The following is a 57,671-nucleotide window of genomic DNA, read 5'->3' as shown; positions in this document are numbered from 1 at the left end:
CTACACCAAACCATGACATTAGTTGTACACCGGCTTTGGACATGCGATCCCATGCTGCATCACGAGTTATCGGGTTGAAAGTGCCAGATGCATCGGTGACGACAAATACGTTGAAGCCTTCTTCAATTGCTGAAAGTGCTGGGAAGGCAACGCATACTTCAGTTACTACCCCCGCAATGATTAACTGTTTCTTCCCCGTGGCTTTAACAGCTTTAACAAAATCTTCATTATCCCAAGCATTGATATTCCCTGGCCTGGCAATATAGGGGGTATCAGGAAATTGTTCTTTAAGCTCAGGAACCAATGGTCCATTAGGACCATTCTCGAAACTAGTTGTCAGAATTGTGGGTAGGCCAAAATATTTCGCTAGATCACCAAGTGCTAGAACGTTATTTTTGAACTTGTCTGGATCAATATCGCGAACTAGGGATAGGAGTCCAGTTTGATGATCTACCAGCAGAACAGCGGCGTCGTCTTTGTTTAAACGAACATATGGTTTATTCATTTTATCACCTTCTTTTGAAATTACAGTGGCTTAGTACTTAGTGCTTAGTGCTTAGTGCTTAGTGCTTAGTGCTTAGTGCTTAGTGCTTAGTGCTTAGTGCTTAGTGCTTAGATGCATTAGTGCATCTATGTTGCTTCGGTAATATTCAGTTTAGATAAATCAGCACGTAGTGGAAGTAATGATGATGGAACTCTTTGTTCCATAGCTGGAACAATCATGCAATAATCACGACTCATGTTCTCGATTGTTCATGAAACTAGATTTTTGATTGTATTGCTGGCTTGAATCGCCACGAATTTAACAGTGACCTTGACCCGAAATCCTGCTCCATCAGAAACAGAATTCCGGCATGATATTCACTTCTCTGAGTGGAGGTTGTGCCGATGAAAAAATCACGATTCACCGAAGAGACAGATTGTCTTTGCCCTGAGGCAGGCTAAGCTGGATACGCCCGTGCCAGAAATCTGCCGCAAGCTTGGCATTTCCGACGCCACGTTCCACACCTGGCGCAAAAAGTACGGCGGGATTTCTCCTTAGGAGCTGAAACATATGCGGCAGCTTGAGAAAGAGAATCTCAGGCTGAAAAAGCTGGTTGCCGATCTGAGCTTCGACAAGGCCATGCAGCACGATGTGCTGGCCGCTGGCGCGTGTGCGCGAATGGGTCAGGGACTTCGCTACGAGGCCAGTGAGAGGCAGGTCTGTTTTGCGCTTCGGGTCAGCTGCAGCTCTTTCCGCTACCGTTTTGTGGCAGCAGATGACAGTGGGCTACGTCTTCGTATCAGGGAGATCACCGAAACCCGGGTCCACTAAGGCTACCGCAGGGTTCACGTCATGCTCAGGCGGGAGGGCTGGCGGGATAATCATAAACGCATTTACCGACTCTACAGCGAGCAGGGGCTGTCCCTGCGTCTCAAACGCCCACGCCGGAATAAATCGGCACAACACCGACAGCTCCAGCCTCAGGGGCAGTATCCGAATCATGTCTGGGGCATGGACTTTGTCTCTGAGGCCTTATTTGACGGGCGTCTGTTACGTCTGCTGACAGTCATTGATCACTACACACGCGAATGTCTGAGGATCTGCGTGGGCCAGAATCTGCGATAAACGGAGGTCGCAGAGATGCTGAACACCATTGCGCTCAGACGTCCCTTACCACAATTGCTGAAAACCGATAACGGCCCTGAATTTACAGGGAAAATGGGTTTATGAACGAGGGAGCTGTATCGATTTCTCTCGACCGGGAACACCGATGGACACTGCCACAGTGGGGTCGTTCAATGGCAGGCTGCGACAGGAATGTCTGAACGAGAACTGGTTCATGTCTCTGGAGAACGCACGGTGCAAAATCGACGCCTGGCGCATACACTATAACCAGAGGCGGCCCCATTCTGCACTAGGCTGGATGACGCCATCCGAATTCGCTGAGAAGTCTGCCGGTTGGCAGAATATGCAGCCAACATGAAGCTGGTTATTCCTGATTACGACTGGATCATATTCGGGGTCAGGGTCAACTAAACGACATTACTAACTAAAGGTTGTATCTAATCCTGGGGTCTGGTCACCTTTATCGTTTATATTTTGCCAACATCCAATTCCTCTCAAAAATGATATGCGTTTTTCTTGATTTAAAAAATTCAGAGCAATTACTATCAACTCATCTGAGTAGAACAGAGTAGCGTTCGCATTTTTGAGTAACCCTTATTAATGTTTACCAATATTAGTTTGCGAGAATATTGAGGGTATAATGAAGTTAAGAATGTGGTTATTTCGTTATGGATGGTGTTTGCTCTGTTAAATCCTATTCTAAAATGCCTCTGAATCTGGCTGATTGAAACAATTGTATCATGGATGCCTTTTGTCAGTATAAATTGTAATGCCGTAGAGATTAATGGATCAAAATCCTCATCTTCATTGCCAAATGAAATAAATAATTTTTCAATGAAGTTTTCACTATTAATAGGTTCCATTGCTATATCTCCTGATATATCTTGCCATGTGCTAACTTTTTATTCCTAATATTTTATCTTTGATTTCTTTTACATCATTCTCAAGAGTTTTGACTGCTCTCTTGAGGTCATACAAATACCAAGCAATGGCACCTAATGCAGTGAAGATAATAGTTATTACCATGACTCACCTTAAAATTAATAATGTTTATATCTAAAATAATTGATAGCAGAAGTTATAGAAATATAGCTGTTATATTCCAGTGTTACTGCTATCAGTAATAATAAAGACAATCAGAAGTTAAATTTGTCTCTTAAATGAAGAAAATAAGTACTGCTAATAAAGAAAACAAAGTATCGGCTCCTACGACCACCAGAGATAATATTTTCCATAATTTACTTGAAGATGTTCTTATTATGCTGATAAACATCAGCCCGCTCCAAATCAATGTAGCAACATCTAACCGCAATAATGTACCTTCTGATTCAGTGAAATACGCCATTACCGTTATTATTACAGTAGGGGTTAACCAACATAACCAGAATGTTATCGCTAAGCTTAACTTTCCTTGTAGTATGGTCTGGAAGCCAATTTTAGCTTGTTCTTCGCTGTCTTTTTGATGTTCTTTTAATTTATTAAAGATCGACATTTTAATTCCTCTGGAAATTGATGCATGATCGTTTTTCATTAGTTCAACATGGTTATATTCGGATGTTCTTTATAATTTTCCCTGATGACAGCGGTCGCCGATTTTCTACATAGAAGTAAGCAACGTTGAAAGCGGATTTTTTATGGTTTCCTTGTCCCAATGAAGGCCAGTCTCTGAAAGCTTCAATCTGCTGTTCTGTAAATGGTGTGGTTGAGAAGTCGAAGAGTACTAGCAAGGCTTTACCGTCGTACTTCATCAGCTTTTTCATTTCAGTCGCGTTCACGTATGCGGAGAGTGTTGCTTTAGGGGCATCGGGACGTCTGACGGCGAATTCCACTGCGACATCATCAATGACAAAATCAATGTAACCGTTGCCCGTGAGTGTGCCAGGGAGCTTTGCCTGAACTTCTGGTGTAAGGCTGTCGCCAAACCAGCCTAAAAGGTAGCACCTTACCAGTGGTAAAAGTTCCCTTTCGTTACACTCATTCAGGCGTAGCGTTTTAACAAATTCACGTCTATAAAGTGAAGAAAACAGGTAATCGAAGCTTGAAACAACATCCCTGATAGAAGTACTCATTCAAGTATCCTTTTGGTTTTTTTCCCATGATAACGACTTGGCCAGATCTCTTCAGGTGTTACACCCAAAGCCTGTGCTATCAGGCTTTCTGCCCTTGGATAGTGACGTTCAAAGGCATTGTTTAATGTTCTTGCAGCAAGTCCCTGATCGCGTGAAAGCTGTGATAATGTGAGCCCACGTTTATGCAAAGCTGCCACAATATCTGCTCTATGCCAGTCCTGCTGACTTCCCTTAGTTCGCTTTTTTTGCGATGCTAGTGAGTTATTCACGGTATTAACTCCACTGATTCATTACAGTGATATTAAAAGCGAACAAAAGGAACTTTTCAAGTATCTTTTTATTGTTTTTGTGCTCTTTTGTTTTAATGCTTTGATATCTGGTGATATTTTTATGACGCGTCAAGATAAAAAATTACATATATCAGACAATAATGCTTCCAATGAAAGTGGCGAATGGTTATCAGTAGCTGGTTTTGTGGGAATGAAAGGGATGCCCGGTACTGCCAAAGGTGCTCGTCTGCGACTGGAAAAGCTGGCTGCTATACATCCGGGGATTAAGCGAAAGAGAACTCAGGGAAAAGGGTTTGAATATCATATCAGCGCCGCAAGTATGTCGCTAAAAAGTGAGCGCTCGGCTGTGCAGGTTTCCTCTGATGAACAACTGAATCTTTGGATACAGCTGTTTAAATCGATGACGCCTGCATCACGTGAAAAGATTTTACAACAGGCGCTGGTGTTAGTGGCAGAGGATTTATCTACTAAGGCCTGAAGAATGTCATAATGAGTATAACCATCTGATTTTTAAGTGATTTATTTTTGACTTTTATTATATAGATGGTATAATTATCAATGTTGGCAAAATACATTTTTTAAAATGCTTTGCCACATGTTATTTACTCACAAATAAACAAATATTTTATTATCCTTTTATTGGGAGGTTTATTGTTGTCTAAAATCTGAAAAATAAATTATTAAAACGAAGGTTTGTATTGTTTTTAATAAGTGATTAATTGTCGTTTCGTGTTAATTAATGGAAATACATTATGAAAAATAAAATGGCTTTTAAACAGTCAGGGTTAAGTTTACCCATAAGCCAGGCTTTTATTACTATTTTGAAAAGTGTTATTTCTTTACCATCTAAAATTGAAGTAAATCACCATGCAGTAATACTTAATTTTCAAGACCCTCAATACACAGCAGAGAGCGGGGGATTTCACCCGGTGGAGATCCGTCTAATACGATGTAATGATGGCTGGCAATTTGATTATCTCACCGATTTCAGTTTTATGGGTGCAGTATGGCCTGAACTGGAAAAAGAAATGGATATCAGTTGGAGTCAGGAGTATGTCTGGCATTATCTGATGGGCGATTTAGATCCTGAAGAAGGAGGCGCGTTATTTGAACTGTGGCAACGTAACTTTATTCAATATTGGAAAATGAAAATTTATACCGTCTCTGTCCAATGGGAATGTTGAGACAGGACGATAGTTAAAACAATAAATTTAAGTAATACGCGTAAAACCTTATTCATGACGTCATGAGCAACAGATATGTGGCTCAACAATGGAAAAAATTCAAGCATCGCTTTTAGCCCCTGCAAAACAGGGTGAACTGGACAGTCTCTGTGGACTTTACAGTGTCATCAATACGCTTTATTGGTTCTATGGTCAAAAAGTCAGACGAAAGCCGCTGTTCAGAGCGCTCGTTCATCATCTCAGCCAACACAGTAGCATTGCCGATTACCTTACCAACGGCATGGAATCTCCCCAAATAGATTGTCTGCTGCACTTCCTTCAAACTAGCCGCTACAAACGTTATCCCATCACCGTTTACTGTCCGTTTCTTACCCAACCTAATGTATCAACGAAAGCCATTTTAGCGCAGTGCCAGGAATGGCTTGAACATAACCACGGTGTCATATTACTGGGCGATCAGTATCACTGGTCTGTTGTCACGCATATTGATGATGATTGGTTGTGTTTTTTTGACAGTGGTTCACGTAAGCATATTCACCGGCATCGTTGGTCACTACGTCATCAACAGGGGAAATATCAATTGTTCAAAGACGCTATCTACTTTATTGGACAGGGGAAACAGCCATGACCTCAACTGAACATCTATTGATAGAGCAGGCAAGAAAGCTACTTCGAGCATCAGTACGTAAGGGGAAGCAGCTAACGTCACCTGATGATGTACGTGACTTTCTGCTTTTCACGTTGGCCTTACGGGAAAATGAGGTGTTTGGTGTTGTTTTACTGGATAACCAAAATCGCGTACAGGTCTGGCGTGAGTTATTTCAGGGTTCCGTAAATGAAACCCCAATCTATCCAAGAGAAGTAGTGAAACTAGCGTTACAGCATAATGCGGCTGCAATCATCCTTGTTCATAACCATCCCAGCGGTAGTACAGAGTTCAGTTCTTCAGATCGCCACATTACCAAAAAGTTAAAACAAGCTTTAGAGCTTATTGATGTCAGGGTATTGGATCACTTTATTGTTGCAGGAGACTGCACTGTATCGATGGCAGAGCGCGGCCAGCTGTAATGCTGGCTTTTGTTAATATGCATTAATGGACGAATATGATGACCAAAAATCATGGCGATAAGAGCGAGTTGACGTCATTTCGCTCAGAGAAAGCGACATCAAAGACGGCGCTGGCAATTTATCTGGGAGGCTTGGCACCCAGTGGCCGACGCAGTATGTATTCTCTGCTAAACAACTGTGCAGAAATACTGAAAGCTGATAGTCGTGCTGATGACTTCGATTGGATGCAACTACGCTATGTGCATGTAGCCAAAACTCGAGCTACATTGCTGGACAAAGGATATGCAACATCTACGATAAACATGACACTGGCAGCCCTGAAAGGCATTGCGCAGACGGCATTTAACTTACAGTTACTGGATGCCGACAATCTAGCGCGTATTAGAACCGTTAAGCGTGTCAAAGGCGACAGTTATCGTAAAGGTCGGGCATTGAGCAAGGATGAAGTAAAACAGCTCATTCAGGCAGCTAAACAGCATCCACAGAAAATACGTCAGCAGCGTGATAAAGCGATTGTTCTAACGCTCTGTGGGGCTGGATTACGGGTTGGGGAGCTGGTTGCACTACGCATCGACGACTACTGTATTGCCACTCAAACACTCACCATTCGCAGGGGAAAAGGGCGAAAATATCGGGAAATTACCGTTGCTCCCGTAGTAGCTCGTGCCCTGATTAGCTGGATAAAAGCAAATCCTGGCAGTGGTGCTTTGTTTACTCATATACATCGTTATGGCCAAGCAGGGCAAAAGGCACTGACGGAAGCAGGGATCACCAGTATCTTGCAGCAACTGAGGGATGTGGCTGATTTGCAGCCATTCACGCCCCATGACTTACGTAGAACCTTTATAACCCGCTTGTTAGAGCAGGGTGCTGATATCAATCTTGTGCGCCAACTTGCAGGGCATAGTGATATCAGCACTACGGTACTGTACGACAGACGGGATAGCAGTGAGCTGGAGAAGCTATCCCGTGGTCTAACCTTTTGAAGGCCTACTAGAGCCAGGCTCACAAGTTCTGATGGTTTACCCTTCATTGAGTACTTTAATCGTCTCATTAAGCTCATTCAGATCCATTAAGTTGGCTAGCGCCTCTCTATCCCATCGTATGTTTTTCCTTTGGTAATGAGTATTGTGTAGTGTACCCGGAGCGATAACTCCATCATTATTAAGCTGCGACACTAAGGATAAATCATTTTTCCCTGAAAAAGAGCGATATAGGGCCGATTGATACAGGTCATACATGTGCTGAGCCTTTTTCGTCTTTGCCGGTTCAATATCATCAAGACTGCCTTTATTGTTATAGATATACACTGCCTTATAAAGTTTAACAATGCAGTAACTAATCACACGGCTGAGGTCATCAGTGTTCTTTCTACCAGTAAAGTTCAGTTTTTCCCCAAGCAAGTCTTCATAGATTTCAGCGAGCCTCTCATACACGTCCCTTCCTAAATATATCTTTGTATTGATAAATCCATTTTTAGCATACTTTTCTTCTTTATTGCGTTTATATTGTGCATTTCTTTCCCTATCTAAAACTATTTTTTCAATATTATCTGATTTTTTATCTTTATTTTTGAGGTTTTTTTTAGTATTGAGACCTGATTTTTCTTTTCTCATAGCTGTTTTTATCTCCTTTCCTGTAAGTTTTGAAGGATCCATGGCATGTGAGATTCACATGAAGTGCAGAATCTTATGTTTAGAGTTATCTATCAACTATTTTGATGTGAAAGTTTGAATCTCACCCTAAAAACACGCCGCTTTGATATTAGTTAACATACTCTCGTCAACCAACAAGAGGATTAGTTATGTTAAATAGATTAATTAAAGTGGATGAAGTGATACAGCGCTGTGCAATATCACGGGCTACGTTATACAGGCTTATTGCTGAAGGAATGTTCCCTTCGCAAGTCTTACTATCAAAACGGGCAATTGGATTTTATGAGCATGAGATTAATGAATGGATAAATAGCCGTACACGTATTCAGTAAATTTAAAATACAAGCCATTTTTTATTTCTCTTGAATGAGAGCGGGAGTTCTTTGTCCTGAGGAAGGGAAGTGGCTTATTTTTTCTAATTATTAAGGAATCACATTATGAAAAATAAAAAGACAATTTTTGACAAGAAAGAAATATCTAAAGAAATAATTAAGCATATTCCTGATTTTGAAACGCAGGGTGATGTAGAAAATGAAAATAGGGAGCGAATTAAAATAATAAAATCTGTTTATAAAGAAAATAACAAGCAACGTTATATTTCTTTAGCTAAGCAGTTGGAAGAATGTATGGACGATGATCCATGTAAAAGTATGGCATGTGCTAAATGTCAGCGTAAACGCCGTCTTATTTTTTTAAAGAAATGGCTGCCATTTCTTCTTGAAAATGAAGGATACAAGATGGTTACGCTTATTATCTATAAAGATATGACACCTAGTAGAAAACTATTGAAAATGGATATTGATTCAATAAGGCAGAGTCTGGATAAAACTATTCGTCGTATTGGTTTTGAAAAACCTGTAATAGGCGGTTTTGATATGGATTACCATAATTATACTCATGATTCAAAAGGTAGCCACTGGATGCCACACTTTCATTTATTGGTTCCTAATGAACCAGAGAAACTGGAAAAACTGAGGAGTTATATGCTGCGCCCTCAAAATTTATATGTCCGAAAAGGACGCAAGAATCGTCCAATACGAATCGATGATATTGATAATGTTGCTAGTGCGTTGAGTTACTGCGTAACAGGTATGTGGTTAGAGATCCCATGGTTTATCAATAAAGATGGGGAATTAAAGAAATTCAAAAATAAACGCCGCATTAAAGATAAACTGGTGTTTGCCAAATCACTCATCAAGCTGAATCGCCTGAAGGCATCACAGCTGAACTTTGGCGTTAATGTCCAAAAACGATAGGGAGAAATCATCTGAAGATGCTACTGGCACCCTCAACAGAGGTGTAGATAGCCATGATAGAGCATATGTGGTGGGTAACACTGTTCAGTTCTTACAGCCCACTCTGTCTGCTGTATGCCAGTGGCATTGGTAAGTGTGATTTGGTGATTTGTGATTTGCTCTTTGGTGCTGAAGTTTTAGCGAAAGAGTGAGTAATAACAGGAAAAACATAATGAAAAGTAAATTTACGGTAAAACTTCTGGCTTTATCGATAATGAGTGCTGGGCAAAACAAAGCATACCGGCTTGTCAAAATATATAATACTAATAATGAAAAATATGAACGCTTATTGATTCCTGCATCAGAAATAGATGACAAACGTATTTTACGTAAAAGGTTACTTGATGCGGGATTATCACAAGAATTGGATAATGATGAATGGGATGAAATCTATATAAATTTACGCCGAAACCCTAAAAAAAGAGTGCTCCTGTGCGATAAGCCTGGATACGTAAATGTTGATGGAAAACTATACTATTTAACCGTCAATAATCATTTGATTGGGAAATGTAGCAGCTATGCTCCATTAGCTTATCCGGGTTCCTCCGCATTTCCAAATAATGAAAGTAGTCAGGGAACGTTAGAGGAATGGCAGAAACATGTAGCAGCTTATGTTCTTCATAGCCCTCAAATGGTTTTGGCTTTATGTAGTGCTTTTGCCGGATATTGTATTTATTACACTGAGATAGAAACAGGAGGATTTCACCTTTATGCTAACAGTTCTAAAGGTAAAAGCACCACCTTGCTTGTTGCTGCATCCGTTAGGGGAATGAAAAGGCTGATTAAGTCATGGAAAATGACGGAAACAGCATGTGAAGAGATAGCAGCAGCGCATAACGATAATGTTCTTTTATTGAATGAACTTAAATTATTACATAAAGATGAGAGCAAAGCCGCCCAGTTGGCTCAGCATATTATTTATCTGTTAAGTGAGGAATGTGGAAAGCAACGAGCTGCAGGGTACCAACAATATCCAGTCCGGTGGCGTTTAATAGCATTGAGTACTGGAGAGTGGAGCCTTGGGCAGCATGCAGAAAATGGCTCTATGGAACGTTTAGGCGGAGAACAGGTTCGTTTTGTGGATGTACCGGCAAACAATGAAAATGGATACGGGATTTTTGCTACTTTACCTGAGGGTTTAAGTGGCGGTGAATTCGCTGAAATGCTTCAGGCTAATTGTAGTCGTTATTATGGTACGGCTGGCCAGAAATTTATTAATAAATTATTGACTAAAGACAGTAAGGTAATAAGCAAGAAATTAACTCGATTAGTTAATAAGTTTCTTAAATACCATGATTTAGAGCAAAGTAACGATGGTGTCAAACGGCGGATCGCAACTCGTTTCGCTTTGACTTATGCAGCAGGTGTATTGGCTATTAAATTTGGCATATTGCCTTTTGATGAAGAAGAGATTATGGCGGCTATTTCATATTGCTATCTGAGTGCTGTTAATCCGATGAAGGCTAAATTCTCTGACATGTTTAAAAAGGAATTTCTTGATGAATTAATTAAAAATGACTTTGATGACATTAGATTTATTAAGGCGAAGAAGGATGTCGTCAATGACATTAATATATTAAAAATGGAAGTAAATAATACAGCTGTGTTTGCTGTTGATAAGGTTTTTTTCAAAGAAAATATAACAACTTCATTAAAAAATGCAATTGATGTGCTAATTAAAAATAATGTGCTTTATGCTGATGCTAAAGGTAAAACAACACGTCAGATACCCTATCGTGGTGAGCGGTTGGCGAGGCGCTATTGTCTCAAACGCGATGAGTTATTGCGGCTTATAAGCTAATAGGTTGTAACTGGTAGGCAGGGATGCCTACCATTACTGTTTTCATTATCTTAGAAGGTTTTGCATGAGAGGCATTGCAAGACCTTTTCACCGTTAACCAACTTACTATGACGCAAAGGCTGTTTCACGCTCAGAACTGCTCAGCGAATCTTGCATGGGCAGCTTTGTGCCAGAAGCGGACCTGTTTGAATAGCCTGGAACGATAGTACCCGTCAGTCTGGAGACTTCTCAGCCTGCTTTGTTGTCATTGTCATACCGCACGAATTACTCATTCATCACTCTTTAACTGATTAAAAGTTTGTTATATGGTTTTATCTAGTGCACTATATAATCATCTACAAGGTAACGGATTGGCATATGAGCATGCAGTCACGACAGGAAATAGGGACACAACTTTCGTTTGCCCTCTATGGTGCGGCGAGCCGCATGAACCGGTTACATAAGCCGTTGCTGGACCCGCTGGGGCTAACCTTTCCCCAGTATCTGGTCATGCTGGAGTTGTTTAACGGAACCCCACGCACCGTGGGTGATATCGGGAATAAGCTCGGCATGGATACCGGCACCATTACCCCCCTTCTCAAACGGCTTGAGGCTGCCGGACGCATAGTTCGCATGCGGGATCGCGCTGACGAAAGGCGAGTCCTCATTACTCTTACGGATGACGGGCTCGCTTTGCAAAGCGAGCTGTGGCACGTAACCGAAAAAATCAAATCAGCCTGTCAGTTATCGGATGCGAAGCTCGAGGAGTTACGAGATACCCTCAATAACTTTGCCCATCCCGCTGATAACTGATCATCCTCCACTCAGACAAAAGGTACTGGTATGAAAATAGGCATTATTGGCGCTGGAAACATTGGTGCGACTCTGGCACATAAGCTCTCTGTGCAGGGCCATGAGGTCAAACTGGCTAACTCAAGGGGACCGGAAACAATTGCAGAGATTGCGCGAAGAGCTGGGGCACTGGCGGTTGAGCGTCAGGAAGCCGTACGAGATGTGGATGTCATCATCCTCTCTACGCCCTTTGATAAGCATGCTGAACTGGCTGAACTCTTGCGTGATGTTCCGGAGAGCGTGATCGTCATTGATACGTCTAACTACTATCCCTTCCGCGACCGGGACATTGAAGAGATCCGTGAAGGCAAACCTGAAAGCGTGTATGCCAGTGAAATAGTCAAACGCCCTCTTGTCAAAGCCTGGAACGCTGTTCTGGCCGAGACGCTTAAAGATAAAGGGCTGGTTGCCGGTTCACCCTCACGTATCGCTATTCCGGTTGCCGGCGACAGTACGGTAGCAAAATCTGTTGCACTAGAACTGGTCAGTCAGACCGGTTTCGATGCAGTTGATGCCGGTACGCTTAGCGAATCATGGCGGCAACAGCCCGGCACGCCAGCCTACTGTACTGAGCTAAAAACCGGAGAGCTTGAAGCAGCCCTTAAGGCAGCGGATAAAACTCGCGCTCCACTAAACAGAGATGCGTTGATCAAGGAGTTTATGTCTGCAGGCGAACAACTCACTCATGATGCCATCGTTAAACGTAACCGTGCAGTAACGGCCTGAGCCAAAAAGGGGATGTTATGATTAATTATGAAAAGTACCGGATTGCTGTTCTGGGAACCGGCCATATCGGTAAAACGCTTGCTCGCAGTCTCGCCTCTGCCGGTCACTCCGTTAAGGTTGCAAATTCACGTGGGCCTGAAACGATAGCCCCCGACGTGCTTGAAACGGGCGCTGAAGCAGCCGATGCAGCCAGTGCAGTACAGGATGCACAGGTTGTCATCCTGTCCATACCTATGGCAAAGGTTGCGGATATCGCGCCTCTGATCCGGACATTACGCAGTCATGTTATCGTTGCTGACACGTCGAACTATTACCCACATCGCGACGGAATCATCGATGGGTTCTCAGATGGTCAGGTCGAAAGCGCGTGGGTAGCGCATCTCCTGAACCGTCCACTGGTGAAGGCCTGGAATGCAATAGGTTCAGATTCTCTCGCTACAAAAGGTAAAGCAGAGGGTACAGCAGGACGTATTTCAATTCCGGTGGCAGGGAATATCGTAGAGCACAAAAAATTGATTATGCGTCTTGTCAGTGATACGGGGTTTGACGCCTTCGGTGCAGGTACAGTTGAGGAGTCATGGCGTCAACAACCGGGTGCACCTTGCTACTGTACTGACCTCACATTTGATGAAATGAAGTCAGCGATCGCCGCAACGGAAAAAACACGGCTGCCTGCGCGTCGGGATATTGCTGTTCAGGCAATTCAGGAGCGAATGGGCGATAAGCAATCCAATCCGACTGCAGATTATATTGTTCGATTACACCGGGCTCTTTTTATGTAATCCGTAAGCCATATTTCATTTATCGATGTATGAGCGAAAATGCAAACATCTGCTCTTCGCTCATAAGAGACAACCATACTCAAATCTCCCACATTGCAGGAGATTTGAGTATGAACACGTCACCGTGGAATAAAGACCGTATCATAGGCCAAAAAAGACCACTTCAGATATCTCATATCTGGGGGATCCGAATCCGGCTTGAACTGGAAGGTAAAACGCGTGATTTAGCTCTGTTCAATATGGCCTTAGACAGTAAGCTACGAGGCTGCGATCTGGTGAACCTCAAAGTATCTGATGTTGCATATGGTAGCTCGGTTTCAAGCAGAGCAACGGTGCTGCAACAGAAAACCGGTAGCCCTGTGCAATTTGAGATAACCAAAGGGACAAGAGAAGCTGTTGCTGCATTGATAAAGCTTGGCAATTTGCACAGTAAAGACTTCTTGTTTCGGTCTCGGATCGGAACTAACCGGCACATATCAACCCGACAATACAGCCGAATTTTTCATGGGTGGGTAGAAAAGCTTGGTCTCGAAGCTTCGCTTTACAGCACACATTCCATGAGAAGAACAAAACCTTACCTGATATACAAGAAAACCAAGAATCTTCGGGTGATCCAACTTCTGTTGGGCCATAAGAAACTGGAAAGCACTGTCCGTTATCTAGGCATCGAAGTCGATGATGCGTTAGAGATCTCTGAATCGATTGAAGTCTAAGGTTGTCAGGGCTGCAACAGCAGCCCTGTGCCAAAAGCAGACCTTCCGTCTAACCCAATAACGTTAAATTTTGAGTGCCTGGTCAACTAAAAAATTATAAATAATCTTAAAGAAGTCATAACGGTTCAAAAGCTGGCTGGATGTCGGTTAAACCCGTGGCGATTCACTAAGGCCCGGGATTACCCGGACCTTGTAGTAAAGTTACACCCGATTATGCGACCTTATCTTTCAGTTCAGCCTGCTGATTAAGCTCCTCAGGTGTTTTGAGGAAAGGTGTAAGCACGCCGCTAAGGATATACAAACCGGCATAGATGCTGAGCACCCCACCTGCGCCAAGTGATGAATAAAACAACGCCGTAATAGCGGGAGCGATGAAGGCTCCCAGGCCTGCACCAAGGTTCAGTACTGACATTGCGGCTCCTTTACTGTCCGGGGCAAGCATCGGAAATAACGCTGACAAAGGAACATAGCCCGCCATGGTCACGCCGCAAAGGCAAAGTACAAATGCCATCACATAGAAATTATGACCCAGCACCTGAGGGACCGCCCACACCAGAATGAGAACAGCGGCATAACCAAATCCCCCGACCCACATAATGGTTTTCCGCCAGCCAAATTTGTCCCCAAAGAACCCAAAGAACAGATTGGCAAAAATGGCTACCAGGAATACTGCAGACCACATATGCAGCCACTCTGTTTTACTGTAGCCATAGCTGATCAGGTACAGGGGCAGGAAGGTAGCCAGCCCGTACTGCGCGATACCGTTTACTGATTTCACGACCAGGCCCATCGCGATGACCGGCCGCTGCAGAATAGTGATCCCTTTCAGTAATTCACCCGCGCTGAATGGGTGTATTTCTGAAGCAGGAACAACATCACGGTTGACCCAGATCCCGAGAACAGACCCGACCAGGACAAACAGTAAGCCGACCCAGAGTACGTGGATCTCACCCAGTACCGGTAACGCCATCGAAGAGAAGAAAGGCCCAATTACACTCAGCCCTAATGAGAACGTAAACCAGAACCAGCCAACTGCAGTCGCCCTGCGCGCAACCGGCGTGCTGTAGTTAATCCATATCAGGAATGAGTAAGCAAACAGAGGATATCCAATCCCACGTAAAGCGTAGAAAGGAAGCATCCACACCATTTCCATGTGTTTAAGGCCAACACTGATAAAACCGATACTGCCAATGATAAAGGTTACCAGACCGTAAAACATGACTTTACGCGGGCCAAGCGTCTGAACCAGAACGCCAGTAACCCAGGCTGCCAGCGTAACAGTGACACCATACGCGGTAATCAGGTAGGATGCCTGTGCAACAGACAGACCCTTCTCAACAAGCCAGATTGAGATCCACGCCTGCTCAACACCATCGCCGATCATAAAGATGGTCAGGCCAATATATCCCCATAATAAATTTCTGGGTAAACCTATCTTTTCAAACATATTTCCCCCAGTGTCAGACACTGACTGGTCGATGATACGAGGTAAGATTATGATTTTTTTTAATTATTCGGCGATCATTTTCAGTAACATACCCTGTACTTTCAAGGCATCCTGGCTTTGAATCATTTGTTCAATTTCAGGAATACTGAGACGGTCAATAAAGTCAGACAATGCTTTGTACATACGTATATTCTGAGCGCACTCAGCGACCGGATCTTCGCGGCTCGGGAAGGTATCGAAGTAAATCAGACCGCTAAAACCAACGCGCTTTGCGTAGTAGATATATTCCAGGGTCTGTAAAAGATGTACGGAGCCCAGCATCAGGCCATCATCGAAATGACCGTAGCCGTCATTAAGATGGAAACCGATGAGGCGGTTTTTACGAGCTGACTGGAACAGGGAGAAGGCCGGGTTTTCCTTCTTCATGATCATATGGCAGAAATCGAGAGTGATACCCAGATTGTCACTGCCAACATCATCAATCAACATCAAGGTTGAGGAAACATCCCCAATAAAGGAGAAAGTACGCGGCTCATAAGGTTTGTATTCAAAGCTGAACTGCATATCCCCATGTGCCTGGGTCACGATGCGTAAGGCATCAACGAGCAGCTCATACGCGCGGAAGTAATCTTGCTGGAACGGGTAATCATAGCCGTCATATCCAAACCATAAGGTGACGGTATTGCCCTCGAGAAATTTACACATCTCAGCGGCTTCCAGCGTCGTCTCAATGGCTTTACTGCGCAACGCAGGATTCGGGTTGGTAAACTCGCCATCAATAAAGTCTTTATTGTAGCGCAGCGCAATACCACCTACCTGAAGACCATTATCAGCAATACATTTTTTAATCAGTTCTTTATCCTGGCCAATAAAATGCTCAGGATAGTTTAGTTCGATATGTGTTAATCCTTCCACACTACCCATACGGGTAATGAGATCACACGTATCCATTTTGTTTTTCGCATCGAATAGTTCAGGTCTTGAACGGAAAGAATTAATTCGGGAGGAAAATTTCATTGCAGTCACCTTGTTTTGTATTCCAGGTGTTTTTATAAGATTGAATTTCATCTCAGTAAATAGAAGCGGGAAAATATTACTGCAAATAAATAAAATTATACCGCTCAGACATAAAAAATCCATTTCCAGTAAAATCATTTAAAATCAACACATTAAAATTTAATTTTACTGACTGTAAAATTTCATACCAATTAACCAGATGAATATTTTACTGAAAGTAAAATACATTAGTAAAGTATTTTATAGGATGTGACCCAGATAACATTTCATATCATTTTGTCGTGCTAATTTCGTTTTCACATTTACAGGAGGGGTTATGCACAGCAGGCTGAAGGGTAATGAAGTATTTTTACTTGCGAGAACGCTGGCTCCTGAACTAGGTAAAAAAGAGAGAGCTATCGCCCGCTTTATAGATGATAACCCTCAGTCCCTGGCACGTATGTCAATCACAGAAATTGCTAATTATTTGAAGGTTAGCGTATCGAGCATAACCAAAGTCTCCAAAAAACTGGGATTTACCGGGTTTCATGATTTGAAGTTAAGCGTCTCTAATAACATGAACGCCGTTGAAAACACTGTTGACATTCCGGTTATTCCCGATTCGGAAAAGTATGTTGAAAGTGTTCTTGAAAGTACTTTTCTTAATTCTGTTCTTGCCCTGCAAGAATCGTTAAATGTCATTGATTGTGCCGTCATCAAATCGGTTGCATATCTATTCATTAATAAGCCTGAAGAAGCCAGAATATTTATTGCTGGCTGTGGCGGTTCAAGTGCAATCTGTGATGATTTCAATCATAAGCTACTAAAAATTGGTATCTTCTCATCAGTATTTAGTGATAGTCATAAACAGCTGATGACTGCATCGCTGATGCGGCAAGGTGATATTCTTCTGGCCGTGTCCCACTCCGGACAAACGTCGGATATTATCCAGATGGTAAATATGGCAAATGAGAGCGGCGCAGAAACGATTTGTTTAACTAATTATCCGAACAGTCCGCTTAGCCTTATTGCCCGACATTCAATTATTTCGGCAGTAAAAAATAACCCGATCACGGGCGAGAATGCTACCACCCGAATAGTACATCTGAATATTCTTGACGCTATTTTTACCATTATTGCCAGTAAAACCAGTGACAAAAGTAAAAATAGCTTACTCAGCACCAGAAATGCGGTAGCGTCCAAGCGTACCGCCAGTTAAAGGTTGAAAAGATGAAAAGTGATGTAGTCGTTATTGGTAGTCTGAACTATGACATTCTAGTCCAGCAGGATCGGCTTCCGGAACTGGGCGAAACATTTACTGGCAATGAGTTAATGCTCATGCCAGGTGGGAAGGGGGCTAATCAGGCGGTGCAGTGTTCTAGACTTGGACTGAACGTCAGCATGGTTGGGTGTGTCGGAAATGACATTTATGGTAGCGAGCTGATCAACTCTTTACGTGAGAATAATGTATCGGTAGAGAATGTAAACAAGCGGGGTACCACCACAGGTATCGGTATCGTCCAGATCCTTGAATCAGGTGACTACTGCAGCACCATTATCAAAGGCGCTAATTACCTTATCAGTGAAGATGACATCACTGAGTCACTCTTCGAAGGACAGCCACTGGTTATTCTTCAGTCAGAAATTCCGGCCCCCGTTGTTGAGTATATTATCGGCGTTGCCAGCACCCACCATTGCCGCATTATCCTTAATAACGCCCCGGCACGGGATGTCTCCGCCCACGCCCTGAGTCTGGTGGACTACCTGGTTGTTAATGAGACAGAAGCCGCCTTCATGAGCGGTGCCGATGTATCTTCGATTGATGACGCTCATTCTTGTGCAACCGGACTGCATAAACGAGTGAAGGGACAGGTAATCATTACCCTCGGTGAAAAAGGGGCGGTATTGTCCCAGGAACATGGCACTCGACATTTCCCGGCTGTATTCTGTCCGGATGTTGTTGATACCACCGGTGCCGGCGATTCATTTATTGGAGGTATTGCCTACTGCATTGTTAATGGTTTTTCGCTGACGGACGCGATCCCCTTTGCTGCTGAAATTAGCTCTTGTTCAATACAGAAATATGGCGGGCAAAACTCTTTTCCCATGCTACCGGACGTTTCTCATGCCCTTAAAAACTCCAGCTTGTTAGATTAAGTAAAATCTATCCACCGTTATCAATAAAGGGCAATGAAATTGCTCGCCTGATAAAGATTTTTCGAATCAAGAAGCCATGACCACAGAGATATTTTATCCTTGTGGTCTTTTTCATATTAGCGCTCCCTCAGATTGCCTACTCAAAGCGGACACTTTATTTGTAGGAGAGCAGAGTTACCTCTGGCAAGCTTGCTGTATGTATTGCGGGCATCTGTTTAAACTGGACGATGTCCGCTCATCGCTCACAGCGGACCTTCACCTCAGTGACCTAGTCCGCTTCGTGCCAAAAGCGGAAGTTGGAGATTATCTGCATACCGAAAAATGGCTACCTAAACCGTGGCGATTCAAAGGACATGAATTATGAGAGATATTTCGACATGAGCCATGGAACGTGATTCCATGTAACAAAGCAACATGTGAACTGGCTTACATTTTCAACCGCGCTCGCCATTTATAGTGAGCGCCAGTGTTAGGGGGCGTATTCAATCATCATGGCATCCATTAAAGACGTAGCGAAAAGAGCTGGGGTCTCGACGGCGACCGTGTCGCGAGTGCTTAACAATCATCCCAGCGTCGTGCCGGAAACGCGGCAGGCGGTGCGTGATGCAATGGATTATCTTTGCTATGTTCCCAGCAAAAGTTCGTTTCAGCTTAGCGGGAAATGTTCAGGGCTGATTGGTGTGGTTTTGCCTAATCTGGTGAATCCTCACTTCTGTGAACTGCTGGCGACGGTGGAAGAAGAGGCCCGGTATATCGGCAAATCGGTGATCGTTAAAACGCATCAGAATCAGCCGCAGCAGGATAAACATATTATTCAGACCTTAGTGGGGATGGGCATTGACAGTTTGCTATGGGTGCCGACAGAAGCAGAAGCCGAACTTTCAGAATGGTTAAGCATTACCCGGATCCCGGTCGCCGTCGTCACCCAGGTATCCCGGTTCTTTAATTCCGTATCGATTAATCAGGACCGGGGCGCAGAAAGTATTGCGGAACATTTTATTCATACAGGCCATCTTTCATTTGGCTTTGTGGCCCAGGAAGGGGTGGATAGCCGTAAGGTTTCGTCGTACAGCAAAAAAATAGCGAGTCACGGTTTAAAGCTTGCTAAAGATAATTCGTTCTGGATAGCCAAAGGCGAGGGTGAAAAGATATCAGGCCATATTAGTATTCTTGATGATGTTATCGAGAAACTCAGCGAGCCGACGCGAACCTGTACATGCCTCTTAGTGTATAATGATATTGCGGCAAACTATATTATCGATGGACTAAAAGAAAAAGGCATCTCCGCTCCTGAAGATATTGCGATTGCCAGCTTTGATAATACCCTACTGGCGCAAACAAAAAAAATCACCAGCGTTGCACAGCCGGTAAATGAAATTGCTCACCTCGCGTTTCAGATGGTGAAACATCAACAGCAGCCGGACAGTATTGAAATGCACGAAATTGTCTCTCGGTTAATTATTCGTGAGAGCAGCGTAAAAATTAATATTACTTCCCTGTAAGGGATTTATGTTTAGAAATGGCGCGAAATTTGGCGCCATGGGCTCCTTTTAACAAAAAATAGGTGTATTTATGTCTGCTACCGCAATGGAAAAGCCAAGCGCTTATGAAAAGCTGGGGCTGAGGGAGAAGATCGGCTACGGCATGGGTGACGCCGGTTCAGGAATGATATGGAGCGTACTGGCGCTCTATCTGACGTGGTTCTATACCGATGTCTATGGCCTCAATGCCGGAGTGGTGGGCACATTATTCCTTGTGATTCGCATCTTCGACGCGTTTAGCGATCCGCTGATGGGGGCAATCTGCGACCGCACCGTGTCGCGCTGGGGAAAATTCCGTCCATGGCTATTATGGATGGCATTTCCGTTTGGTCTGGGGGCGGTACTGATGTTCACGACCCCAGAGCTCAGCATGAACGGCAAGATTATTTATGCCTGGGTTACCTATCTGGTTATGTCGCTGATTTATACCGCGATTAATATTCCCTATTGCTCGGTCGGCGGCGTCATTACCCTCAATCAGAAAGAGCGTATGGGCTGTTTGTCATGGCGCTTTTTCCTGAATGGCCTGGCAACATTAATTATCTCCTCCTCTATTCTGCCGTTAACGGACTGGCTGGGTAATGGCGACCGCGCCTCCGGTTTCCAGCTGACCATGGTCATTATGGGTGGTGCGGCAACGCTGATGTTCCTGTTCTGCTTTTCCAGCATTAAAGAGCGGGTGGTATCGGTTAAGCAAAACGAGTCGTTGAAAAAAGACCTGCGGGACATTATCAAAAACGATCAGTGGCTCTTAATGATCTCTATTACTTTCCTGAACGTTTTTCCGGCATTTATCCGCGGTGGCGTCACTATTTATTATGCGACTTATGTCATGAAGGCGTCTGTCGGATTTATTACCTTCTTTATGGCGCTGGGCGTGGCCTGTAATATGCTGGGCAGCGTGCTTGCCAAACCGCTTACCGATCGCTTTGATAAGCTGGCGCTATTCCGCATTATTAACATTATTCTCGGTATCCTGTCATTTGCGCTGTGGTTTATCGATCCGCAATCACTGACCCCGCTGATGGCGCTATTTATCGTCATTAACATTCTGCATTTAATTCAGTCTGGCCCCATCCTGTGGGCGATGATGTCCGACGTCGATGACTACGGTGACTGGAAATTTGGTAAACGCCTGACCGGCATCTCCTTTGCGGGAAACCTGTTTATGCTCAAAATGGGGCTGGCGGTCGCTGGCGCAATCGTCGCCTGGATTCTGGCATTTACCGGCTATGTCGCGAATGAGCCGCAGCAGAATTCTCAGACTATTCAAGGAATTATCATGATGTTCTCACTGTTGCCGATGGTGAGTTATTTCATCAGCGCGTATCTGGTGCGCTACTTCAAGCTGAATAACGCGTTCCTTGAGAAAATCAAAACGGATCTTGCAAAACGTGAGCTGGAAAAAGGTCGCGGTCAACCACAGGAGGTTCAGGATGTCCCTGTCATTTAATATAAAACAAGGTCAGCGCATTGATTTGTGGCTGAAAGCGTCCAAACCGGCGGCGCAACCCCTGTTTTCTATTCGCGTGAACGGTCAGGTTATATTTAAGATTCAGGAGGCGTCGGGCTATTTCCAGTATTTTACCTGGACCTCGTTTCAGGACGGCGTTGCCACCCTGGAGTGGCAGTCGGAATATAGCGAGATATCGCTTTGTTACACCTGGCATCCGGATTCACTGCGCGCGAGCGGCGTCACCTTTATCGCGACAGCCGGGCAGGATTTGCGCCTGATGAGCGGTCAGGATATTGCTGACGAGTATCTGCAGGAGCCGCTGCGTCCGGCATTGCATTTCTCGCCGCGTACCGGCTGGATGAACGACCCTAACGGGCTGCACTACAAGAACGGCGAATGGCATCTGTTTTATCAGTATCATCCGCACTCCAGCCAATGGGGCCCAATGCACTGGAATCATGCGGTGAGCCGCGATCTGTATCACTGGCGGCATTATCCGGTTTTCCTGCAGCCAGAGCAGAATCTTTCCGCGTTAGGCGCGACGGGCGGTGCGTTTTCCGGCAGCGCGTATATTGATAAACAAGGAAAAACCCGCTTCTGGTATACCGAACGACTCCCGGCTTACGATCTGTATCGCGGATACCGGGAAGTGCAGAAAATGGCCGTTGCGCACGACGACTACGATAAGCCGGAATGGGTAAAAACCGTCTTAACCGACCTGCCTGCGGGCGTGGACTGCGATTTCCGCGATCCAAAAGTCTGGTACGAAGAGGCCGATGCCACCTTTTATATGATCCTCGGCGCGTCGGTAAATGGCGATCCGGCGATGCTGCTATTTCACTCGGCGGATAGTGAACGCTGGACGTTCCATCATGTGCTGTATGTCGCTCCCGGCTATTTTCGCGAAAACGGCGGTCGCTGCGTCGAATGCCCGGATTTCTTCTGCCTGGATGGCGTATGGGTATTAATTATCGGCGTCGTTGGCTACACGGAGCCGACAACCGGGCGACATAATTTGCTTTTTGCCCAGACCGGTACTTTCCGGAACGGCTATTTCACGCCGTCCGAGCAGCCGCTGCAGACTTTAGATTTCGGTACGGATTTCTACGCCCTGCAAACCTGGGGTGAGGACGACCGAAGAATCGGCTTTGCCTGGTTATATAACTGGGCGACGCAGAAACCGGTGGACTCCGCTTACTCGGGGGAAATGTCGCTCCCGCGTCGCTTTCATCTCAATGCGCAGCAGCGGCTATGCATGATGCCGGAGCTGCCGCCGGAATCATTGGTCGTCAGCCGCCATGCGCTGGATGACGGTGATATCTGGGTTAATGAGAAAGGCTGTAAAGCCGGCATTGTAACCTTTATGCCTGCCGGTGGTTTCCGTTTGACGTTAACGGGCGATAGCGGCCAGCAAATCATCCTCGAACAGGACGGTAAAAATCTGACGCTATATGAAAAAGGCCGGGACGATGGGCGTTACCGCGCGCCGGTGGCCGGCGTCAGCGACGTCACGCTGTGTTTTGATGCCGGGATTGTTGAGGTCTTCGCAAATCAGGGCAGCGTATGCGGTACGCGACGCTATTACTCATGCAGTCAGCTCACCCGGATCCAGCTCTCCGGCGCGCCGGCACAGCTTACGCAATATCGCTCGACGTATTCGCAGGAATAAGCAAAGTCAAATTTAAGCGTTGATGTTCGATTTCTTATTATCATTAGAGGCGGTTTTTCATGGTACGTAAAAATTATTATGATGTTACGCAGTGGCACGTCGGCAACCCGTATGAGGATATTGGCGAAGTCATTAACAGTATTCTCGCCGATATTAAATCGCGACAAACTGAAACCGATATTAACGACGGGGGTAAACCGGGCGCCGCGATTTATATTCCGCCCGGTGATTATCATCTGAAGACGCAGGTCTTAATTGATATCAGTTATTTAAAAATTATGGGCTCCGGGCATGGTTTTGTCTCCTCGAGCATTCGCTTTAATACGCCGGCGGACGAGTGGGCGAATTTGCACGATATATGGCCGGGCGGGAGCCGTATCCTGGTCGATCTCTGCCCGCAGCCCGGCGATGAAGAACATGCTGGCGCTGCATTTTACGTGAAACGCAGCGGGGCGCCGCGTATCAGTTCGGTGGCGTTCGAAAACTTCTGTATTGATGGTTTGCACTTTGTTGATGATGGGCTGGGAAACAACGACCCGGAAAATACCTATACGAACGGCAAAACCGGCATTTATATCGCCAGCGCGCAGGACGCTTTCCGCATTACCGGGATGGGATTTATCTATCTGGAGCATGGCCTCACCACGTACAATAGCGATGCAATGGCGATCCATAATAACTTTATCGCCGAATGCGGTAACTGTATCGAGCTGCGTGGCGCCGGGCAGGCTTCAAAAATAACCGATAACCTGATTGGCGCGGGCTATAAAGGCTATTCTATTTACGCGCAAAACTTCGGGGGGTTATTGATTTCTACCAACAATATTTTTCCCCGTGGTGCGAGCAGCGTGCACTTATCGGGCGTGGTCCGCTCTAGCATCACCAGCAATCGATTCCATTCATTTTATCCGGGAATGCTCGTTCTCGAGAACAACTGCGCGGAGAATCTGATCTCGGCAAACCATTTCTTGCGCGATCGTGAACCCTGGCCGCCGATGCAGGCCTATGACAACGGCCTGGATGACGCCTATGGCTTGCTGCATATAAACGGCAGTAATAATTCGGTTATTGCCAATCATATTTCCGAAACGATTGATGTCCAGTATCTCAAGCCGCTGGGAATAAAACCGGTCATCATCCGCCTTGTTTCCGGCAAAGGGAATTATATTGTGAATAACCATATCGTGGCGACCACGGAGACGTCAGCGGCGCAGGCGCAGCCCTCTGAAGAGGATGCCTGCTTTGCGGCGCAGGTCAGCGCTTTGCTGACGACGGCCAGGTTAAAAGAACTCGATGCGGTCGCCGTACAGGTAGAAAAAGAATCCGCGCAAAACACGATACTTGATAGCGGCAGTGACGCACAGGTGGTCATAGACCGAGCGCGTAATGCCTTCAGGGCGACACCGGTTGCTGGAAATTAATATTCACTCTGTTTGTTAATCCGTATAGCGAATGACGTTATTTAAGGAGGCAGATTACACGTTATTTCATTCATTCTTCTGCTAAATAAAAATCAAAATATAAAAGGTGAATATTTTTATTCACCTTATCCCACCTTTTACCTCTGGGAAAATAAAAATGAATAAAACAACATTATCAATAGCGCTAGGCTTGTGTTTAATGACGGGATCGGCGGTCGGAAAAAATAATCAACTGACGCTGGAACAACGAATGGAACAGCTTGAAGCGCGGCTAGCCGCCGCGGAAAGCCGGGCGACGGTAGCGGAAGGCCAGGTGCGGGATTTGCAGGCGAAGCAGAATGCCGCGATTCAGGCGGCGCAAACTCGTGTGCCGGTAAACAGCGCGGCAGCAACCGCGGAGAGTAAAAAGAATCTTAGCGTCCCGGAGCTGAAATTATCCGGCTATGGCGATCTGAAAATCTACGGCGACGTGGAGTTCAACATGGACGCGGAAAGCAAACACGGTCTGCTGGCGATGACCAACGCCGATGTCGGCAGCGATCCCACCTACGATAAGTGGGATTTAAACGGCCGTATCCTGCTCGGCTTCGACGGTATCCGCAAAACGGATAACGGCTATTTTGCCGGTTTCTCTGTCCAGCCGCTGGCGGATATGACCGGCTCGATGAACCTCGACGACGCGGTTTTCTTCTTTGGTCAGGAGAACGACTGGAAGGTGAAAGTGGGGCGCTTTGAAGCGTACGATATGTTCCCGCTGAACCAGGACACCTTCGTCGAGCACTCCGGTAATACCGCCAACGACCTCTACAGCGACGGCCATGGCTATATCTATATGATGAAAGAGGGGCGCGGCCGCTCTGACGCAGGCGGCAACTTTCTGCTGAGCAAGCAGCTTGATAACTGGTATTTTGAGCTCAACACCCTGCTGGAAGACGGTACGTCGCTGTACGACAACGATGGCTACCATGGTCGAGATATGGAGCAGAAAAAGAACGTCGCCTATTTGCGTCCGGTGGTGTCATGGGCGAAAGACGAATTTTCCGTTGCCGCGGCCATGGAAGCGAACGTGGTGCAGAACGCCTACGGCTATAAAGATGCCCAGGGCAACTTTATCGATCAGTCGGGGCGCACCGGCTATGGCCTGACCATGACCTGGAACGGCCTGAAGCGCGACCCGGAGGACGGGGTGGTGGTGAATCTGAACACCGCTTATATGGACGCCAGCAACGAACAGGATTTGACCGCCGGGGTGAACGCGCTGTGGCGGCGCTTCGAGCTGGGATATATCTACGCGCATAACAAAATCAGCGATTATGCCGGGGTGATTTGCGATAACGATTGCTGGATTAAGGATGAAGGCACCTACAATATTCATACCTTCCACGCGTCGTATCAAATTCCGAACGTGATGAATATGCAGAACTTTAATATCTATCTCGGCGCCTATTACTCCATTCTGGATAGCGACAATAAGCTGAGCCAGAGCGATGACGACGATCGCTACGGCGCGCGCGTGCGTTTTAAGTACTTCTTCTAAGCACGCGTTAAACTGGCCTGGATGAGGTGCAGACGAATTCCTGGACCTTCAGGAGTTAATTTATGCATTCATACGAGGACCGACTCCGGGCCGTCGAACTCTATTACTGGTACGGAAACAAAGCTTCCGTTGTTGTCATGGAGTTAGGATATCTGTCCACAAAACAGTTGAGCCGTTGGGTTCGGATTTATGAAAAGAAGGGCGATTTACCCAAGGGATTAAAGCCAAGAGAACGCTATTCTCGTGCACAGAAAATTGCAGTTGTTGAGCATTAATTAGGTGCAATGAGTCCGGTGAAGTGCCGACAGCATCTTGGAATCACAACATAACAGTCCAGGAAAACATCCGCAGCCCCGAGACGGACATCTCCATTTAGCCACTACATCGCATGTCAAAGCTCACTAGGATTGTCTAATCACTGGCTCGTTAGAAATGTCCTGATGTTGAAAAGTCCGCTTAGTGCCAATGGCAGACGTTGTTAAGCTCATGCAGTATGGATTCACGAAGAACATACGTTATTTTTTGTCCTGATTGACTCGGAATGAAAGCTCCTGATGGCTCTCTTTTCACTCGCTGTAGCGATCTGCAAGATAACCGGTTTCTCCCTTAAGCAGCACTGTGATTTTAAACAGCGCCTCGGCTACATCGACGGAACTAAATGTTTCTCGACTATTCTCTAAGGCAACTTGCGGCATTTACAAAAAAGAGCCGGGTTTTACCCGGCTCTTTTTAGCTGATTTCAAAATCTTTTAATTCCCCACCTTCAGCAATCAGATTTGAGATCCGCTTCGGCATTCGCCCCTGACCTGACCATGTTTTTGACTCTCCAGTTTCGTTAGTATATCGATACTTCGCGGGGCGGGGGGAGCGCGTCCTTTTAGCCTTACCTGGAGAGCCAATAGCAGCTAAAAGTTCGGAGGGGTCGATACCCTCATCAAGCATCATCTGACGAAGTGTTTCCAGTTTATCGCGGCGCTGACTTTCATTTGCAAGACGTAATGTCTCTTCTTCTCGTCGTTCTATAAGAATAATTTTAAACTTTTCCAGAACATCTTCCAGTACATCTAATGACATTTCACGAGTCTGAGAACGTAAGGTACGGATATTGTTTAACTGTGTTAGAGCATCTGACATAAAGAGACCTTTTAAAGTTTTTTCGTTGTTCAGCAAATACCAATGTCGACGGTTGCTCATCGACCCGATTTTTCTTACTGAGCATTTTAATGCGATTGGGACATATTGTTATTAACGAGGTTTAGACTACTTATATAAATCTCTTGTCGCAAGAAAAAATTAAGAAGAATGTGTAAGAACTAAATTACAACTCCTACGAAATGTCCATGCGTTTTTGAAGGTACTTAAAACTATGATGCCAGGAGTCATCCGGAGAGCCTTTTTATATCCTCATAACTTATTGCTTCAGTCACACCTGATGAGATTTAAAATGAGGAGAGACAGCGCCGCCACTTAGCAAGGTTTTTCACAAATGGCAAGATGGCACGCAGGGGAGAGACACCTGCATTTTGTCAGAAGGTAGCGAATTACTCTCTCTTTATAGAGGTGTTTCTAAAAAAGTGTAATGTAAAAAAAAAGCCTGCTGTTAGCAGGCCATAAATTTTTTCAACTCATTTTTGTTCGATTCTGATAAATAGGGTAAGCATGCAATTAAACGTGGAGCAGAGAGCATGACAAAAATGCTATAAATATTTCCTGGCCGCATCAAGTATCTCCTGTGACGTTAACTCCCTGTCAGTAGCCACGTAAACAATACCATGATCGCCAGTTAAGGAAGGAAAACCTGCAGACATAATCCGAAGATGTGTTTCTTCACCGTTTGGATATTCCTGCCTGATAGAGGATATACCTTCCAGAACGGTCATGACTTTACAGGATTCAGCATTAAAGAAAACAAGGACTTTAATCATATTCTATTACCCTGTTCTCTCGTGGATATTAACTGGCAGATGCCATTAAGGTCAAAGCCATTACGCACTTCTTATTTAACATGTGGTTAGTTTGTGCTTTTAGACTTTTTATGCAGTAGTACTGCACTTCATCACATCGGTTAGCATACTCATAATTTTGAAAAATATGCTGATCAGATATTATGAATAAACGACTTTCATCTGATTTAAGTTATGGATCTGTCTACTCAGGAATAATCCTTTATAGTTATCGCAGACCCACAATGATTTATTTATCGCAAAGTGTTACGTTTGCAGCAGCAGGACCCTTGTCTCCGCGGTGAATGGCGAATTCAACTTTCTGACCTTCAAATAAAGTTTTAAAGTTGTCGCCATCAAGTGCAGACAAATGGACAAAGATATCTTTGCTGCCATCAAGAGGAGAGATGAAGCCAAAACCTTTGTCTTCGTTAAACCATTTAACCAGGCCCATAATTCTAGAGGTCATACTGACTCCGTTATACATGATTGTATTGATAGTAAACGTATAGGATTAAACATATGGACTCAAAAGAGGGGATATCAACGATAGCGCCTGGTAATGAGAACTGCCCGGAAAATTTCTAACTTTCATTAGTACATCGAACTGATGGGATTCATTAAGGCACAGGGAATCGATATAAGCAAATTATCTTTTAGCCGTCCAGAGGTCCTGCAGGGAAAATAAAAGTGGCTGAATGCCATTTTCAATGTATAGTCTTTACGTGTTTTCAATAAGGAATTGACTTGTCCCATAAAATGACAGGAATTGTCAAAAGCTTTGATATTCTTAGTGGTAAAGGCCTCATCATCCCATCTGATGGACGAAAAGACGTTCTGCTTCACATTTCAGCCGTTAACTCTCGCGAATCAGAATTACTCATCCCTGGAAGCCGCATAGAGTTTTGCCGGATAAACGGTCTCAGGGGGCCTGTGGCTGCGAACATTTATCTTTCCTGATTTTCAGTGTGTCAAAATAGATAGATTAAAACTTAACCACATGTGGTACGGTGAAGCTCATTCATTGAAAGGTTAATGGTTATGTCTGTTATCAATTACGCAATGAAATTCTTCAGTAGTGCGTCTACTGCCACTGCTGCCTGTCCTGTTTGTGGCTTAAAATCAGTACAACCGTTGTCAAAAATCCGGCTCAACCAGACCATGCTTTGCCCCGGATGTAAGGCTCTGTTTATCTCCCGACGCTAGCTCGACCAAAACCGCAGAACAGAGCTCATGTCCTATACTTATGTTAGATTCCGGCAGCTGTTAAATCCCTGATGCCTGACGCCCATCCTGAGAGAACGTTTCTGAACTGATTTCGCAACTGCTCCTGCGCGCTAACGTCGCATCAGAGCAATGCTATGAAAATGATCCCCAGAGCGTGGTTTAACCGCTCCCGTATTCTGATGAATGCTGCCGAAAACATAACGTTTTCGGCGAACAATCCTGCCGGTGAAAGCTCGCCGCGGTCAGAACTCTTTTCGACCGTCCAGATGGAACGCTACGGCCAGAAGCTGGCGCGGACTCATAAAGTATCACCGGATAGGCATCCTTATTATCTTCTGAAACGGCTTGGCGACAATGAGGCCGTCATTACCCAAAACTGCTATGAGCTTAACGCGGGTAAAAAGACCAGTATCATGCCCGCCGGTGAATGGCTGCTGGACAATTATTATCTGATTGAGGAACAAATCCGCACTGTCCGCCAGCATCTGCCGAAAAGCTTTGGCAAAGGTCTTCCGTCGCTTGTATCGCCGTTGAATTGCCCACGAATTTATCATATTGCATCAGAGGCCATTGCTCACGGCGATGGCCGCTGGGATGCCGCCAGCCTGACCAGCTATCTCACTGCCTATCAACAGGTGACGCCGCTGACGCTGGGTGAAGTCTGGGCGTTACCGGGAATGCTGCGCCTTGCGCTGATTGAAAATCTTCGTCGTATCAGTATGGAAGTGATAAAAGCGCAGCAGGACAGAAACCTTGCTGATACGTGGATAACAAGGATTGTCGAATGCGCAGAGAGTGCGCCTGGTGATTTAATCATGGTGGTTGCCGATATGGCGCGCTCCCGACCTCCGTTAACCAGTGCGTTTGTCGCAGAGCTGGTTCGGCGCCTGCAGGGGCATGGCAACGCGCTGTCGTTACCTCTGACCTGGGTTGATCAGTGCCTTCGGGAACAGGGGATCACCACTGACGTTCTCATACATAGTTTCAATCAGCAGCTTGCCGCCAGCCAGCTGTCCGTCAGTAACAGCATCGCGGGCCTGCGTTTATTGAGTGAAACGGACTGGGCTGATTTCGCCGAAACGATAAGCGTTGTCGAACAGGCATTACGCAATGATCCTGCCGGCATCTATCCCCGGATGCACTTCAATACCCGGGATCATTACCGGCACGTAGTTGAGGTTCTGGCCAGGGACAGCGGTCTCAGCGAGCCTGAGGTTGCTGAGAAGGTGCTGGCGCTTTCAGAGGAAAAAGCGCCCGATACACCGGAACATCATGTTGGTTATTATCTTGCGGGCGAAGGTCGACAGGCGCTGGATATTCATCTCCTGGCAGACGCCTCAAGGCTCATACGCTTGCGGCACAGTTTCAACAGAATAACCCTGCTGTCATGGCTTGGAAGCCTGGCGTTGCTGACAACCGCAGCGACCGCAGCAATATTGCACGAAACCGCCATGCAGGGCGCAGACTGGCTATTGATCGCGGTGATATTACCTCTGATTATCGCATTAACTCAGTTAATGAGCGATTTGCTCAGTGATGCAACCACCCGTTTTCGCGTTCCTCGACCCTTACCGGGGATGGATTTTTCAGCCGGTATTCCCGCTGACAGTGCCACCATGTTAGTCATTCCCTGCATGTTGACCAGCCACGAAAGTTTCAGCCAGCTCCTCACCAGTCTTGAAGTCTGCTGGTTGGGGAATGAAAACGAAAATCTCAGGTTCGCGCTGCTCACTGATTTTGCTGATTCTGAAAATGAACCCTCGCCGGAAAGTCACGCGCTGCTCAGACAGGCTATCGCCGATACGCAGGCGCTTAATCGCCGCTACCCCTCCGGCCGACCACGTTTTTATCTGTTACATCGCCAGCCTGAATGGAACCCCTCGGAAGGAGCGTGGATGGGCTATGAACGCAAGCGGGGAAAACTGGCGTTACTGAACAGCTGGTTGCGCCATCCCGGAACGCAATTCGTCAGCGTTGCAGAGATGCCTGCCCACCTTTTACCGGGTCACATAAAATACGTCATTACCCTGGACAGCGATACGGTGCTCCCGCGCGATACGGCACACAAACTCGTCGCGACGATGGCGCATCCGCTGAATACGCCTGAGTATGATCCGGTACGCCAGAGGGTTGTCAAAGGATTCGGTATTTTACAGCCCGGTCTTGCGGAGGAGATACCACGCAACGGTCAGGGGCGTTACGCAGCCCTGCGCAGCAGCGTACCGGGCAATAACCCTTATTCGATGATGTCTTCGGATATTTATCAGGATCTCTTTGGGGAAGGCTCGTTTGTGGGCAAAGGGATTTACGATGTTGATATTTTTATGCAGGCCACTACCAACATCTGCCCGGAAAATCTGGTACTCAGCCACGATCTGCTTGAAGGATGCTATGCACGTTCGGGTCTGCTGAGCGAGGTGTTACTGTACGAACAGTACCCTAATAATTATCTGTCGGATGTTGCACGACGTTCACGCTGGATCCGGGGTGACTGGCAACTGCTTAACTGGCTAAAACCACGCGTCAGAAAAGCCGATGGAACCCGGGTCAGGAATCCGCTGACCGCGCTTTCTTACTGGAAATTACTCGATAATCTACGTCGCAGTCTGGTCGCCCCCTCCTTACTGATATTGCTGTTCTTCGCTCTGCTTTGGGTACCCAACCCGGTTTACTGGCTGGGCATACTGTTGCTGATATGGCTGTTGCCAGCCATCCTCTGCATCAGCCACGACCTTCTGCATAAACCTCTGCGTCGCCGCGTGAAGCCGCATCTGTTAATGGTGGGGGCGGGCGCGCTAAAGCGTCTGTCAGGTATCAGCCTTAATTTTGCGATACTGCCGCACGAAGCCGGATATTCGCTGAAAGCGATCGCCGTGACGCTATGGCGACTGGGGATAAGCAGGCGTCACCTCAGCCAGTGGGTCAGCCACAGCCAGGACAGCAGTCAGGCCAGACCCACTGTTGCACGTTTTTATCAGGCGATGTGGCTGAACGTTGCCGGTGGCGTGGCGCTGACAATACTGACCGGACAATTTGCCCCACAGCTGCTGGGGATTGCGTTACCGATCGGTTTGGTATGGTGTGTGGCACCGCTGCTGATGAGCTGGCTGAGTCGCCAGCCCGTGCGTAAGGTTTTTTCGCCTAATCAGGAACAAAAACAGCTGTTACGCCAGACAAGCCGTGAAATCTGGGCTTTTTTTGAAACATTTGCCACAGCAAAAGAGAACTGGCTTCCGCCTGATAATTATCAGGAAATACCACAACCGACGGTGGCACACCGAACTTCTCCTACCAATATTGGTCTTTCACTTATGGCTAACCTGACGGCATGGGACTTTGGCTACCTGCCTGGCGGAGAGGTGCTCCGGCGCGTGTCGCTCACGCTCGACACGATGGATAAAATGGAGCACTACCGGGGCCATCTCTACAACTGGTATGACACCCGTACGCTGGCCCCCCTAAGTCCACGCTATATCTCCAGCGTCGACAGCGGCAATATGGCCGGGCATTTATTGACCCTGCGTGCAGGCCTGTCTGCCATGCGTCATCAGCCTGTTTTAAGCAACCAACAGATACTTGCAGGACTGAACGATACGCTGGATATTCTGGAAAAACAGTGGGGTAAGAACCCACCTGACAGCCTGAGACTGCTGCGCAAGAATTGCCTGAACGCGGTGTCGCTCTCTCCGCAGGCGCTTTTCAGCGAACTGAAAAGCATGCGCACCCAGTGCAACCATCTGACCAGCGCATGTCATCAGGGATCTCCTCTTCAGATGCGCTGGGCTGGACATCTGGAGCATCAACTGGTTCAGCTTTGCCATGAGTGGTCTCTGTTGCTTGGCTGGTTGCCTGCATCCTGGAATGAACAGACGCTGCCGACGCTGAGCGAGCTTGCCCGTCCGACATTAACCGGTACAGGAACGCCTCCGGCGTCAGTGGCGGAGCAGGCCCGAATGCGACTCAATATTATCACCGAGCTGGAACAGCGGCTGGATGAGCATGCCCGGATGGATTTCGCCTTTCTGTACAGTGAAGCAACCAGTCTGCTCAGCGTCGGTTATAACTGTGACACCAATATGCCTGACAAAAGCCACTACGATCTCCTGCCGTCTGAAATCCGCCTGACCAGTTTTCTTGCCATTGCGACTAATCAGCTGCCTCTTAAAAGCTGGTACGCGCTGGGTCGATTGTTTACCACGATTGATAATGAAACTGCCCTGATGTCATGGAGCGGATCCATGTTTGAATATCTGATGCCGAATCTGGTGATGCCCACCTGGCCCGGCAGCCTGCTCGATGAAATGAGTCAGTCGGCGGTTATGCGCCAGATTCATTGGGGGAAAGAACGCGGGGTACCATGGGGTGTTTCAGAGTCTGGCTATCATGCTTTTGATGTTCAGCATAATTATCAGTATCAGGCATTTGGCGTACCGGGGCTCGGTCTACGCAGGGGACTTGCCGATGACATGGTTGTTGCTCCTTACGCCACGCTGCTGGCGCTGATGGTTTCCCCACAGAGAGCCTGTGAGAACCTGTTCAGGCTGCAAAAAAATGGTGCACGCGGAGAATACGGTTTTTATGAAGCGCTGGACTATACCCCCTCACGTCTTGCAACCGGTCAGCTCTATGCGGTGGTACAGTCCTGGATGGCGCATCACCAGGGTATGGCATTTCAGGCGCTGGCTCATGTGCTGCTTGACGCCCCCATGACTGAACGCTTTATGTCCAGCACGGTATTCCGGTCAGCGAGTCTGCTGTTACAGGAGCGCGTGCCGGATGCGGTCGATCTGTACAGTCCGCGCCGTCATTTTGAATCTCATGAGGGCATGGTCAAACCCGTTCGCTATGAACCCCGTATTTTCTATAGCGTGGATACCCCCTCCCCGGATATTCAACTCCTGTCCAACGGCCATTATCATCTGATGTTGACCGCGGGCGGCGGTGGTTACAGTCGCTGGAATGATATTGCACTAACGCGCTGGCGCAGTGATACCACCCGTGATAACTGGGGAGCATTCTGCTACATCCGCGATACCCAGACGGGAGATGTGTGGAGCAATACTTGGCAACCAACAGGCTACACCAGCGGACAAGACGAGGAAGTGTTGTTCACCGATGCGGGGGCAGAATTCAGACGCAGCTTAGGGGGACTCAGCGTCAAAACTCAGGTGGTGATCTCTCCGGAGGATGATGTTGAATTGCGACGGCTCACACTGATTCATCGTGGTCGTAAGCCTCGCTCTCTGGAGCTGACAACCTATGCTGAAGTGGTACTGGCACCTGATGCCAGCGATCTGGCACACCCGGCATTCAGCAATTTGTTTATTCAGACTGAGCTGGCTCCTGAGCGTGACGCTATTCTTTGCCACCGGCGCCCGCGCTCACCGGATGAACCGGGCCCTTGCCTGTTTCACATGATGGTGGTGCACGGCGATAACCGACATAACGTGTCGTTTGAAACGGACAGGGCAAGGTTTATTGGACGTGGCAGAAACCCTGCGAATGCACAGGCAATAGAGACGGGAGGGATGCTAGGCAACACGTCGGGCTCGGTGCTGGATCCGATACTGGCAATTCGCAACGCCATCATTCTGCAGCCAGGGCAGCCGGTTACGATTGATATCATTTATGGCATCAGCGAGACCCGTCAGCAGAGCCTGGCGTTGCTGGAGAAATATCGCGATTACCCTATTGCCGATCGCGTCTTTGAACTGGCCTGGTCTCACAGTCTGGTGGTATTGCGCCAGATGAACGCCAGTGAAGATGATGCCACGTTGTTCAATAGTCTCGCCAGCGCTGTGCTTTACCCTGTCCAGGAGCTGCGCGCCGAAGGCCAGGCGATAGGCCGCAACCGGCGTGGCCAGTCCGGACTGTGGGGCTGGGCAATTTCAGGGGATCTGCCGATAGTGCTGCTGAGTATAACCAGCGAGGAAAGTATCACCTCAGTGACCACACTGATTCAGGCACACCGTTACTGGAGACAGAAAGGGCTGGATGTTGATTTGGTTATCCTGAATAACAGCCCCGGCGGCTACCAGCAGGGATTACAAAATCAGATTATGGAGTTAATTTATGCCGGGTCTGAAGCCAGTCTGCTGGATAAAAAGGGCGGGCTTTTTGTCCGGAACGGTGAGCATCTCTCCGCTGAGGATAAGTTGCTTTTGATGAGCGTGGCCTGTCTTTATCTTGATGACCGCGCAGGGGGTATTAATGAGCAGCTTAACCAGCGTATTCATACCCTGAAATCGCCGGCAAGGGCATTCATTCCGCGTGCTGTGCGCGAGCGTAATCAACATACGGACTGGAGCCCTGATACCAGTCAGTTATGCCATTTCAATGGGTACGGTGGATTTTCTCAGGATGGGCGGGAGTATCAGATCGTCCTTCGGGAAAATGCGCTTACACCGGCTCCCTGGTCGAACATACTGGCAAATTCTCGTTTTGGCAGTGTGATCTCAGAGGCAGGGCAGGCCTATACCTGGTATGAGAATGCCCATGAATACCGGTTGACGCCGTGGGAGAACGATCCGGTGAGCGATCGCAGCGGCGAGGCATTTTACCTGCGCGATGAAGAGAGCGGGGAGTGCTGGTCGCCGACGGCTTTACCTGTTCGCGGACACGGTGACTACCTGACCCGCCATGGTTTTGGCTACAGCGTATTTGCCCATCGTGAGAGTGGTATAGACAGCGAGTTGACGGTCCTGGTTGCTGAAGAAGATCCGGTTAAACTGGTGCTCCTGACGCTCAGTAACTCCTCGGGACGGACACGTCAACTTTCCGTCACAGGCTATGTAGAGTGGACGCTCGGAGAAACACGAACGCGCTCAGCCCCTCACATTGTGACACATGTGGCCAGAACGCCCGGTGGCTGCGGGGTGCTTGCGAATAACTTTTATGGTGATAATGGTGGCGGCCGAACTGCATTTTTTGCCGTCAGCGGTAATGACTGTTCTCTGACAGGGGATCGCCGGGAGTTTATTGGCCGTAATGGTTCCCTTCACGCCCCTTCGGCCATGAAACTGCAAAAGCTTTCTGGTAAGACGGGGGCCGGTCTGGATCCCTGCGGAGCGGTGCAATCGGCGGTTACATTAATTGACGGGGACCAGAGGACGTTTATTTTTATCCTCGGCGCAGAGGAGAATGATGTTTGTGCTCAGGAGACGCTGGCCCGCTACATGAACGAGGATACGGTCCGCCAGGAGCTGAACCGGATTCATAATCACTGGCACAATGTTCTCGATAAAATCGTAGTTAACACCCCCGACACGTCCGTAAATTTACTGGTTAATGGTTGGCTGCTTTATCAGACGGTCGCCTGCCGTCTTATGGCCCGGAGTGGCTACTATCAGTCTGGCGGTGCATTTGGTTTTCGCGATCAGCTGCAGGATACGCTGGCTCTGAGCCACGCTGCTCCGGACCGGATGCGTGAACAGATAATACTCTGTGCATCACGGCAGTTTATCGAGGGGGATGTGCAGCACTGGTGGCACCCGCCACACGGCAACGGTGTGCGTACCCGCTGTTCCGATGACTATCTTTGGCTGCCGCTTGCTGTTTGCCACTATGTTGAAACGACGGGGGATATGGATGCACTGGAAATACGCATTCCTTATCTGGAAGGACGCTCGCTTCAGCTTGGTGAAGAGTCTGTCTATGACACGCCGGTCATCAGCGGCACCGAAGAGACACTCTGGTTACACTGCGTCAAAGCTATTCACTATGGACTTCGCTTCGGGGAGCATGGCCTGCCGCTGATGGGGGCTGGTGACTGGAATGACGGGATGAACCGGGTGGGTATCGAAGGCAAAGGTGAAAGCGTCTGGCTGGGCTTCTTCCTGTACGACATTTTGCAGCGGTTTGCAGCGCTGGCGGAGCACAGGCTGGATGAAAGCGTCGCCGCGATGTGCCGTTCACAGGCTCTGCGCCTGCAAAGTAATCTCGAAGCCCACGCCTGGGATGGGGAATGGTACCGGCGCGGGTATTTTGACGATGGTACTCCCCTGGGATCGAAAACCTCACAGGACTGCCGGATTGATGCGATTGCACAGAGCTGGTCTGTATTGTCCGGCGCCGCGAGCCCGGGACGGTGCGCAAAGGCCATGCAGGCGCTGGATAAGCACCTTGTGGATAACGAAGGAGGGCTGATCAAACTGTTAACGCCTCCTTTCGACGGACACGGTCCAAATCCGGGCTACATACAGGGGTACCTGCCCGGCGTGCGGGAAAACGGAGGGCAGTATACGCATGGCGCCATCTGGGCAGTGATGGCCTTTGCCCGAATGGGGAATGCCGAACGAGCCTGGCAACTCTGGTCAATGCTCAGCCCTATAAATCATACCCTGAATGCGGACTCTGTCGGGATTTATAAAGCTGAGCCTTATGTCATGAGTGCTGATGTCTACAGTGTCGCTCCCCATACCGGACGTGCAGGGTGGAGCTGGTATACCGGTTCCGCAGCCTGGGCCTGGCGTTTACTTACCGAGGGATTACTGGGGATAAAACGTTCCGGCACTGACTTTAGTGTTCATGCCAGGTTACCGGATGAGTGGTCCTCTTTTTCTATGGCATATCAATATGGTGAAAGCCATTATCAGATTAGTGTTTCACGCGGCGATGCAGAATATTGCGTGACGCTGGATGGTGTTCTCCTCCCTGATGACAGAATACCGCTGAAGGATGATGGACAAAACCATACGGTTGAGATCATTCAGAACTGACACTGATCCCGGAGGTGCATTAACGTCTGCCGTTAATGCGCTGATTATCCCTGAGAACATCAATCGCAGTCTGCATGGCGATTTTGTCATCCCGCCTTTTTTGTTTGTCCTGTATGACCTGAAGGTATTCCAGCAAGGTGCGGGTATTAATCGGTCGGCCCTGTTTACCCACAGCCAGCACGGCTTCTCCAAGAATAATTTTCACAGGCGGTAATTGTGCCGGATACCAGTCAAGGGTGTCTTCTGATTTCATCTTAAATTTCTCACGGAAGGGTAGTGTATCATAAATAAGACGTTCAATTTTCAATATCTGATATCCTGATTCAGACACAACTTAACATAACTTATGCCAGTTATTTTTTTATTAAAGCGTATAATAATTACTCTATTCCTCAGAGAATTATTTATGTCTTATACAAATGGGCTCAGGTATTTTAAAGAAAGACCGGTTCATGTTGCCTGTCCGGTATGTGCACACAGAGCCGATCAGAAAGCAGGTAAACTAAGAAAAGATGCGGTTCTTGAGTGCCCTGCCTGCGGACTGTTGTTCAGACCTTCAGAATGCTGGTGTATCGGCGGCTGATCAGCTTCTGCCACTTAACGTCAGTGATGTCGGAAAATGACAACATTCCTCCTGTACTGCTGTTGTCGAGGGTATGATAATGAAATCTAAAAAATCTGTTTTTATTGAAGGGCATATTATGTCGAACAGCTGTCACGGACAGGCTGGCCAACCTTTCTGTATTCACAGGGTCAGGTTTAGTAATGGTAAATATGCGATTATTCGGGTGGCATCCGGGATATGTTTCAAACCAGACGAAATTATTCAACGAAACGATTGTGAGTGGTTTTGTAAACTTACCAAAATTCGGCTTCTTTCTTTTGAGTACCTTGATGATGATGAATCAAGAAGACAATTCCTTGAGTATCAATGATAAAACCATGGATTTATAACAGGATAAATTTACTGGCTTACAATTCACTCCTAGTTCTTTAAATTATTCACCAGCCACTGGAAAATATTTTTTCCTGAATTTAGATGAATTTAAATCATCTAAAACAAAATGTATCGCTAAAGACGAATTGCCTCATTGTTTTCCTTTTGCGTTATAACCTTCATTAGCATTAAGGAAATTTATGGCACAGACTTTTACTCATAATTTACTTCATCCTCGTCACTGGCTTACCTGGTCTGGTTTGGGTCTGCTGTGGCTTCTCGTTCAACTTCCTTACCCGGTTTTACATATTCTGGGCTCTGGCCTTGGAAAAATATCAAGACCCTTTCTGAAACGCCGGGAACGGATTGCGATTAGAAATATCGAACTGTGCTTTCCCGAGATGACACCGTTTGCCCGGAGCCAGATGGTCAATAAAAACTTTGTTTCTCTCGGGCTGGGACTGATGGAAACAGGAATGGCCTGGTTCTGGAGCGATGCGAGAGTCAAAAAATGGTTTGATGTCGAAGGGCTTGAAAACCTGACCGGTGCGACAAGAGGAGTAATGGTTGTCGGGATTCATTTTATGTCCCTTGAGTTGTGTGGAAGAGTAATGGGGTTATGCCATCCTATGATGGCAACGTATCGCCCACACAATGATCCATTAATGGAATGGGTACAGACAAAAGGGCGTATGCGTTCAAATAAGGCTATGATTAATCGACGTAATTTATCAGGTTTTGTTCATGCGCTAAAAGCAGGTGAAGCCGTTTGGTTTGCACCAGACCAGGATTATGGGTCTAAAGGAAGCGTTTTTGCACCTTTTTTCTCGGTAAAAAAAGCAGCAACGACGAACGGAACGTATGTTCTTTCAAAACTCGCTGGTGCGCCCTTGATCACACTTAGCATGATTCGACGTAGCGATAAAAAAGGTTATCACATGTATATCAGCAAGCCGTTGTCAGGCTATCTAGGGGAAGACAAGGTCGCCGCAGCGGCTTATATGAACAAGATCATCGAGCGTGAAATTCTCCGTGCTCCTGAGCAATACCTGTGGATGCATCGCAGGTTCAAAACGCGTCCTGAAGGCGAAGTCTCTTTATACAAATGAACAACTCTACTTGTCACGAGCCAGAGTCTATCTTTCTTGCCACTGCGTATTTGTAAAAAATGCGATAAGGAATTTTCGATCGGATTCATGCTAACGATGGGTTGACTGACAGCCAAGGTTAATCAATTAAACCGGTTCGGATTTGAAGGTCCGTTTTTCGCTCGAAGCAGACCTTCACCCCATTCAGATTGTCCGCTCTGTACCAGAAGCGGACGTTGCTTGATCTTACTCACCAATAGTTGACACGCGGCAATTACAATTTATTACTTTTCATTTTATGCCCCACTGAGATTTAACGAGCCAAAATATTTAAAGAATTCAATAATTGAGTGTCGAGTGTTTCAGTTGCAGGAATTGGTAATCCATTCGCAATGCGGTAATTTTTCACAGACTTCCTTGTCGATGGTCCCATTATGCCGTCAATATTCTCGTTGTAAAATCCCTTGTCTAGCAATGCGAATTGAACACGCATGATCAAGCGCTTACGTTTCTCTGCACCAGAAGTCAGCTCATTACTTGCACGGTTAGCTTCGGTAGTTCCAACAGAATTCGTAGTAGTAGAGATGTTATTGTCGTTAGAACGAAGCGAACGCACAGAGGAAGAGGACGATGAGGAACTTGTTCTCGAACCTGAAGATCCAGATGAGTTTGGTGAGCTGTATGTTTTTGGATAATAAGGAGTACTGCCACCATAGTACCCGCCACCTGATGATGATCGATGAGAACTATGGCTCCGATGGGAACTATGACTCCGATGCCCTGCAATGTAGAATGGAACTTCGGTGTTAAGTGGGGCTATCACTAAATCATGTTCATTAAGAGTCATACCAGGCAAATCACTCGCTCCGGTAGATGAATCACTCGCCCATACAGAATTATTGAGTGCCAAAAATCCTGGAAGTAGAGCTGCAAAATTAAATTTTTTCATAAAATTGGTCTCGGTGGTTGATGAAAACGGCCTGTTGAGGAACTGAAATAACCAGCACAGGAAGACTTCTGAGTGCATTCATCACATTCTTTAGGATAGTAATTTTTCCAATCAGATATCGACTGAGCAGCAAGCTCCCAGGCTCTTTCAGGAAGATGACATAAAGGATAATTAAAAATTGTTAGAGGTATGCCTGACCTGTGTGCAGCCTCTATAGCGGAGGTTATTTTCTCACTAAAGCTGCTGTGCTCAATGAAGATTGTTGACCAGTTTTTTCGTGCCCAACCGATAGATTCCAACCCCATAAGGGAAATCTGATTGATGTTGGAGAACACACGGCCAACGAACTCTACGATATCATCCAATTCTGTATAGTTAGCCAGTGTCGGAATAACTCTAAGTTCGATATTAATCCCTGAGTTTCCTGCATTGATCAACCCCTTAACCGTTTCATTAAATGCGCCATCGCTCCCTACCAGATGATCATGCACAAGCTGTCTTGATGAGTAGAGTGGGATACCAAAGGTAATTTTGATGTTTTTGCTTCGCTTTGCCATTTCCTGAGTAAAGTTCATATCAGCAAATTTGCGTCCGTTTGTTAAAACATGCAAAGCGGTATCTGGTGAGTTCTCGATGATAAAATCAATGAAGTGTAGGAAATCATCCCCATACATCAGAGGCTCACCACCGCTGACCCCAACAACTCCATTCAACCCAAATGAAGCTATAGCAAGAGCTGATTGGGTAAGCAGCCAGTCATCATTTACTTTCTTTGGTGGCTGGGAACAAAACAGGCACAGGTTATTGCAGCGTTCCGTAACTAAGACAGTATTATGATTGGCTCTGCGGGACAGAATAACGCGTATCATATTGCCATTATTGATTATCCCAATATCTCCATCTTCAATTGACTCAAATAATTCAGTGCTAATTATTGAGTACCCAAAGCAAGGCAGAATGGTTCCATTATTGCCTTCAGCAACTACAAGCAAATTGGGTAAAAAGAATAAAGGGTTCACTGGTTTTTGTTTGCATAATCGATAGAAGCCCGTGGGCACATTCTTTTTTGAAGCAAAATGAAAGATATCGTTCCTGATAACCTCAGACATATGCCCATCCTTTTAGCATCTCAGCCTTCGGACCACCTTCTGAGATGCAGTTCATCAGATACCTGAACATCCCTTTGTGATACTGACAAAACGTTGAACGACTCCTATCACCGACAGGCTCACCCTGTACACTTATGTTCTGGCATGGGTCTGCACCGCAAAATGGTTGATACGCGCATGTATCACAACCTGGCAGAGCAAAATTGAACGATGAACTCAATACTGCGTTATAGTAAGGACTGGTGGAAAATGATAGCGTCCTTACCTCCCCCGCGCTGAACTCCGTTTCAGGGTTCACCTTCTGCAACATACGGCTCTCATCGCTACCATATACTCGACCGTCATAATTGAAAAGAATACTGTTAAGCACGACCCCACTTGGCGACTTTAAATCCGCATAACCACTAAAGCCGGGATTGAAGATTCTTTTCAGATGAATGGAGGCCGAATGTTCCACAACCCTTATCCCTTTATTGTTGATCCTAAGAATTTCATCTATCAACGAGGCATAGAAACTGAAGTATTCGGCCATAGAGAAGGTAAACGATGCTTTTTGTGCAAACCCATAGGGACTAACAGGCCGGATAAACATGTCCTTGAGGCCAAGAGACAAGTGAGCCTGGACAATCGATTCAGGGTGTCTGATTAGAGCTTTAGTAACTGTAGTAACCGTTGCAACGCGACCAGCGCCTAAAGACCGTTTTATAGCCTCTACCCCTGACACTGTTCTACTGTACGAAAGCCCATGACCAAGAATTCGATTAGTGTTGTGAATAAATTCTTCACCATCAAGCGAAACAGAGAACGTTATGTTCCTGTCTCTCGACCATACAAGCATTTCCTCATTCAAAACAGACAGGCTTGATGCTATCACCATCTCAAAATCGTTGCTTCCCAGAGTTTCGGCGCATTGCTCATAGATGGACTGAATTAAATCGAACCGCAAAAGTGGCTCTCCACCCTGTATCTCTATCTTGTAAGGTGGTGCCGAAAGTTTTTTGATAGTAGAAATGATGTCAGGGATGAGATTGGGATTTAGATCATAACCAGAGGCGTTAACGGAAGCTCTACTGACCTGACAATACTTGCAAGTATGGTCGCAACGTAATGTGGGCACAATCATGAAAATTGGCCTGACTGCCAGTTCATTCATCAATCGTTTTGCAAAAGCAGCACTTAAAGCATAAGGGATTGTGGCAGATGAGCTTTCGTTGGTTATGAAAAGCTTACTTTCTAAGGCTTTTGATTGTTCCGCACTTATTTGCTCATCAGTCAGATCAAGTAGGTCTTGCCCATCAATGAAGTGATGAAAACCTGCGAGATTGCTTATAAACACCTGCCCATTAGGCAATCTGTCAAAATTGAAAGGCATCAATTCCATTAAGAAAGCCTTTCATCGACACTGCGAAGCACCTTATGGACAATAGAATCTCTCAACATCCCTGTTTTATGCTGTAGTTTTTCTCGCAACGTGTAATCATTCAGCAGCCTCTCGAATTCATACAGGCATTCGGGGCTACCGCTTTCAAAAAAGATTGCCCAGTAGGATAGATCCTCACGAAGTTTCCATTGAGTCAGTGGAGTGATCCAGTAGAGACTATTGCGTATAACCCATTCAGAATAAAGTTTTTTTTCAAACATCCTTTCGCACATTGCTATTACCTTCCAATACAAATAATCACGCTCAGCAATCGGTTTAAAGCACAAATTTTTCCTATGGCAACAATAATACAATATATCCATTGATATGTTACAGGTGACTTATTCCCGTTGATTAATACATAGTAACGTTAGTAATGCCACCATCAATTGTGAACTTCCGCTCCTCGCTCATAGCTGCCGGTCATATTTATCTGTGTCTGGTTGGTCAGTCGCTAAAATTTTGGAAGCTACCATGCGGCTGCAATTGTTCAGCGACAGATTAAGAAAGAATAATTCAAAATCGGCTTCACTACCCATAAATGATGTTGTAATACAGTGTACAATTATTCATAGTCAGAGCATTACCGACAAGCAGGAGTAAGTGCTCAACCGCATAATTTATTGTTGATTAACGCACCCAACCATCCAACTTATCCGCCCAATCCTGCATCATTACTTGTCGTTCATCAAGATAGGTAGCGTGGTTGTATGTCCTGCGAACATTATTTTTATCCGCATGTGCCAGTTGTGCTTCGATAGCGTCAGCACGGTAACCCATCTCATTTAAACGCGTGCTTCCGGTGGTTCTGGTGGCATGAGGGCTATAGGTGCCACTCCAGCCCAGAGTTTTAAGTGCCTGCCTTAATGAATGTGTTGTCATCGGGCCATGACGATTATCGCGACCGGGGAACAAGTGTTTACGATTTCCCGTTATTCCTTTGAGCGCGGTGAGCATTTCTACGGCCTGACGGGGTAGGGGAATGGTGTGGTCGCGGCGAGCTTTCATTCTTTCTGCTGGAATAATCCATAGCGCTTTTTCTAGATCAAATTCAACCCACTCGGCTTCCGCAACTTCTGCAGGGCGAGCCAGCGTCCACCACATTAGCCACATGCAATAATTTACCTGATAAGTGCATCGAGTGTTGTCAAAGCTGCTTAATAACTTACCGATTTGCTTTGGTGTCAGGGCTGGCTTGTGCTGAGTTTTATTAGCGGGTAACGCCTTACGTACAGGCCAAACGGGATCGCTATCTGCGCGTAGTGTAGCTACGGCAAGCTCAAAGATGGCAGAAATGGTGCGTCTGGCTTCAGCAGCAACGGTAGGTGCTCCACGCTTAGCTGTGTTTTGCAGAATACTCAAAATGTGGTGTGGCGTTATTTCTTTGACAGGAAGCTTTCCGATAGCGGGGAAGACAACGCGCTCCAGCATATCAAGGCGGCGTGTTTTAGTAATTTCAGCCCAATCCTTCATCTGTAACCACTCTCTTGCGATGACCTCAAAAGTATTGGCGGCTTCATTGGTTTTACGGATCTTATCGAGCTGGCGTGCCTGAGCGGGATTGATGCCTTCACTGACGAGTTTGCGAGCCTGCTTACATTTCTCACGCGCTTCAACCAGTTTAACGAGCGGATACTCACCCAGAGCAAACATGCTGGATTTTCCATTGATTTTGAAACGATAACGCCAGGCTTTCTTGCCGTTGGGCTTAACTTCCAGATAGAGGCCGTTAGTGTCATTGAGGCGATAAAGCTTTTCTTTGGGCTTTGCAGTACGGCACTGGGTGTCTGTGAGCATAACGTTGTCCCTGTATAATTATTATACCGTTATTGTACTCACCCTGAGAGAAGATAAAAGTATTTTATACTCACTCCTGTACTCATTTTTGACTGAGCTGTATTGAGATTAGTTGAGGTCTTGTGAAAATAAAAATCCATGCAATTGCATGGATTTTATGGAGTTTTTTGATTATCGTGAGATCTAATGAAACCTCATGAGGCAACAGATATTATTTAGACGTTGAACAGGAAGTTCATCACATCGCCATCTTTCACGATGTAATCTTTTCCTTCCGCACGCATTTTCCCGGCTTCTTTGGCACCCTGTTCGCCTTTATAGGTAATAAAGTCTTCGTAGGAGATAGTCTGTGCGCGGATGAAGCCTTTTTCAAAGTCGGTGTGGATTTTACCTGCGGCCTGCGGGGCAGTGGCGCCAACGGGGATCGTCCATGCGCGAACTTCTTTCACCCCGGCGGTGAAATAGGTCTGCAGGTTCAGCAGTTCGTAGCCGGCGCGGATAACGCGGTTCAGGCCCGGCTCTTCGAGACCCAGCTCGGCCATAAACTCGTCGCGGTCAGCATCGTCCAGCTCGGCGATATCGGACTCAACGGCGGCGCAAACGGCGACCACGACCGAACCTTCGGCTGCGGCGATTTCGCGGACTTTATCAAGATACGGGTTGTTCTCAAAGCCGTCTTCGTTAACGTTGGCGATGTACATGGTCGGCTTCAGCGTCAGGAAGCTCAGGTATTTAATTGCTGCTTTATCTTCGTCGGTCAGGTTTTTCAGCGCACGCAGCATGCCGGCATTTTCCAGCTGCGGCAGGCATTTTTCCAGCGCCGCCAGCTCGGCTTTAGCGTCTTTATCGCCGCCTTTAGCTTTCTTCTGCACGCGATGGATTGCGCGCTCGCAGGTGTCCAGATCGGACAGCGCCAGCTCGGTGTTAATAACCTCGATATCGTCAGCCGGATCCACTTTATTGTTAACGTGGATAATGTTGTCGTTTTCGAAACAGCGCACCACGTGACCGATAGCTTCGGTTTCGCGGATGTTGGTCAGAAACTGGTTGCCCAGGCCTTCACCTTTGGACGCGCCTTTTACCAGACCGGCGATATCGACGAATTCCATCGTGGTTGGCAGAATACGCTGCGGTTTGACGATTTCAGCCAGTTTGTCCAGACGCGGATCGGGCATCGGCACGACACCGGTGTTCGGCTCAATGGTACAGAAGGGGAAGTTGGCCGCTTCAATACCCGCTTTGGTGAGCGCATTGAACAGGGTGGATTTGCCGACGTTGGGCAAACCGACGATACCGCATTTGAATCCCATGATTTAAATCACCTTAATCTTTGGATAATCAACCTGTTACAGCGAACAGATTGCAGAAAAGTAAATAGCTTCGCCTATTATACACGGTGCGTGACAAAAATTCCGCACGCCGACCGGTTATTGCGCTTTAAAAGCGTGTAGACGGTTGGTCGCTTTGGTCAGGCCATCCTTCAGCCACACTTCGGTACAGCGTGCCGCTTCGTCAATGGCTTCATCAATCAGCTTCTGTTCACTGGCGGGTGGTTTGCCCAGTACAAAACCGACAACTTTATTTTTATCGCCCGGATGGCCAATTCCCACGCGTAAGCGATGAAAGTTCGGGTTATTGCCCAGCTTGCTGATAATGTCTTTCAGGCCGTTATGACCGCCGTGGCCGCCGCCAAGTTTGAATTTCGCCACCCCCGGCGGTAAATCAAGCTCGTCGTGGGCGACAAGGATTTCATCCGGGTTGATGCGAAAGAAGGTGGCCATCGCGCCGACGGCTTTACCGCTGAGATTCATAAAGGTCGTCGGCACCAGCAGCCGAACATCTTCGCCTGCAAGGTTAATCCGCGAGGTGTAGCCGAAGAATTTGCTCTCTTCGCGCAGCGGCGCGCGGTGGTGCTCTGCCAGTAAATCTACGTACCAGGCGCCGGCGTTATGTCGGGTCGCTGCGTATTCAGCCCCGGGATTCGCCAGGCCGACAATCAATTTTATGGTCACTTTTTTATCCTGCTTGGGTCTTTCTCTGGCGCGTAGTGTACTGTCTGCGCGCGCGGTTGACAAAATTCTGCCAGCGAAGCGCGGCTGGCGAAGATAATAACGGGTTTGAATAATTAGAATTTGATGTTGTTCAGTGGGTTATTTGTAAACTTTTGTTGGCAAGATGTTCGCTTATGTGATCGTCCACGCAATCGCTATATTGGCCATTGTCTATACTACACCTATAAGATTTGGGGATATTCCCATGCAACCCAAGGTTCCGGAGGTGACATATGAAACGCAGAAACGCTTCGTTACTCGGTAATGTGCTGATGGGGTTGGGGTTGGTCGTCATGGTTGTCGGCGTTGGTTATTCTATTTTAAACCAGCTTCCGCAGCTTGACCTGCCGCAGTTTTTCGCACACGGCGCGATCTTGAGTATCTTTGTCGGCGCGGTACTGTGGCTGGCTGGCGCCCGTATCGGCGGTCATGAACAGGTGAGCGACAGATACTGGTGGGTTCGCCACTATGACAAACGCTGCCGCCGCGATCAGCATCGCCACAGCTAAGTGAATTCCAGACCACCGGCCGTTGTGAACGGCTGGTGGGGTTTAAAGCTGCCTGTTCAGGTTGTTCTTGAAGTATTGTCTAAATTTCGTCTCGTCTGCCAGATATCCCGCCAAAAACTCATTTGTACAGTTGATGTCCCTGACGTAAATGACAGGTGTTATTGTCGTGGAGTGGGAGTCTCATTTAACGCAGGAAGCGTGAATGGATTTAAGCAGGCCATTGGCGTGATGATGCGGCAGGCATCGAGGCCTGCCGCCGGGTAATTAAATATCCGCCAGCGCGGCGTTACGGTCCGGGTAGAAGCTCAGACGACCCGCGATCGGTTTGACGCCCGCTCGCGCCAGGGTGCGCAGCGGCTGAAACTCCAGGTTGGAAACGCGCAGTTCACAGCCTTCCGGCAGTTTCTTCACGAAACGCTGGAAGGCGTCCAGTCCGCCAGCATCCAGCACCGGTACCGCGTCCCACTTCAGCACGACGATACGCTTGCCTGCCACTCTGGTTTCCAGATCGGTAAACAATCCTTCCGCGGCAGCGAAAAACAGCGGGCCAATTACCCGCAGTACCAGAACGTCATCCGGAACCTCAACCTTGACCGGCGCGAGGCGGGTCATACGCGCGATCCTGCGCATAAATAGCAGGGAGGCGAGCACAATACCGACGCTAATCGCAATGACCATATCAAACAGTACGGTCAGCGACATGCACATCAACATAACGATGATGTCGTCCTTAGGCGCATAGCGCAGCAGGTTAACGACTTTATGCGCGTCGCTCATATTCCATGCCACCATCAGCAGTAGCGCGGCCATAGCGGAAAGCGGCAGCCAGGAGAGCAGGGGGGCGAGGATCAGCAGCGCCATGATGACCAGCACCGCGTGGATCACGGCGGAAACCGGCGAAGTTGCCCCGGCGCGGACGTTGGCCGCCGAGCGGGCGATGGCGGCGGTGGCGGTAATGCCGCCGAAGAACGGAGCGACGATATTGCCAAGACCCTGGCCTACGAGCTCGCTGTTGGCCTTGTGTTTGGTGCCGGTCATGCCGTCCAGCACTACGGCGCAGAGCAGGGATTCAATCGCGCCGAGCATCGCCATGGAAAACGCCGCTGGCAGCAGCGCCTGCAGTGAAGCCCAGCTGAGCGTGAAGTCTGAACCCGGCATATCCCACGGCAGCACCAGCTGCGGCAGCAGCTGTGGAATACCGTTGCCCTGGCTGCCGTCGGCGAGAATATAGTGGAACTGTGAGCCAATGGTGGCGACGTTGCCCCCAAACAGATTGACCACGCCCATCACCGCGCAGCCTGCCAGCAGGGCCGGAAGATGGCCCGGCAGACGAATACCGAGGCGCGGCCAGAGGATCAGCGTACCCAACGTGACAATGCCGATGGCGGCATCGCCGGGATTCACGGTGGGTAGAGCCATAAACAGCGCGCCGACTTTCTGCAGATAATGTTCCGGCACGTGCGCCATTTGCAGGCCGAGAAAATCTTTAATCTGCATGGTAGCAATGGTGATACCGATCCCCGAGGTGAAGCCAAGGGTAACCGATAGTGGAATATACTCGATCAGGCGGCCAAAGCGTGCCAGGCCGAACAGAATCAGGAAGATCCCCGACATTAACGTCGCAACCAGCAGTCCTGCCAGGCCGAACTGCTGTGAGACCGGGTACAGAATCACCACGAATGCGGCGGTTGGCCCGGAAACGCTGAAGCGCGAGCCGCCGGTTAATGCAATGACGATCCCCGCCACTGCGGAGGTATAGAGACCGTACTGCGGCGCCACGCCGCTACCAATTGCCAGAGCCATCGCCAGCGGAATAGCGATAATTCCGACGGTAATCCCGGCAATTACATCGCGGGTAAACCGCGAAGCGGTATATTTCTCTTTCCAGCAAGCGTCGATGAGGGCGCGGAAAGGCATCACGTGTGAGGAAAATAATCTGTTCACAATAATGTTTCATCCATGAGCGCATCATCTGTCAACTAAATGGCAGGTGAAGGAGGCATTAGTCATTTCCACGTCATCCTTCGGGATGCCTCTGTGTTGGCTGCGTTCATTTACCCGGTCACGTACTAACCTACGCTCCCGGGAATACATTCACTTGCCGCATCAACGCATGCCGAATGATTTTGTGGAAGAATAAAAGGTTCAGAGACAAAAAAACCCGCCGCAGCGGGTTTTTGTGCCAGGTCCGATTAATGCTCGAACATAGCAGAGATAGATTCTTCGTTGCTGATACGACGAATCGCTTCGGCCAGCATACCAGACAGCGTCAGAGTACGGACTTTTTCCAGCGCTCTGATTTCCGGCGTCAGCGGAATGGTATCGCAGACGACGAATTCATCAATCACCGAGTTTTTGATGTTCTGGATGGCGTTGCCGGAGAAGATCGGGTGCGTTGCGTAAGCGAATACGCGCTTCGCGCCGCGCTCTTTCAGCGCTTCAGCCGCTTTACACAGGGTACCGCCGGTATCGATCATGTCGTCAACCATCACGCAGTCGCGGCCAGCAACGTCACCGATGATGTGCATCACCTGAGAAACGTTAGCGCGCGGGCGGCGTTTGTCGATGATAGCCATATCGGTATCGTTCAGCAGCTTGGCGATAGCGCGGGCGCGAACAACGCCGCCGATGTCCGGAGAAACGACGATAGGGTTATCCAGGTTCAGCTGCAGCATATCTTCCAGCAGGATCGGGCTGCCGAATACGTTATCAACCGGAACGTCAAAGAAGCCCTGAATTTGTTCTGCGTGCAGATCAACGGTCAAAACGCGGTCGACGCCAACGCTGGACAGGAAATCAGCAACCACTTTCGCGGTAATAGGAACACGAGCGGAACGAACACGACGGTCCTGGCGAGCATAACCGAAGTAGGGGATTACAGCGGTGATACGACCTGCCGAAGCACGACGCAGAGCATCAACCATAACAACCAGTTCCATCAGGTTGTCATTGGTGGGAGCACAAGTGGACTGGATGATGAAAATATCACCACCGCGTACGTTTTCATTGATTTGTACGCTGACTTCGCCGTCGCTAAAACGACCTACAGCGGCGTCGCCAAGAGAAGTGTACAGGCGGTTGGCAATACGTTGTGCTAGTTCCGGGGTGGCGTTACCAGCAAAAAGCTTCATATCAGGCACGAGAAGAACCTCAGGCATGCGTCCAGTGGTGGATGAAATGGGCCAAAAACTGTGCGGGCAGGCACGATTTCATCCAGGCGGTGTATTTAAAGAGCCCGATGCAACGTCTGGAACAGGGTGACGTTGTCACCGTAACTCAGTATCCCCGGCGTTTTCACCGAATTTGCTGAAACCAGCAAAAATTAGCGCAGCGCCTGCTTGAGCGGAGAGATGTTAACACCTCGCGCCACGAAGCCATGCAGCCATGCCGGGGCTTTTTCAAGCACCTGACGAGCGGCGGATTCTGTGTCAAATTCAGCAAAAACACATGCACCGGTGCCAGTCAGGCGCGACGGCGCATATTCTAACAGCCAGGAAAGCGCTGCATCAACCTCACGAAAACGTTTTCTTGCGATAACCTCGCAATCATTGCCGAATTTACATTTTAATAACGTATTAATTGACCTGGACGGTGTATTACGCGGCAGCTCCGGATCGCGAAAAATGATCGGCGTTGGAATGCTGACTCCAGGATGCGCCACCAGGTACCATTTTTCCTCGGGTTCAGCCGGGGTCAGAATTTCCCCTACGCCTTCGGCAAAGGCCGCATGTCCGCGGACGAAAACCGGCACGTCGGCGCCCAGCTGCAGACCCAACGCCGCCAGCTCATCTTCTGAAAGATGACAGCCCCATATATGATTAAGCGCCACCAGTACGGTTGCGGCGTTGGATGAGCCGCCGCCGAGGCCGCCGCCCATCGGTAGAATCTTGTCGATACTGATATCGGCACCGCTGCCGACGGGCAGCGTCCCGGCTTTTTCCGCCGCCTGCATTAGTAGCCTGGCCGCGCGGATAATCAGGTTCTCTTCATCCGGCACGCCGTCAACCGGCGTCAGAAGACGCAGTTGGCCATCGCCGCGCGGTTCAATCGTCAGCGTGTCGCCATAATCGAGAAACTGAAACAGCGTCTGCAGCGTGTGATAGCCGTCGGCGCGCTGCCCGGTAATGTACAAAAACAGGTTCAGCTTTGCGGGTGAAGGCCAGCGGGTCATCATTTCACAATCCAGTTATCCATTTTCAGCTTGATGCGCTGACTGCCGTCGTTAAGTTCCATATTGGCCGGGAGCGAAGGTTTGGTGTCGGAGGTGTAGCCGCCGTAAGTAACGTGCCAGGTTTTGCCGTTCTGGGCGTAGTTCAGTTCGCGCAGGCGGTACTGGTCGTCAAGAGAGTAGTCGGTGGCGTCGCCCGGCAGGCCGATAATCCATTGACGCAGGCTATTGAGCGGAATCGGCATGCCGGTCAGGCGGCCAATCATCTCTTCCGCATCGGTAGCCGTGTAGGTTTTTCCTTTATTGTCAATAAGCTGTACGCTGCCCGGTTGGGCGGTTAGCGATAGCTCGGTGCTGCCGAGAGGGTTCGTCAGCAGCAGGCGATAGCGATCCTGGCCGGTTTGCTGCCAGAAGAAGCGGGCATACACCTTTTGTTCATCTGAGAGATAAGCAAAAGCGCCGCGCGTCTGGAACTGATTAAGATTGCGGACATCTTGCTGGTGCTGACGCCACTGCGGAGAATCCGGGCTTTTACCAGGCCCTTTCGGTGCATTAATTGTACAGGCGGTCAGAACGAGGCTTGCCAGCGGCAACAGGCGGAACAGTCGATTCATAATGATGACAAATCCTTGATGTCTACAGTGAAATACGGCGAATGAGAGAAACAGGCGGCCGATTTGTGTAGCGGGTTACAATAATAACCATTAATGCTAGCGTTGCCGGGCGGTAGCGTCTACGTTCAAGTTGTCTGAAATCAAAAAATTACCGTTAATGGCTATTACAGATTAGCTATTACTCCAAAAGGGGAGCCTCTCTTTTATTGATTACGCGCATCCTGTATGATGCCTGCAGACTAACCTTAGCAACGCTGGTACTACTCCCTCACAATGACCCTATTAGCTCTTGGCATTAACCATAAAACAGCTCCTGTAGCGCTGCGAGAACGCGTAACGTTTTCGCCGGATACGCTCGATCAGGCGCTGGAGAGCTTACTTGCCCAGCCAATGGTGCAGGGCGGGGTGGTGCTGTCGACCTGTAACCGAACGGAACTCTATCTCAGCGTCGAAGAGCAGGATAACCTTCAGGAAGTTCTCATCCGCTGGCTGTGCGACTACCACGGCTTAAACGAAGAAGATCTGCGCAACAGCCTTTACTGGCATCAGGACAACGATGCAGTCAGCCATTTAATGCGCGTCGCCAGCGGCCTTGATTCGCTGGTGCTTGGCGAGCCGCAGATCCTCGGGCAGGTGAAAAAAGCGTTTGCTGATTCCAGCCGCGGGCATCTGCACGTGAGCGAGCTGGAGCGTATGTTCCAGAAGTCGTTCTCGGTGGCCAAACGCGTACGTACCGAAACCGATATCGGCGCCAGCGCGGTCTCCGTAGCTTTTGCCGCCTGTACGCTGGCCCGGCAAATCTTTGAATCTTTATCCAGCGTTACCGTGCTGCTGGTCGGCGCCGGTGAGACCATTGAGCTGGTGGCTCGCCATTTGCGCGAGCATAAAGTGCGCAAAATGGTGATTGCCAACCGCACCCGCGAGCGCGCTCAGGCGCTGGCTGATGAAGTCGGCGCAGAAGTGATTGCGCTGAGCGATATCGACGAGCGGCTGAAAGAGGCCGATATTATTATTAGTTCCACCGCCAGCCCGCTGCCGATTATTGGAAAAGGGATGGTGGAGCGCGCGCTGAAAGCGCGTCGCAATCAGCCGATGCTGCTGGTCGATATCGCCGTTCCGCGCGATGTCGAGCCGGAAGTTGGCAAACTGGCGAACGCCTATCTCTACAGCGTGGACGACCTGCAAAACATCATTCAGCATAATCTGGCGCAGCGTAAAGCCGCGGCGGTACAGGCGGAAACCATTGTTGAGCAGGAAACCAGCGAGTTTATGGCCTGGCTGCGCGCCCAGAGCGCCAGCGAGACTATCCGCGAATATCGCTCCCAGGCCGAGCAGGTCCGTGAGGAGCTGACGGCAAAAGCGCTGGCTGCGCTGAATCAGGGCGGCGATGCGCAGGAAATCATGCAGGACCTGGCGCGCAAATTAACTAACCGCCTGATCCATTCGCCAACCAAATCTCTTCAGCAGGCCGCCCGTGACGGGGATGATGAACGTCTGCATATTCTGCGCAACAGCCTCGGGCTGGAATAGCGCACCTTTCTCTCTATTTTCAGGACAGGGTGAATTCACGCCTATGAAGCCTTCTATTGTTGCCAAACTGGAAGCCCTTTACGAACGCCATGAGGAAGTTCAGGCGCTACTCGGCGATGCCGCGACTATCGCCGATCAGGATAAGTTCCGCGCGTTATCGCGCGAATACGCGCAGTTGAGCGATGTTGCCCGCTGTTACACCGACTGGCGACAGCTGCAGGATGATATCGAAGCCGCGCAAATGATGCTCGACGATCCGGAAATGCGTGAAATGGCGCAGGAAGAGCTGCTCGAAGCGAAAGAAAAGGGCGAACAGATGGAGCAGCAGCTGCAGGTTCTGTTGCTGCCTAAAGATCCGGACGATGAGCGCAACGCTTTTGTGGAAGTTCGCGCCGGTACCGGCGGCGACGAAGCGGCGCTGTTCGCCGGCGATCTGTTCCGTATGTACAGCCGTTACGCGGAATCACGCCGCTGGCGTGTGGAAATCATGAGCGCCAGCGAAGGCGAGCACGGCGGCTTTAAAGAAGTGATCGCGAAAATTAGCGGTGACGGCGTCTATGGGCGTCTGAAGTTTGAATCCGGCGGCCATCGCGTTCAGCGCGTTCCGGCTACCGAATCTCAGGGCCGTATCCATACTTCCGCTTGTACCGTGGCGGTGATGCCGGAGCTGCCGGAAGCCGAAATGCCGGATATCAATCCGGCGGACCTGCGTATTGATACCTTCCGCTCCTCCGGCGCGGGTGGTCAGCACGTTAACACCACCGATTCAGCGATTCGTATTACCCACTTGCCGACCGGCATTGTCGTCGAGTGTCAGGACGAACGTTCTCAGCACAAAAACAAAGCCAAAGCGCTATCGGTGCTGGGCGCGCGTATCCGCGCCGCGGAAGTGTCCAGGCGGCAGCAGGCGGAAGCCTCCGAACGGCGCAACCTGCTGGGCAGCGGCGATCGCAGCGACCGCAACCGCACCTATAACTATCCGCAGGGCCGGGTGACCGATCATCGCATCAACCTGACGCTTTACCGGCTGGATGAAGCGATGGAAGGCAAGCTGGATATGCTGATTGAGCCGATCGTTCAGGAATACCAGGCCGATCAGCTGGCAGCCCTTTCCGAGCAGGAATGATGACTTTTCAGCAGTGGCTGACGCAGGCCATCGCCCGCCTGAGCCAAAGTGAAAGCCCGCGCCGGGATGCCGAAATTTTGCTTGGTCACGTGACCGGCAAAGCGCGGACTTTTATTTTCGCGTTTGGTGAAACGACGCTGACGGCAGAGCAGGCCGCTGAGCTGGAAACGCTGCTGAGCCGTCGTGCGCGGGGCGAGCCGGTGGCTCACCTGGTGGGCCAGCGTGAATTCTGGTCGTTGCCGTTGTTCGTTTCGCCCGCGACGCTGATCCCGCGTCCGGATACCGAGTGCCTGGTTGAGCAGACTCTGGCGCGTTTACCTGATAAACCGTGTCGTCTTCTCGATCTCGGCACCGGCACCGGGGCTATCGCTCTGGCGCTGGCCAGCGAGCGTCCGGATTGTCATGTCACCGCCGTTGACTTTATGCCCGACGCGGTTGCGCTGGCGGCGCGAAACGTTGAGCACCTCGCCATTGAGAACGTCACCGTGCAGCAAAGCCACTGGTTTAGCTCGCTTGCCGGCCAGCAGTTCGACTTTATCGTCAGCAACCCGCCCTATATCGACGCCGCCGACCCGCATCTTGCGCAGGGCGATGTGCGCTTTGAGCCGAAAACGGCGCTGGTCGCCGCCGACGGCGGTCTGGCCGATCTGGCACATATCATTCGTGAAGGTCGCCGTTTTCTGACTTCCGGCGGCTTTGTGCTGCTGGAACACGGTTGGACTCAGGGGGAAGCCGTGCGTGAAATCTTTCGCGAGGCGGGCTATCGCAATATCGCCACCTGCCGCGACTATGGCGACAACGAGCGCCTGACGCTCGGGCAATATCAGGGAGGCGCATGAATCTGTTTAGCGCGGTTCTGTATCTGCATATTGCCTGCGTAGTGGTTTCGGTCAGTCTGTTCGTGCTGCGCTACTGGTGGAGCTGGAGCGGTCATCGCCTGTTCCACCAGCGCTGGGTGCGTATTGTGCCGCACTGCAGCGATACGCTGCTGTTTCTCAGCGGGGCGGGTTTAATGGCATTAACGCACTCTCTGCCGTTTACCGAAGAAGGTACATGGCTGACTGAAAAGCTGTTTGGCGTTATCATTTATATTGCATTGGGATTTATCGCGCTGGGCCGTCGTCGCTCGCGCAGTCAGCAGAGCCGGTTTGTCGCCTTTCTGCTGGCCCTGGTGGTGTTGTTTATCATTATTCAACTCGCCATCACAAGAATACCGTTACTGGGGTAAGGCATGAGGTCGTTAGCTGATTTCGAATTTAATAAAGCGCCGTTATGTGACGGCATGGTCCTCATTTCTGAATTAATCCGCGACGATTTTCCGACGCACTATGTGCAGGATGAGCTGGAGCGGCTGCTGGGCCTGGCGCAGGAGGAGATCGCCTCTTCGTGGGATCAGGAGCGCCAGATAGAGCGTCTACTGGAGCTTTTCTATAATGACTGGGGCTTCAGCGATTCGCGCGGCGTTTACCGTCTGTCCGATGTTCTCTGGCTTGATAAAGTCCTGAACAACCGTCAGGGAAGCGCGGTGTCGTTAGGCGCGATTCTGTTGTGGATTGCCCAGCGTTTGTCGCTGCCGTTGGTTCCGGTTATCTTCCCGACGCAGATGCTGCTTCGCGCGGATCCTGAAGAGAGCGAAGAGATGTGGCTCATTAATCCGTTTAACGGTGAAACGCTGAACGAGCATACGCTTGAAGTGTGGCTGAAGGGCAATATTAGCCCGGTCGCCGAGCTGTTTAACGAAGACCTTGATGAGGCGGATAACGCGGAAGTGATCCGCAAGCTGCTCGACACGTTAAAATCGGCGCTGATGGAAGAGCGGCAGATGGAGCTGGCGTTACGGACCAGCGAAGCGCTACTGCAGTTTAACCCGGAAGACCCCTATGAAATTCGCGATCGCGGGCTTATTTATGCCCAGCTGGATTGCGATCACGTGGCGTTACAGGATCTCAGCTACTTTGTTGAACAGTGCCCGGAAGATCCTATCAGCGAGATGATTCGCGCCCAGATCAACACTATTTCGCATAAACAAATTACATTGCATTAAAGCCAATCCCAGCAGGCGTTCCTGGCGCAGCCAGTTTGGATACGGACAGCGCGCAGAAACCGGAGCGTACACGTAGTACGTGAGGATTGCGAGCACTGCCCGGGTCCAAAATGGCAAGTAAAATAGTCCTGATTGGATAGGCTTTAGTCTGAAACCATTCCGGTTACTCCCTGATAAGGCGAACTTATGAAACAA

General features: G+C 48.3%; 56 protein-coding genes and 3 pseudogenes (2 of these 59 only partly in view). 34 read left to right on the top strand and 25 right to left on the bottom strand.

Annotated features, from left to right (window positions below):
• On the bottom strand, window positions 1–505 hold the 5' portion of the coding sequence (gene ycaC / locus GJ746_RS15285) for an isochorismate family cysteine hydrolase YcaC (RefSeq protein WP_154680958.1). The gene continues 119 nt to the left of window position 1, outside the view; the window shows 505 of its 624 coding nt (coding positions 1–505); its start codon is at window positions 503–505; the stop codon falls past the left edge of the window.
• A 383-nt stretch (window positions 506–888) separates the two neighbouring features.
• Here ycaC and GJ746_RS15280 point away from each other — a divergent pair.
• Window positions 889–1,967, top strand: a pseudogene (locus GJ746_RS15280) (IS3 family transposase).
• A gap of 187 nt (window positions 1,968–2,154) precedes the next feature.
• Here GJ746_RS15280 and GJ746_RS15275 read toward each other — a convergent pair.
• The 5 genes from GJ746_RS15275 to GJ746_RS15260 form a co-directional block, all read right to left on the bottom strand.
• The gene (locus tag GJ746_RS15275; protein ID WP_154680957.1) at window positions 2,155–2,472 is read right to left on the bottom strand and encodes a DNA translocase FtsK; all 318 of its coding nucleotides are present in this window, start codon (window positions 2,470–2,472) and stop codon (window positions 2,155–2,157) included.
• A gap of 31 nt (window positions 2,473–2,503) precedes the next feature.
• A complete protein-coding gene (locus tag GJ746_RS25510) occupies window positions 2,504–2,635 on the bottom strand; it encodes a hypothetical protein (protein WP_264766550.1) in 132 nt (43 codons plus the stop codon).
• A gap of 130 nt (window positions 2,636–2,765) precedes the next feature.
• Window positions 2,766–3,140: a hypothetical protein gene (locus GJ746_RS15270; RefSeq protein ID WP_195908739.1), complete on the bottom strand. Its 375-nt coding sequence runs from the start codon at window positions 3,138–3,140 to the stop codon at window positions 2,766–2,768.
• A 13-nt stretch (window positions 3,141–3,153) separates the two neighbouring features.
• Complete coding sequence (locus GJ746_RS15265; RefSeq protein WP_154680955.1) at window positions 3,154–3,678, bottom strand: hypothetical protein; 525 nt, start codon at window positions 3,676–3,678, stop codon at window positions 3,154–3,156.
• Window positions 3,675–3,947, bottom strand: coding sequence for a helix-turn-helix domain-containing protein (locus tag GJ746_RS15260; protein WP_154680954.1), 273 nt, complete (start codon window positions 3,945–3,947; stop codon window positions 3,675–3,677). The genes GJ746_RS15265 and GJ746_RS15260 overlap by 4 nt, the downstream gene beginning before the upstream one ends.
• Window positions 3,948–4,068: 121 nt before the next feature.
• Here GJ746_RS15260 and GJ746_RS15255 point away from each other — a divergent pair, with 121 nt between their 5' ends.
• The 5 genes from GJ746_RS15255 (at window position 4,069) to GJ746_RS15235 (ending at window position 7,206) form a co-directional block, all read left to right on the top strand.
• Window positions 4,069–4,446, top strand: coding sequence for a hypothetical protein (locus tag GJ746_RS15255; RefSeq protein WP_154680953.1), 378 nt, complete (start codon window positions 4,069–4,071; stop codon window positions 4,444–4,446).
• 274 nt (window positions 4,447–4,720) lie between these two features.
• On the top strand, window positions 4,721–5,152 hold the full coding sequence (locus tag GJ746_RS15250) for a DUF2787 family protein (RefSeq protein WP_195908738.1): 432 nt from the start codon (window positions 4,721–4,723) through the stop codon (window positions 5,150–5,152).
• A gap of 88 nt (window positions 5,153–5,240) precedes the next feature.
• Window positions 5,241–5,780: a hypothetical protein gene (locus GJ746_RS15245; RefSeq protein WP_154680952.1), complete on the top strand. Its 540-nt coding sequence runs from the start codon at window positions 5,241–5,243 to the stop codon at window positions 5,778–5,780.
• Window positions 5,777–6,220, top strand: a complete 444-nt coding sequence (gene radC, locus GJ746_RS15240) for a RadC family protein (RefSeq protein ID WP_154680951.1) — start codon at window positions 5,777–5,779, stop codon at window positions 6,218–6,220. Before GJ746_RS15245 ends, radC begins: the two co-directional genes overlap by 4 nt.
• A 35-nt stretch (window positions 6,221–6,255) precedes the next feature.
• A complete protein-coding gene (locus GJ746_RS15235; protein ID WP_227852674.1) occupies window positions 6,256–7,206 on the top strand; it encodes a tyrosine-type recombinase/integrase in 951 nt (316 codons plus the stop codon).
• 36 nt (window positions 7,207–7,242) lie between these two features.
• Here the strand turns inward: GJ746_RS15235 and GJ746_RS15230 are convergent, their stop codons facing one another.
• On the bottom strand, window positions 7,243–7,836 hold the full coding sequence (locus GJ746_RS15230) for a hypothetical protein (protein WP_154680950.1): 594 nt from the start codon (window positions 7,834–7,836) through the stop codon (window positions 7,243–7,245).
• 188 nt (window positions 7,837–8,024) lie between these two features.
• On the opposite strand from GJ746_RS15230, the gene GJ746_RS15225 reads away from it, so the two are divergent.
• The 7 genes from GJ746_RS15225 to GJ746_RS15195 all read left to right on the top strand — a co-directional run bounded on the left by GJ746_RS15225 (window position 8,025) and on the right by GJ746_RS15195 (window position 14,023).
• Window positions 8,025–8,207: a helix-turn-helix transcriptional regulator gene (locus GJ746_RS15225; RefSeq protein ID WP_115464435.1), complete on the top strand. Its 183-nt coding sequence runs from the start codon at window positions 8,025–8,027 to the stop codon at window positions 8,205–8,207.
• Between the two features lie 105 nt (window positions 8,208–8,312).
• On the top strand, window positions 8,313–9,131 hold the full coding sequence (locus GJ746_RS15220; RefSeq protein WP_154680949.1) for a hypothetical protein: 819 nt from the start codon (window positions 8,313–8,315) through the stop codon (window positions 9,129–9,131).
• A gap of 211 nt (window positions 9,132–9,342) precedes the next feature.
• Window positions 9,343–10,971 carry a DUF927 domain-containing protein gene (locus GJ746_RS15215; protein ID WP_154680948.1) on the top strand — a complete coding sequence of 543 codons (1,629 nt, stop codon included), beginning with the start codon at window positions 9,343–9,345 and terminating at the stop codon, window positions 10,969–10,971.
• Between the two features lie 357 nt (window positions 10,972–11,328).
• Window positions 11,329–11,763 (top strand): MarR family winged helix-turn-helix transcriptional regulator, encoded by a 435-nt coding sequence (locus GJ746_RS15210; RefSeq protein WP_174592426.1) that lies wholly within the window; start codon window positions 11,329–11,331, stop codon window positions 11,761–11,763.
• 30 nt (window positions 11,764–11,793) lie between these two features.
• On the top strand, window positions 11,794–12,528 hold the full coding sequence (locus GJ746_RS15205) for an NADPH-dependent F420 reductase (RefSeq protein ID WP_154680947.1): 735 nt from the start codon (window positions 11,794–11,796) through the stop codon (window positions 12,526–12,528).
• A gap of 17 nt (window positions 12,529–12,545) precedes the next feature.
• Window positions 12,546–13,310: an NADPH-dependent F420 reductase gene (locus GJ746_RS15200; RefSeq protein WP_154680946.1), complete on the top strand. Its 765-nt coding sequence runs from the start codon at window positions 12,546–12,548 to the stop codon at window positions 13,308–13,310.
• Between the two features lie 110 nt (window positions 13,311–13,420).
• Window positions 13,421–14,023: a site-specific integrase gene (locus GJ746_RS15195; RefSeq protein WP_023320086.1), complete on the top strand. Its 603-nt coding sequence runs from the start codon at window positions 13,421–13,423 to the stop codon at window positions 14,021–14,023.
• 211 nt (window positions 14,024–14,234) lie between these two features.
• Here the strand turns inward: GJ746_RS15195 and GJ746_RS15190 are convergent, their stop codons facing one another.
• A complete protein-coding gene (locus GJ746_RS15190; protein WP_154680945.1) occupies window positions 14,235–15,470 on the bottom strand; it encodes an MFS transporter in 1,236 nt (411 codons plus the stop codon).
• Between the two features lie 63 nt (window positions 15,471–15,533).
• Window positions 15,534–16,487 carry a sugar phosphate isomerase/epimerase family protein gene (locus GJ746_RS15185; protein ID WP_154682736.1) on the bottom strand — a complete coding sequence of 318 codons (954 nt, stop codon included), beginning with the start codon at window positions 16,485–16,487 and terminating at the stop codon, window positions 15,534–15,536.
• A gap of 316 nt (window positions 16,488–16,803) precedes the next feature.
• Here GJ746_RS15185 and GJ746_RS15180 point away from each other — a divergent pair, with 316 nt between their 5' ends.
• From GJ746_RS15180 to GJ746_RS15145, 8 genes and pseudogenes are all read left to right on the top strand, one after another.
• On the top strand, window positions 16,804–17,685 hold the full coding sequence (locus GJ746_RS15180; RefSeq protein ID WP_004215898.1) for an SIS domain-containing protein: 882 nt from the start codon (window positions 16,804–16,806) through the stop codon (window positions 17,683–17,685).
• Window positions 17,686–17,696: 11 nt separating this feature from the next.
• The gene (locus tag GJ746_RS15175; protein ID WP_004180190.1) at window positions 17,697–18,623 is read left to right on the top strand and encodes a ribokinase; all 927 of its coding nucleotides are present in this window, start codon (window positions 17,697–17,699) and stop codon (window positions 18,621–18,623) included.
• 491 nt (window positions 18,624–19,114) lie between these two features.
• Window positions 19,115–20,125 carry a LacI family DNA-binding transcriptional regulator gene (locus GJ746_RS15170; RefSeq protein ID WP_154680944.1) on the top strand — a complete coding sequence of 337 codons (1,011 nt, stop codon included), beginning with the start codon at window positions 19,115–19,117 and terminating at the stop codon, window positions 20,123–20,125.
• Between the two features lie 70 nt (window positions 20,126–20,195).
• The gene (locus GJ746_RS15165; RefSeq protein WP_023291511.1) at window positions 20,196–21,617 is read left to right on the top strand and encodes a glycoside-pentoside-hexuronide (GPH):cation symporter; all 1,422 of its coding nucleotides are present in this window, start codon (window positions 20,196–20,198) and stop codon (window positions 21,615–21,617) included.
• Window positions 21,601–23,289, top strand: coding sequence for a glycoside hydrolase family 32 protein (locus GJ746_RS15160; protein ID WP_154680943.1), 1,689 nt, complete (start codon window positions 21,601–21,603; stop codon window positions 23,287–23,289). Before GJ746_RS15165 ends, GJ746_RS15160 begins: the two co-directional genes overlap by 17 nt.
• A 59-nt stretch (window positions 23,290–23,348) precedes the next feature.
• Window positions 23,349–24,710 carry a NosD domain-containing protein gene (locus GJ746_RS15155; RefSeq protein WP_023291513.1) on the top strand — a complete coding sequence of 454 codons (1,362 nt, stop codon included), beginning with the start codon at window positions 23,349–23,351 and terminating at the stop codon, window positions 24,708–24,710.
• Between the two features lie 157 nt (window positions 24,711–24,867).
• Window positions 24,868–26,247 carry a carbohydrate porin gene (locus GJ746_RS15150; protein WP_032429039.1) on the top strand — a complete coding sequence of 460 codons (1,380 nt, stop codon included), beginning with the start codon at window positions 24,868–24,870 and terminating at the stop codon, window positions 26,245–26,247.
• Window positions 26,248–26,309: 62 nt separating this feature from the next.
• A pseudogene (locus GJ746_RS15145) lies at window positions 26,310–26,519 on the top strand (IS3 family transposase); the annotation flags it as partial.
• Window positions 26,520–26,813: 294 nt separating this feature from the next.
• Here GJ746_RS15145 and GJ746_RS15140 read toward each other — a convergent pair.
• The 4 genes and pseudogenes from GJ746_RS15140 to GJ746_RS15125 all read right to left on the bottom strand — a co-directional run.
• Window positions 26,814–26,924, bottom strand: a pseudogene (locus GJ746_RS15140) (arsenical resistance protein ArsH); the annotation flags it as partial.
• A gap of 52 nt (window positions 26,925–26,976) precedes the next feature.
• Window positions 26,977–27,381: an H-NS family nucleoid-associated regulatory protein gene (locus GJ746_RS15135; RefSeq protein ID WP_023303013.1), complete on the bottom strand. Its 405-nt coding sequence runs from the start codon at window positions 27,379–27,381 to the stop codon at window positions 26,977–26,979.
• A gap of 563 nt (window positions 27,382–27,944) precedes the next feature.
• The gene (locus GJ746_RS15130; protein ID WP_010434226.1) at window positions 27,945–28,172 is read right to left on the bottom strand and encodes a hypothetical protein; all 228 of its coding nucleotides are present in this window, start codon (window positions 28,170–28,172) and stop codon (window positions 27,945–27,947) included.
• 268 nt (window positions 28,173–28,440) lie between these two features.
• Complete coding sequence (locus tag GJ746_RS15125; RefSeq protein ID WP_000203924.1) at window positions 28,441–28,659, bottom strand: cold shock domain-containing protein; 219 nt, start codon at window positions 28,657–28,659, stop codon at window positions 28,441–28,443.
• A gap of 278 nt (window positions 28,660–28,937) precedes the next feature.
• Between GJ746_RS15125 and cspF the strand changes: the two genes are divergently transcribed.
• The 3 genes from cspF (at window position 28,938) to GJ746_RS15115 (ending at window position 38,134) form a co-directional block, all read left to right on the top strand.
• Window positions 28,938–29,150: a cold shock-like protein CspF gene (cspF, locus tag GJ746_RS15120; RefSeq protein WP_001446195.1), complete on the top strand. Its 213-nt coding sequence runs from the start codon at window positions 28,938–28,940 to the stop codon at window positions 29,148–29,150.
• Between the two features lie 75 nt (window positions 29,151–29,225).
• Entirely contained in the window at window positions 29,226–29,396 is a 171-nt protein-coding gene (locus GJ746_RS25430) for a YnfU family zinc-binding protein (protein ID WP_305955329.1), read from the top strand.
• A gap of 155 nt (window positions 29,397–29,551) precedes the next feature.
• Entirely contained in the window at window positions 29,552–38,134 is an 8,583-nt protein-coding gene (locus tag GJ746_RS15115) for a GH36-type glycosyl hydrolase domain-containing protein (protein ID WP_154680942.1), read from the top strand.
• A gap of 19 nt (window positions 38,135–38,153) precedes the next feature.
• On the opposite strand, the gene GJ746_RS15110 is transcribed toward GJ746_RS15115, so the two are convergent.
• On the bottom strand, window positions 38,154–38,387 hold the full coding sequence (locus GJ746_RS15110; protein WP_001446196.1) for a hypothetical protein: 234 nt from the start codon (window positions 38,385–38,387) through the stop codon (window positions 38,154–38,156).
• A 93-nt stretch (window positions 38,388–38,480) separates the two neighbouring features.
• Between GJ746_RS15110 and GJ746_RS25640 the strand changes: the two genes are divergently transcribed.
• The 3 genes from GJ746_RS25640 (at window position 38,481) to lpxP (ending at window position 40,180) form a co-directional block, all read left to right on the top strand.
• A complete protein-coding gene (locus GJ746_RS25640) occupies window positions 38,481–38,717 on the top strand; it encodes a YnfU family zinc-binding protein (protein ID WP_350360144.1) in 237 nt (78 codons plus the stop codon).
• Window positions 38,718–38,796: 79 nt separating this feature from the next.
• On the top strand, window positions 38,797–39,069 hold the full coding sequence (locus tag GJ746_RS25245) for a hypothetical protein (protein ID WP_181642280.1): 273 nt from the start codon (window positions 38,797–38,799) through the stop codon (window positions 39,067–39,069).
• Between the two features lie 202 nt (window positions 39,070–39,271).
• Entirely contained in the window at window positions 39,272–40,180 is a 909-nt protein-coding gene (gene lpxP, locus GJ746_RS15095) for a kdo(2)-lipid IV(A) palmitoleoyltransferase (protein WP_024360479.1), read from the top strand.
• A gap of 292 nt (window positions 40,181–40,472) precedes the next feature.
• Here the strand turns inward: lpxP and hxsA are convergent, their stop codons facing one another.
• The 7 genes from hxsA to pth all read right to left on the bottom strand — a co-directional run bounded on the left by hxsA (window position 40,473) and on the right by pth (window position 47,446).
• Window positions 40,473–41,108: a His-Xaa-Ser repeat protein HxsA gene (gene hxsA / locus GJ746_RS15090; RefSeq protein WP_154680941.1), complete on the bottom strand. Its 636-nt coding sequence runs from the start codon at window positions 41,106–41,108 to the stop codon at window positions 40,473–40,475.
• Window positions 41,105–42,217 (bottom strand): His-Xaa-Ser system radical SAM maturase HxsC, encoded by a 1,113-nt coding sequence (gene hxsC, locus GJ746_RS15085; RefSeq protein WP_154680940.1) that lies wholly within the window; start codon window positions 42,215–42,217, stop codon window positions 41,105–41,107. The genes hxsA and hxsC overlap by 4 nt, the downstream gene beginning before the upstream one ends.
• A complete protein-coding gene (hxsB, locus tag GJ746_RS15080) occupies window positions 42,210–43,598 on the bottom strand; it encodes a His-Xaa-Ser system radical SAM maturase HxsB (RefSeq protein ID WP_154680939.1) in 1,389 nt (462 codons plus the stop codon). The genes hxsC and hxsB overlap by 8 nt, the downstream gene beginning before the upstream one ends.
• Window positions 43,598–43,870, bottom strand: coding sequence for a His-Xaa-Ser system protein HxsD (hxsD, locus tag GJ746_RS15075; RefSeq protein WP_154680938.1), 273 nt, complete (start codon window positions 43,868–43,870; stop codon window positions 43,598–43,600). The genes hxsB and hxsD overlap by 1 nt, the downstream gene beginning before the upstream one ends.
• 397 nt (window positions 43,871–44,267) lie before the next feature.
• On the bottom strand, window positions 44,268–45,434 hold the full coding sequence (locus GJ746_RS15070) for a tyrosine-type recombinase/integrase (RefSeq protein WP_154680937.1): 1,167 nt from the start codon (window positions 45,432–45,434) through the stop codon (window positions 44,268–44,270).
• 215 nt (window positions 45,435–45,649) lie between these two features.
• The gene (ychF, locus tag GJ746_RS15065) at window positions 45,650–46,744 is read right to left on the bottom strand and encodes a redox-regulated ATPase YchF (protein ID WP_154680936.1); all 1,095 of its coding nucleotides are present in this window, start codon (window positions 46,742–46,744) and stop codon (window positions 45,650–45,652) included.
• 117 nt (window positions 46,745–46,861) lie between these two features.
• On the bottom strand, window positions 46,862–47,446 hold the full coding sequence (pth, locus tag GJ746_RS15060; RefSeq protein WP_154680935.1) for an aminoacyl-tRNA hydrolase: 585 nt from the start codon (window positions 47,444–47,446) through the stop codon (window positions 46,862–46,864).
• 272 nt (window positions 47,447–47,718) lie between these two features.
• Here pth and ychH point away from each other — a divergent pair, with 272 nt between their 5' ends.
• Window positions 47,719–47,994 (top strand): stress-induced protein YchH, encoded by a 276-nt coding sequence (gene ychH / locus GJ746_RS15055; RefSeq protein ID WP_004103160.1) that lies wholly within the window; start codon window positions 47,719–47,721, stop codon window positions 47,992–47,994.
• A 264-nt stretch (window positions 47,995–48,258) separates the two neighbouring features.
• Here the strand turns inward: ychH and dauA are convergent, their stop codons facing one another.
• From dauA to lolB, 4 genes are all read right to left on the bottom strand, one after another.
• Complete coding sequence (gene dauA / locus GJ746_RS15050; protein WP_154680934.1) at window positions 48,259–49,938, bottom strand: C4-dicarboxylic acid transporter DauA; 1,680 nt, start codon at window positions 49,936–49,938, stop codon at window positions 48,259–48,261.
• A gap of 248 nt (window positions 49,939–50,186) precedes the next feature.
• A complete protein-coding gene (prs, locus tag GJ746_RS15045; RefSeq protein WP_154680933.1) occupies window positions 50,187–51,134 on the bottom strand; it encodes a ribose-phosphate diphosphokinase in 948 nt (315 codons plus the stop codon).
• A gap of 182 nt (window positions 51,135–51,316) precedes the next feature.
• Complete coding sequence (ispE, locus tag GJ746_RS15040) at window positions 51,317–52,165, bottom strand: 4-(cytidine 5'-diphospho)-2-C-methyl-D-erythritol kinase (protein WP_195908866.1); 849 nt, start codon at window positions 52,163–52,165, stop codon at window positions 51,317–51,319.
• Complete coding sequence (gene lolB, locus GJ746_RS15035) at window positions 52,165–52,776, bottom strand: lipoprotein insertase outer membrane protein LolB (protein WP_154680931.1); 612 nt, start codon at window positions 52,774–52,776, stop codon at window positions 52,165–52,167. The genes ispE and lolB overlap by 1 nt, the downstream gene beginning before the upstream one ends.
• A 273-nt stretch (window positions 52,777–53,049) precedes the next feature.
• Between lolB and hemA the strand changes: the two genes are divergently transcribed.
• From hemA to kdsA, 6 genes are all read left to right on the top strand, one after another.
• Window positions 53,050–54,306, top strand: a complete 1,257-nt coding sequence (gene hemA / locus GJ746_RS15030; protein ID WP_154680930.1) for a glutamyl-tRNA reductase — start codon at window positions 53,050–53,052, stop codon at window positions 54,304–54,306.
• Window positions 54,307–54,349: 43 nt separating this feature from the next.
• Window positions 54,350–55,432, top strand: coding sequence for a peptide chain release factor 1 (gene prfA / locus GJ746_RS15025; RefSeq protein WP_154680929.1), 1,083 nt, complete (start codon window positions 54,350–54,352; stop codon window positions 55,430–55,432).
• Window positions 55,432–56,271, top strand: coding sequence for a peptide chain release factor N(5)-glutamine methyltransferase (gene prmC, locus GJ746_RS15020; RefSeq protein ID WP_154682735.1), 840 nt, complete (start codon window positions 55,432–55,434; stop codon window positions 56,269–56,271). The genes prfA and prmC overlap by 1 nt, the downstream gene beginning before the upstream one ends.
• The gene (gene sirB2 / locus GJ746_RS15015; RefSeq protein WP_154680928.1) at window positions 56,268–56,660 is read left to right on the top strand and encodes an invasion regulator SirB2; all 393 of its coding nucleotides are present in this window, start codon (window positions 56,268–56,270) and stop codon (window positions 56,658–56,660) included. Before prmC ends, sirB2 begins: the two co-directional genes overlap by 4 nt.
• 3 nt (window positions 56,661–56,663) lie before the next feature.
• A complete protein-coding gene (gene sirB1, locus GJ746_RS15010) occupies window positions 56,664–57,476 on the top strand; it encodes an invasion regulator SirB1 (protein WP_154680927.1) in 813 nt (270 codons plus the stop codon).
• Window positions 57,477–57,662: 186 nt separating this feature from the next.
• Window positions 57,663–57,671, top strand: partial view of a 3-deoxy-8-phosphooctulonate synthase gene (gene kdsA, locus GJ746_RS15005; protein WP_154680926.1) — the 5' portion only. Its footprint extends 846 nt past the window's final position; the window shows 9 of its 855 coding nt (coding positions 1–9); it begins with the start codon at window positions 57,663–57,665; its stop codon lies off the right edge, out of view.

Source organism: Klebsiella oxytoca (genome assembly GCF_009707385.1).
Taxonomy (GTDB): Bacteria; Pseudomonadota; Gammaproteobacteria; order Enterobacterales; family Enterobacteriaceae; genus Klebsiella; species Klebsiella oxytoca_C.
Note: the sequence above shows the minus strand (reverse complement) of the source record. Positions and strands in the feature narration are given on the sequence as shown.

Bases quoted from the DNA above. Each gene is read 5' to 3' on its own strand.
- hxsD (WP_154680938.1), bottom strand. From the start codon at position 43,870: ATGTGCGAAAGGATGTTTGAAAAAAAACTTTATTCTGAATGGGTTATA.
- GJ746_RS15205 (WP_154680947.1), top strand. From the start codon at position 11,794: ATGAAAATAGGCATTATTGGCGCTGGAAACATTGGTGCGACTCTGGCA.
- sirB2 (WP_154680928.1), top strand. From the start codon at position 56,268: ATGAATCTGTTTAGCGCGGTTCTGTATCTGCATATTGCCTGCGTAGTG.
- GJ746_RS15130 (WP_010434226.1), bottom strand. From the start codon at position 28,172: ATGATTAAAGTCCTTGTTTTCTTTAATGCTGAATCCTGTAAAGTCATG.
- GJ746_RS15185 (WP_154682736.1), bottom strand. From the start codon at position 16,487: ATGAAATTTTCCTCCCGAATTAATTCTTTCCGTTCAAGACCTGAACTA.
- hxsA (WP_154680941.1), bottom strand. From the start codon at position 41,108: ATGAAAAAATTTAATTTTGCAGCTCTACTTCCAGGATTTTTGGCACTC.
- GJ746_RS15155 (WP_023291513.1), top strand. From the start codon at position 23,349: ATGGTACGTAAAAATTATTATGATGTTACGCAGTGGCACGTCGGCAAC.
- GJ746_RS15180 (WP_004215898.1), top strand. From the start codon at position 16,804: ATGCACAGCAGGCTGAAGGGTAATGAAGTATTTTTACTTGCGAGAACG.
- GJ746_RS15245 (WP_154680952.1), top strand. From the start codon at position 5,241: ATGGAAAAAATTCAAGCATCGCTTTTAGCCCCTGCAAAACAGGGTGAA.
- GJ746_RS15135 (WP_023303013.1), bottom strand. From the start codon at position 27,381: ATGTCAGATGCTCTAACACAGTTAAACAATATCCGTACCTTACGTTCT.
- hxsC (WP_154680940.1), bottom strand. From the start codon at position 42,217: ATGTCTGAGGTTATCAGGAACGATATCTTTCATTTTGCTTCAAAAAAG.
- hxsB (WP_154680939.1), bottom strand. From the start codon at position 43,598: ATGGAATTGATGCCTTTCAATTTTGACAGATTGCCTAATGGGCAGGTG.
- GJ746_RS25245 (WP_181642280.1), top strand. From the start codon at position 38,797: ATGAAATCTAAAAAATCTGTTTTTATTGAAGGGCATATTATGTCGAAC.
- GJ746_RS15215 (WP_154680948.1), top strand. From the start codon at position 9,343: ATGAAAAGTAAATTTACGGTAAAACTTCTGGCTTTATCGATAATGAGT.
- radC (WP_154680951.1), top strand. From the start codon at position 5,777: ATGACCTCAACTGAACATCTATTGATAGAGCAGGCAAGAAAGCTACTT.
- GJ746_RS25430 (WP_305955329.1), top strand. From the start codon at position 29,226: ATGGTTATGTCTGTTATCAATTACGCAATGAAATTCTTCAGTAGTGCG.
- GJ746_RS15110 (WP_001446196.1), bottom strand. From the start codon at position 38,387: ATGAAATCAGAAGACACCCTTGACTGGTATCCGGCACAATTACCGCCT.
- lpxP (WP_024360479.1), top strand. From the start codon at position 39,272: ATGGCACAGACTTTTACTCATAATTTACTTCATCCTCGTCACTGGCTT.
- sirB1 (WP_154680927.1), top strand. From the start codon at position 56,664: ATGAGGTCGTTAGCTGATTTCGAATTTAATAAAGCGCCGTTATGTGAC.
- ychH (WP_004103160.1), top strand. From the start codon at position 47,719: ATGAAACGCAGAAACGCTTCGTTACTCGGTAATGTGCTGATGGGGTTG.
- ispE (WP_195908866.1), bottom strand. From the start codon at position 52,165: ATGACCCGCTGGCCTTCACCCGCAAAGCTGAACCTGTTTTTGTACATT.
- GJ746_RS15070 (WP_154680937.1), bottom strand. From the start codon at position 45,434: ATGCTCACAGACACCCAGTGCCGTACTGCAAAGCCCAAAGAAAAGCTT.
- prfA (WP_154680929.1), top strand. From the start codon at position 54,350: ATGAAGCCTTCTATTGTTGCCAAACTGGAAGCCCTTTACGAACGCCAT.
- GJ746_RS15220 (WP_154680949.1), top strand. From the start codon at position 8,313: ATGAAAAATAAAAAGACAATTTTTGACAAGAAAGAAATATCTAAAGAA.
- GJ746_RS25510 (WP_264766550.1), bottom strand. From the start codon at position 2,635: ATGGTAATAACTATTATCTTCACTGCATTAGGTGCCATTGCTTGGTAT.
- GJ746_RS15160 (WP_154680943.1), top strand. From the start codon at position 21,601: ATGTCCCTGTCATTTAATATAAAACAAGGTCAGCGCATTGATTTGTGG.
- GJ746_RS15170 (WP_154680944.1), top strand. From the start codon at position 19,115: ATGGCATCCATTAAAGACGTAGCGAAAAGAGCTGGGGTCTCGACGGCG.
- GJ746_RS15235 (WP_227852674.1), top strand. From the start codon at position 6,256: ATGATGACCAAAAATCATGGCGATAAGAGCGAGTTGACGTCATTTCGC.
- GJ746_RS15175 (WP_004180190.1), top strand. From the start codon at position 17,697: ATGAAAAGTGATGTAGTCGTTATTGGTAGTCTGAACTATGACATTCTA.
- GJ746_RS15115 (WP_154680942.1), top strand. From the start codon at position 29,552: ATGAAAATGATCCCCAGAGCGTGGTTTAACCGCTCCCGTATTCTGATG.
- GJ746_RS15230 (WP_154680950.1), bottom strand. From the start codon at position 7,836: ATGAGAAAAGAAAAATCAGGTCTCAATACTAAAAAAAACCTCAAAAAT.
- ychF (WP_154680936.1), bottom strand. From the start codon at position 46,744: ATGGGATTCAAATGCGGTATCGTCGGTTTGCCCAACGTCGGCAAATCC.
- GJ746_RS15255 (WP_154680953.1), top strand. From the start codon at position 4,069: ATGACGCGTCAAGATAAAAAATTACATATATCAGACAATAATGCTTCC.
- GJ746_RS15125 (WP_000203924.1), bottom strand. From the start codon at position 28,659: ATGACCTCTAGAATTATGGGCCTGGTTAAATGGTTTAACGAAGACAAA.
- GJ746_RS15225 (WP_115464435.1), top strand. From the start codon at position 8,025: ATGTTAAATAGATTAATTAAAGTGGATGAAGTGATACAGCGCTGTGCA.
- GJ746_RS15190 (WP_154680945.1), bottom strand. From the start codon at position 15,470: ATGTTTGAAAAGATAGGTTTACCCAGAAATTTATTATGGGGATATATT.
- GJ746_RS15210 (WP_174592426.1), top strand. From the start codon at position 11,329: ATGAGCATGCAGTCACGACAGGAAATAGGGACACAACTTTCGTTTGCC.
- hemA (WP_154680930.1), top strand. From the start codon at position 53,050: ATGACCCTATTAGCTCTTGGCATTAACCATAAAACAGCTCCTGTAGCG.
- lolB (WP_154680931.1), bottom strand. From the start codon at position 52,776: ATGAATCGACTGTTCCGCCTGTTGCCGCTGGCAAGCCTCGTTCTGACC.
- GJ746_RS15270 (WP_195908739.1), bottom strand. From the start codon at position 3,140: ATGAAAAACGATCATGCATCAATTTCCAGAGGAATTAAAATGTCGATC.
- GJ746_RS15250 (WP_195908738.1), top strand. From the start codon at position 4,721: ATGAAAAATAAAATGGCTTTTAAACAGTCAGGGTTAAGTTTACCCATA.
- GJ746_RS15200 (WP_154680946.1), top strand. From the start codon at position 12,546: ATGATTAATTATGAAAAGTACCGGATTGCTGTTCTGGGAACCGGCCAT.
- GJ746_RS15195 (WP_023320086.1), top strand. From the start codon at position 13,421: ATGAACACGTCACCGTGGAATAAAGACCGTATCATAGGCCAAAAAAGA.
- GJ746_RS25640 (WP_350360144.1), top strand. From the start codon at position 38,481: ATGCCAGTTATTTTTTTATTAAAGCGTATAATAATTACTCTATTCCTC.
- GJ746_RS15165 (WP_023291511.1), top strand. From the start codon at position 20,196: ATGTCTGCTACCGCAATGGAAAAGCCAAGCGCTTATGAAAAGCTGGGG.
- GJ746_RS15275 (WP_154680957.1), bottom strand. From the start codon at position 2,472: ATGGAACCTATTAATAGTGAAAACTTCATTGAAAAATTATTTATTTCA.
- GJ746_RS15150 (WP_032429039.1), top strand. From the start codon at position 24,868: ATGAATAAAACAACATTATCAATAGCGCTAGGCTTGTGTTTAATGACG.
- prmC (WP_154682735.1), top strand. From the start codon at position 55,432: ATGACTTTTCAGCAGTGGCTGACGCAGGCCATCGCCCGCCTGAGCCAA.
- GJ746_RS15265 (WP_154680955.1), bottom strand. From the start codon at position 3,678: ATGAGTACTTCTATCAGGGATGTTGTTTCAAGCTTCGATTACCTGTTT.